The sequence below is a fragment of the Caballeronia sp. LZ024 genome, from assembly GCF_031451455.1.
Taxonomy (GTDB): Bacteria; Pseudomonadota; Gammaproteobacteria; order Burkholderiales; family Burkholderiaceae; genus Caballeronia; species Caballeronia telluris.
In genome coordinates, this window is sequence record NZ_JARUXL010000001.1 from 2948027 (window position 1) to 2998689 (window position 50663).

Genomic DNA, 50663 nt, shown 5'->3' on the forward strand with positions numbered 1-50663 from the left:
CGCACTCACTTCCCGCTTCCTCGCCACTCATCGAGCAGCGAAGGAACGGAATTCTAGTGCCCACCCGCGCGTTGCGCAAGCGCTTTTTTAAAGAATTTTAGCGATGCTTGAATACCGGCTTACGCTTCTCGACGAATGCAGCCATTCCTTCCTTTTGATCGTCAGTCGCGAACAGGGAATGGAACAGGCGGCGTTCAAAATGGACGCCCTCCGCAAGTGTCGTTTCATAAGCGCGATTGACCGATTCCTTTGCCATCATTACCGCGGGCAGCGAGAAGCTTGCGATGACCGCAGCAGCATCGACGGCCTCTTCAACACAACGATCCGCCGCCACGACACGCGACACGAGACCCGCGCGCTCGGCCTCGTCGGCATCCATCAAGCGCGCGGTCAGGCATAAGTCCATCGCCTTGGCCTTCGATACCGCCCGCGGCAGTCGTTGCGTGCCGCCGGCGCCCGGAATGACGCCTAGCTTAATCTCGGGCTGTCCGAACTTCGCGGTGTCGGCGGCGATGACGATGTCGCACATCATCGCCAGCTCGCATCCGCCGCCTAGCGCAAAGCCCGAGACGGCGGCGACGATCGGCTTGCGAATCGAGCGGATGGTCTCCCAGTTACGCGTGATGTAGTCGCCCTTGTAGACGTCCATATAGGAATAGCCGGCCATCATGCCGATGTCCGCGCCGGCGGCAAACGCCTTCTCGCTGCCGGTCAGGACGATCGCGCCGATGTCGTCGTCCGCGTCGAACTGCTTCAGCGCGGCGCCGAGTTCGTCCATCAAAGCGTCGTTCAGTGCGTTGAGCGCCTTCGGCCGGTTGAGGGTGATGACGCCAACCCGTCCCCGCGTCTCGGTCAAGATATTCTCGTAAGCCATCCATTCCTCCTATCAGTGTCCATGTTCGCCCGGCCGCGAAAACGCTTTTCGCGCGCATCTCAATAATGCTAACATTGGCAAACCAACCGGTCGGTTAATTAATCGACTTGCCGCCGCCCACGTTTTTCTTTTCCCTCTGCCACCATGACACATCCGCTATTCACGAAGCACCAGGCGACGCTCGACAAGGCGCTCGCAGCCATCGAAACGCGCGGCTACTGGAGCCCGTTCGCCGAGATGCCGAGCCCCAAAGTGTACGGGGAAACCGCTAACGCGGATGGCGAGGCAGCGTTCAAAAGCCACCTGAACCGCACCTTCGAACTCGACCAGCCGTCAACTGGCGACACGGTAGGCAGCGAGCGGTCGCCGTTCGGCATCGCGCTCGAGATTCGCTACCCGAAGGCGGACCTCGACGCGCTTCTTGCCGCTTCCGCCGCGGCGCAGGAGGACTGGCGCGCAGCGGGTCCGGAAGCGTGGGTCGGCGTGAGCCTCGAAATCCTGTCGCGTCTGAACCGCGCGAGCTTCGAAATCGGCTACAGCGTGATGCATACGACCGGCCAGGCCTTCATGATGGCCTTCCAGGCGGGCGGCCCGCACGCACAGGACCGCGCACTCGAAGCCGTCGTCTACGCGTGGGATCAGCTTCGCCGTATTCCCGCAGAAGCACACTGGGAAAAGCCGCAGGGCAAGAACCCGCCGCTCGCGATGCAAAAGCGCTTCAATATCGTTCCGCGCGGCACCGGCCTCGTGCTCGGCTGCTGCACCTTCCCGACCTGGAATGGCTATCCGGGCCTCTTTGCCGATCTCGCGACGGGCAACGCGGTGATCGTCAAGCCGCACCCGGGCGCGATTCTGCCACTCGCCGTCACGGTGCGCATTGCCCGCAACGTCCTGCGTGAAGCCGGTTTCGATCCAAACGTCGTGACCCTCCTCGCGACCGAACCGAACGACGGTTCGCTCGTGCAGGACCTTGCCGTGCGCCCGCAGGTCAAGCTGATCGACTTCACCGGCAGCACGCAAAACGGCACCTGGCTCGAGCGCAACGCGCATCAGGCGCAGGTCTATACCGAAAAGGCCGGCGTCAATCAGATCGTGATCGATTCCGTCGATGACATGAAGGCGGTCGCACGCAATATCGCGTTCTCGCTGGCTCTGTATTCGGGCCAGATGTGCACGGCGCCGCAAAACATCTACGTCCCGCGCGACGGCATTCGCACGAACGAAGGCACGCTCTCCTTTGACGACGTCGCGAAATCGCTCGCGGGCGCGGTCGAAAAGCTCGTCTCCGATCCGGCGCGCGCCGTCGAACTCACGGGCGCGATCCAGAACGACGGTGTGATCCAGCGGATTGAGGAAGCACGCAAGCTCGGCGTCGCGCTGACCGACAGCCAGACGCTCGCGCATCCCGCTTTCCCCGACGCCCGCGTCCGCTCCCCGCTGATGCTGACGCTCGATGCCCGCACCCACGCCGCGCAGTTCACCAGGGAATGGTTCGGGCCGATCTCGTTCGTGATCGCGACGGATTCCACGGCGCAATCGCTCGAACTGGCCGGTTCCATCGCGGCCGAGCACGGCGCGCTCACGCTTTCCGTCTACAGCACGGACGACGCGACCATCGATGCCGCGCAGGAAGCCGCCATTCAGGGCGGCGTCGCGCTGTCGATCAACCTGACGGGCGGGGTCTTCGTCAACCAGTCGGCTGCGTTCTCGGACTTCCACGGCACCGGCGCCAACCCCGCAGCGAACGCCGCGCTCGCGGACGCCGCGTTCGTCGCAAACCGCTTCCGCGTCGTTCAGAGTCGGGTGCATGTTGCACCGAAAGCCGCGCCCGCGGAAGTCGGCCAGAAGGCGTAAGCCGAACTGCAGTGCCGATGGCCTACGCCGTTCGGCCGAATGGAAAATGCCCGTGCCGGCGGCTAGTATCGGCGCTGGAACTGGCATGTTGGGTGCGGAGACTGGAGGAGACACCATGTCCGAAAAATCGATACTGCATCACATCGACGGCGATTCGCGCGTCGCCACGCTCACGCTCAACCGTCCGGACAAGCTGAACAGCTTCACCCGGGCGATGCACGCGCAACTGAGCCACGCGCTCACGGAAATCGAGGCGAGCAACGCTCGCGCGCTCGTCATCACAGGCGCGGGACGCGGGTTTTGTGCCGGTCAGGATCTCGCGGATCTCGACTTCACGCCGAATGCCATGACCGACCTCGGCGACCTGATCGAGGAGTACTTCAATCCGCTCGTGCGACGTCTGCAGGCCATGTCGCTGCCGATCATCGCCGCGGTCAACGGTACGGCGGCCGGCGCAGGGGCAAACCTCGCGATGGCGTGCGACCTGGTGATCGCCGCGCGCTCGGCGAGCTTCATCCAGGCGTTCGTGAAGATCGGCCTCGTGCCGGATTCGGGCGGCACGTGGCTATTGCCGCGACGCGTGGGCGAGGCGCGCGCGCTCGGGCTCGCGCTCACCGGCGAAAAGCTCGGCGCGGAAAAGGCCGAGGCCTGGGGCATCGTGTGGAAAGTGGTGGACGATCAGGAACTGCAGGCCGCCGCCGGGCAGCTCGCGGCGCAACTCGCCCAGCAGCCGGCGGGCGCGGTCGCGGCGATCAAGCGCGCAATCCGCGCGAGCGCGAACAACACGCTCGACCAGCAACTCGATCTCGAACGCGACTGGCAACGCGACCTCGGCGCGTCGTACGACTATGCCGAGGGCGTCGCTGCATTCAAGGAAAAGCGCGCTCCGCGCTTCGAAGGCCTGTGAATTCCGGGAGATACCTGTGACGCCGCAACAACTCGCCGAAGCAACCGCCCAGTCCATGTACGAAGCCGACGCGTGCACCCGCGCACTCGGCATCGAGATTCTCGAAGTGCGTCCGGGCTACGCGCGCCTGCAAATGAATGTGCGCCCGGACTTCCTGAACGGCCACGACATCTGCCACGGCGGCCTCATCTTCACGCTCGCGGATTCGACGTTCGCGTTCGCGTGCAATTCGTACAACATCAGCACGGTCGCGGCCGGTTGCTCGATCGAATTCCTGCGGGCCGTCAAGGGCGGCGACCGCCTGACGGCAGAAGGCATCGAACAAACGCTAAACGGTCGCACCGGAATCTACGACATTCGCGTGACGAACCGCGAAGGCGAAACCGTTGCGATGTTCCGCGGCAAGTCTGCGCAGATCAAAGGCACCGTAATTCCAGTCTGAAGGCGCCATCCTCCCGCGCGACGCCGCCGAAAGACCGACCGTGATACACCACGACATGAAGGAGACACCCGATGACTACCCCGCTGCCGCTCGAGCCGATTGAAAAGGCGAGCCGCGACGAACTCGCCGCGCTGCAACTCGACCGCCTGAAATGGTCCCTTAAGCATGCCTATGAGAATTCGCCCGTGTACCGGCGCAAGTTCGACGAAGCAGGCGTCCATCCGGACGACGTGAAATCGCTCGCCGATCTGGCGCGCTTCCCGTTCACCACGAAGAAGGACCTGCGCGACAACTATCCGTTCGGGATGTTCGCCGTGCCGCAGGAGCAGGTTTCGCGCATCCACGCGTCGTCGGGAACGACGGGCAAGCCGACGGTCGTCGGCTACACGGCAAAAGACATCGACACCTGGGCGAATCTCGTTGCCCGCTCGATCCGCGCGGCCGGCGCCCGGCGCGGCGACAAGGTGCACGTGAGCTACGGCTACGGCCTCTTCACCGGCGGTCTCGGCGCGCACTACGGCGCGGAGCGGGCCGGCCTGACCGTGATCCCGTTCGGCGGCGGGCAGACCGAGAAGCAGGTTCAACTGATCCAGGATTTCCGGCCGGACATCATCATGGTCACGCCGAGCTACATGCTGTCGATCGCGGACGAGATGGAACGCCAGGGCATCGATCCGGCGAGTTCGTCGCTGCGCATCGGCATCTTCGGCGCGGAACCGTGGACCAACGACATGCGTTCAGCGATCCAGAAACGCATGGGCATCCGCGCGGTCGACATCTATGGACTTTCCGAAGTGATGGGTCCGGGCGTGGCGTCCGAATGCGAGGAAACGCAGGACGGACCGACAATCTGGGAAGACCACTTCTATCCCGAGATCATCGATCCGGAGACGGGAGAAGTGCTGCCCGACGGCGAATTCGGCGAACTCGTGTTCACTTCGCTGACCAAGGAAGCGCTGCCGATCATCCGCTATCGCACCCGCGATCTCACGCGCCTGTTGCCCGGCACCGCGCGCACGATGCGTCGCATGGAAAAGATCACCGGCCGCTCGGACGACATGATGATCATCCGCGGCGTGAACGTCTTCCCGACGCAGATAGAAGAGTTGCTGCTGAAGCGCGCCGCGCTCGCACCGCACTATCAGATCATCCTGACGAAGGAAGGTCCGCTCGACGTGATGACGCTCAATGTCGAGCCGTGTCCGGAATCGGCGCCCGATCACGCCGCGCTCGATAGCGCGAAGGTTGCGCTCGCCTATGACATCAAGGCGCTGATCGGCGTCACCGCGATCGTGAACGTGCTCGGGCTGAACGGAATCGAACGGTCGGTCGGCAAGGCGCGGCGTGTAGTGGATCGCCGGAACCTGGCTTGAGTGTCACGACTGTGCGCTCGCGGCGCTGATCGGCCGCGAGCGCTTCGGCAATTGCGCTTCAGGAATTAGGCAACAAAAGCCACATCCGGCCGCCCTGCTTCATTCGCCCGGCGAGATCGCCGGCGTCGTCGCCGAGTCCCCAGAAGTAGTCGGCGCGCACGCCGCCCTTGATTGCGCTGCCCGTGTCCTGCGCGAACACGAGTCGGTTCATCGGCGAATTGCTGAGCGGCCGCGTCGTCTGAAGGAAGACCGGCGTGCCGAGCGGGATGGCCGAAGGATCGACCGCGATCGAACGTTCGGGCGTGAGCGGCACGCCCAGCGCGCCGACCGGCCCGTCGCCCGTCTGCGCCGCGAGCGCGTCGTTCGACGGCATCTCGCGGAAGAACACGAAGCGCGGATTGACGTCGAGCAGCGCATCCACTCGCGCCGGATTCGCCTTCGCCCACGCCTTGATGCCCTGCATCGTCGCCTGCGCGGGCGTCAGTTCGCGGCGATCGAGCAACTCGCGGCCGATCGACCGGTACGGCTGATTGTTCGTCCCGCCGAAGCCGACGCGCATCACGCTGCCGTCTTCCATCACGACGCGTCCCGAGCCCTGCACCTGCAGGAAAAACGCCTCGATCGGATCGTCTACCCAGACGAGTTCGTTGCCGTTCAGCACACCCGACGCTTCGAGCTGCGCGCGCGCCGGAAGTTGCGCGCCCGCCTTGTAGCGATACGGCCAGCGATACAGCGCGTATTGATATGCCCCGTGACGCGTGCGTGCGCCGCGCAGGAGCGGCTCGTAGTATCCGGTCACGAGACCGTCGAGCGTTCCGTCCGTGTTCGCCAACTGGAAGGGCGTGAAATAGGTTTCGAAGAAGTCGCGGGCGGCCGACATGTCGAGGTCGTCGAGCCGCTGGGCCGCCGCGCACGCCTTGCGCCACGCCGTTTGCTGCGCGAGACGGTTGCAGTTCTGGCGCAGCGCGGCCGTCGCGCCGATCAGCGAATCGTCCTGCCAGCCCGGCACCTGCTGCCAGCTCACCGCGGTCAGGCGCGACGCCGCGCGCTGCCCCGTCACGATCGGCGTGCCTGTCGGCGACACGCCTTTACCCGTCTTGATCGCTCCGCCGCCGCCGCACGACGCGAGCATCACCGCCGCCGCTATCGAAGCCACCCACGAAGCCGCCCGGACCGTCACGCCGGTGCCCGGCCGCATGAAACGCATACAATGTTCGTTCTTGATGGGAACCGCCATGTCTGATCTGTTCGACGAATATCCAATGCTGATTTTTGCGCTCGAGTCGCTCGCAGCGCTGTTCCTGCTGATCTTTATCGTCGCGTGGACGGCGTCGGGCAAGAAGAAAAATCGCGCGAACGATTCGGCGAATAACCGCTGATTCAGGTTTAGTGCAGCGTGCGAGGCATGTGCAGCGCGAATTCCGCGACCGGCGCCTCGAAGCGCTCGCCATCTTCCGCCACGCAGAAATACTCGCCGCGCATCGTGCCGACGGGCGTGGCGATCACGGCCCAGCTCGTGTACTCGAACTGCTCGCCGGGCGGCAACAGCGGCTGATGCCCGACCACGCCGAGCCCTTTCACTTCCTGCACGCGTTCATCGCTATCGGTGATGATCCAGTGACGCGCGATCAATTGCGCCGTCACTTCGCCCGTATTGCGGATCGTCAGCGTGTAGGCGAACGCGTACTGGTGGCTGTCCGGATCGGATTGTTCGGGCAGATAGCGCGTCGCGACGGACACGCTGAATTCATACTGGGCCATCGTTTTTCCAATTCGACATTCGATACGGGCGCCCGGCGCGGGACGGCGAAAATACAGCTTGCGCCGCTTGGTGACGCATTCTGCTTGATGCAGCCTGTGGCCGCAACACGCAGCGGCCGCCAGATTTAACGCCGGCATGGCCGATCGGACAGGCGCCCAACACGCGGTGTCGCGGTAAAATGACGCCTTTCCGCTTGCCACCGGCCCACGCCATGACGCAATTTCGCATCGCTCCGAGCATCCTCTCCGCCGACTTCGCCAGGCTCGGCGAGGAAGTCCGCAACGTCGTCGCGGCGGGCGCCGACTGGATCCACTTCGACGTGATGGACAACCATTACGTGCCGAACCTGACGATCGGGCCGCTGGTATGCGAGGCGATCCGCCCGCATGTCGACGTGCCGATCGACGTGCATCTGATGGTGCGCCCGGTGGACCGCATCATTCCGGACTTCGCGAAAGCCGGCGCCAATGTGATCAGTTTTCACCCGGAAGGTTCGGATCACATCGACCGTTCGCTTTCGCTGATCCGCGATCACGGCTGCAAGGCGGGCCTCGTCTTCAACCCGGCCACGTCGCTCAATTATCTCGATCACGTGATGGATCGCCTCGATCTGGTGCTCATTATGTCGGTGAATCCGGGCTTCGGCGGGCAGTCGTTCATTCCCGAGGCGCTCGTCAAGCTGCGCGAAGCGCGCGCGCGCATCGACGCGTACCGCGAGCGCACCGGCCGCGAGATTCACCTGGAAATCGACGGTGGCGTGAAGGTCGACAACATCGCCGAAATCGCAGCGGCCGGCGCGGACACGTTCGTCGCAGGCTCGGCGATCTTCGGCAAGGGCGATTACCGGAAAGTGATCGACGAAATGCGTGCAGAACTCGCGAAAGCAGGAGCGAAACAATGAGCGACATCGCCGCGGCCGCTTTGCCCGCATTCACCAGCAAGCCGATTCGCGCCGAGATCATCGATCTCGACGGCAAGTTGGTCGAAACTGCCGACGACTTCGTCGCGGCCCTGAACGCGATGCTCGAACGCATCGGCGCGCCGCCCACGAAGCGCGAGGAAGTCGTCGGCTATGTCGGCAAGGGTTCGGAAAACCTGATCCGCAGCGTACTCGCGGTGCGCTTCTCGCCGTCGCAGGCAGCCGCGCAGTTCGACGACGCCATCGCCATCTATCAGAGCGAATACGCGAAGATCAACGGCCGCCATTCGACGCTCTTTCCGCAGGTCAAGGAAGGCCTCGAAGCGATGCGCGAGCTCGGCATCGCGCTCGCGTGCGTAACCAACAAGCCGCACCGCTTCGCGGTCGAATTGCTGACGCACTTCGGGCTCGTCGGCTATTTCAAGGTGGTGCTCGGCGGCGACTCGCTCGCGCAGAAGAAGCCCGACCCGCTGCCAATGCTCACCGCGTGCGAGCGGCTCGACGTGCTGCCGCGCGAAACAGTCGCGGTCGGCGATTCGGAGAACGACGCGCTCGCGGGCCGCGCGGCGGGCATGGCGACGCTCACGGTGCCCTACGGCTATAACCACGGCAAGGCTGTGCAAACAGTAAAATCCGATGGTATAGTTTCCACGCTGCATGCCGCAGCGCAGGCGATCGCCGCTACCCTGGCGCCGTCCGCACCCACACCGACTGAATAGTCCACTCTCATGTTTCTGAACAAAAAACGGAGTCTGAGCAGCATCGACCGGGGAGCCTGGCCCTGGCGTCGCTGGTCGCGCTGACCTCGCCTGAGGTACGCTGAAGCTTTCACTTCAGCATCCGTTTTTTGTTTCGCTGCGCATTCCGCGCGCCGATCCCGCTGAATTACCGTGCCTCGAGTTTGCTCGAGGACTACCCCAAGTCGCATCATTCGTTTGTCGAACGCCTTGTATCAGGCGCGTCGCTCGTCGACGCGCCGCGTTACTCGGGCGAACGCTGGCGCATGGGGCGGCAGCGAGTTCGACGACACGCGGAAAATCCTCCCGCAGCGCCCCAGTTTGTGCCCGATGCCGCGTATAACTCCAGAACGCGCGACACGACAAGGATCGCAAAATGACCGAACTCGAATTCCAATCGCTGGCGAACGAAGGCTTCAACCGCATTCCGCTCATCGCCGAAGCGCTCGCCGACCTCGAAACGCCGCTCTCCCTCTATCTCAAGCTCGCGCAGGCCGAACGCAGCGGCGCGAACTCGTTCCTGCTGGAATCGGTGGTGGGCGGCGAGCGCTTCGGGCGCTACTCGTTCATCGGCCTGCCCGCGCGCACGATGGTTCGCGCGGGCAACGGCGTGTCGGAAGTGGTGCGCGACGGCAAAGTGATCGAGACCGACGAAGGCGATCCGCTCGCGTTCATCGAGCAATTCCAGAAGCGCTTCAAAGTGGCGCAGCGTCCCGGTTTGCCGCGTTTTTGCGGCGGCCTCGCAGGCTATTTCGGCTATGACGCGGTGCGCTACATCGAGAAGAAGCTCGCCAACAGCGCGCCGCCCGACGACCTCGGCCTGCCCGACATCCAGTTGCTGCTGACCGAAGAAGTCGCCGTCATCGATAACCTCGCGGGCAAGCTCTACCTGATCGTCTACGCCGATCCGTCCGTGCCCGAAGCGTACGCGAAAGCGAAGCAGCGTCTGCGCGAATTGCGCGCGCGGCTGAGGACGACGGTCCAGCCGCCGGTGACGTCGGCGAGCGTGCGCACGGAAACGTATCGCGAGTTCGGGAAAGAGGATTATCTGAACGCCGTGCGGCGCGCGAAGGAATACATCGCCGCCGGCGAACTGATGCAGGTGCAGGTCGGACAGCGGCTCATCAAGCCGTTTCGCGACAACCCGCTCTCGCTCTATCGCGCGCTGCGCTCGCTGAATCCGTCGCCGTACATGTATTACTACAACTTCGGCGGCGAGTTTCACGTCGTCGGGGCGTCGCCGGAAATTCTCGTGCGCCAGGAAAAGCGCGCCGACGATCAGATCGTCACGATCCGTCCGCTCGCGGGTACGCGTTCGCGCGGCAATACGCCCGAGCGGGACGCCGAACTCGCGACCGAACTGCTGAACGACCCGAAGGAAGTCGCCGAACACGTCATGCTGATCGACCTCGCGCGCAACGACGTCGGCCGCATCGCGCAGACGGGTTCCGTCGCGGTGACCGACAAGATGGTGATCGAAAAATATTCGCACGTTCAGCACATCGTCAGTTCGGTCGAGGGCAAGCTCAAGCCCGGCATGACGAACTACGACGTGCTGCGCGCCACCTTCCCCGCCGGCACGCTTTCGGGCGCGCCGAAAGTGCGGGCGATGGAACTCATCGACGAACTGGAGCCGGTCAAGCGCGGGCTGTATGGCGGGGCCGTCGGCTATCTGTCGTTTTCCGGCGAGATGGATCTGGCGATCGCGATCCGCACGGGCCTCATCCACAAGGGCAATCTGTATGTGCAGGCGGCGGCGGGCGTCGTCGCGGATTCGGTGCCTGAATCTGAATGGCAAGAGACCGAAAACAAGGCGCGCGCGGTGCTGCGCGCCGCCGAGCAGGTGCAGGACGGCCTCGACAGCGACTTCTGACGGAGAAACGACCATGCTTTTGATGATCGACAACTACGACTCGTTCACCTACAACCTGGTCCAGTACTTCGGCGAACTCGGCGAAGACGTACAGACCTATCGCAACGACGAAATCACCCTCGACGGCATCGCGAAGCTCGATCCGGAGCGCATCTGCCTGTCGCCGGGGCCGAGCAATCCGCAGCATGCGGGCATCACGCTCGCCGTGCTGCGCGAATTTTCCGGCAAGCTGCCGATTCTCGGCGTCTGCCTCGGCCATCAGGCGATCGGCGAGGCGTTCGGCGGGCGCGTCGTGCGCGCGCAGACCATCATGCACGGCAAGGTGAGCGAGATCGAAACCGACTGCAAGGGCGTGTTCGCCGACCTGCCGAAGCATTTCAAGGTGACGCGCTATCACTCGCTCGCGATCGAGCGCGAATCGCTGCCGGACTGCCTCGAAGTGTCCGCGTGGACGCCCGACGGCGAGATCATGGGCGTGCGTCACAAGGAACTGGCGGTGGAAGGCGTGCAGTTCCACCCCGAATCGATCCTGTCCGAGCACGGCCACGCGCTGCTCGAAAACTTCGTGAAAAGCCCGGCGCAAGGCAAGCGCGCGCGATGAGCGAGTCGAACATGACCATTACTCCGCAAGAAGCGCTGCAACGCACGATCGAGCATCGCGAGATTTTCCACGACGAAATGCTGCATCTGATGCGCATGATCATGCGCGGCGAGATGTCGCCCGTCATGGCCGCCGCGATCATCACCGGCTTGCGCGTGAAGAAGGAAACGATCGGCGAGATCGCCGCCGCCGCCACCGTGATGCGCGAGTTCGCGAATCACGTCGAAGTCGAGGACAACTCGAATTTCGTCGATATCGTCGGCACGGGCGGCGACGGCTCGCACACCTTCAACATCTCCACCGCGACGATGTTCGTCACCGCCGCCGCCGGCGCGAAGGTCGCGAAGCACGGCAATCGCGGCGTGTCGAGCAAGTCGGGCAGCGCGGACGTGCTCGAAGCGCTCGGCGTCAATATCGACCTGAGCCCGGAACAAGTGGCCGCGTCGATTGCCGAAACGAACATGGGCTTCATGTTCGCGCCGAACCATCATCCGGCGATGAAGAACATCGCGCCGGTGCGCCGCGAACTCGGCGTGCGGACGATCTTCAACATCCTCGGGCCGCTGACCAATCCCGCCGGCGCGCCGAACCAGTTGCAGGGCGTGTTCCACGAGGATCTCGTCGGCATCCAGGTGCGCGTGATGCAGCGGCTCGGTGCGAAGCACGTGCTGGTTGTCTACGGCAAGGACGGCATGGACGAAGTGTCGCTCGGCGCGGCGACGCGCGTCGGCGAACTCGTACACGGCGAAGTGCGCGAGTACGAGATTCATCCGGAAGACTTCGGCTTGCAGATGGTCTCGAACCGCACGCTGAAAGTGGAAGACGCGCAGGAATCGAAGACGATGCTGCTCGGCGCGCTGAACGACAAGCCGGGCGTCGCGCGCGAGATCGTCACGCTGAACGCGGGCACGGCGCTCTATGCGGCGAACGTCGTGGAATCGATCGCCGACGGCATGAAGGTCGCGCGCGAGGCGATCGCGAGCGGCGCCGCGCGCGAGAAAGTCGACGAACTCGTGCGCTTCACGCAGCAATTCAAAAAGTAACGGGATAAACCATGAGCGACATTCTCGACCGCATCATCGCGGTCAAACGCGAAGAAATTCTCGCAGGGCTCGCGAGCGCGCCGCTCGAGGAATTGCGGCTCGAAGCGAGCGCGCGCGACCATCGCGATTTCGTCGGCGCGTTGCGGGCGAAGCACGCCGAAGGCAAGCCCGCGATCATCGCCGAGGTGAAGAAAGCGAGCCCGTCGAAGGGCGTGCTGCGCGAGGACTTCGTGCCCGCCGACATCGCCCGCTCGTACGAAAAAGGCGGCGCCGCGTGCCTTTCCGTGCTGACCGACGTGCAGTTCTTCAAAGGCAGCGTGGCGTATCTGGAAGAAGCGCGCGCCGCGTGCAGCCTGCCCGTGCTGCGCAAGGACTTCATCATCGATCCGTATCAGATCATGGAAGCGCGCGCGATGGGCGCCGACTGCATCCTGCTGATCGCGGCGGCGCTCGAACTTCCGAAGATGCAGGATCTCGAAGCCTACGCGCACTCGCTCGGGCTCGCGGTGCTCGTCGAAGTGCACGACGCCGAGGAACTGCGCCAGGCGCTCACGCTCAAGACGCCGCTGATCGGCATCAACAACCGCAACCTGCGCACGTTCGAGACGTCAATCGAAACGACCATCGGCATGCTCGAAGCGATTCCCGACGACCGGATCGTCGTGACGGAATCGGGCATTCTGAGCCGCGTCGATGTCGAGCGGCTGCGCGCGATGGACGTGCACACGTTCCTCGTCGGCGAGGCGTTCATGCGCGCCGACGAGCCGGGCACCGAACTCGCGCGCATGTTCTTCTAACTTTCGCGGACGTCACTTTGAGCATCGAACGAGAGATCAAGCTGGCGTTGCCGGCGTCGCAGCACGACGACGCCGCGCGCTTTTTCACCGAACGCACCGGGCGCGAAGGCACGAGCATCGCGCTGGCGAACGTCTATTTCGACACGCCCGAGCTCATGCTCGCGAAGGCGAAGAGCGCGCTGCGGCTGCGGCGCACGCCGCAACAATGGCTGCAGACGTACAAGACCGTCGGTCAGTCGAAGGCGGGATTGCACAGCCGCTTCGAGTGGGAAATGCCGGTCGCGGGCGAAGCGCTGGACGTCGACGCGATCCTCACCGCGTGCGGCGACGAACACGCGCGCGATGCGTTGCGCGAGGCGGCGCCGGAACTGATCGCCGTGTTCCGGACGGATTTCACGCGCGTCTACTGGGATATCGAGCACGACGGCGCGATGATCGAAGCCGCGCTGGATCTCGGCGAGGTGAGCGCGGAAGTCGACGGCGAAACGCGCAAGACCCCGATCAGCGAAGTCGAGCTGGAACTGAAATCCGGCGACGAAAACGCGCTTTCGACACTGTCGGCGGAGCTGCGCGGCGCGTTCCCCGACCTGGAGCCGGACGACGTCAGCAAGGCCGAACGCGGCTATCGGCTGCGGGCGCAGGCGCCGCAGGACTCGACGGGCGCCGCGAAATGAATCAGACCGCGCTCTTCGACGTCCCTCAAACCACGGCCACGCTGGAAAGCCAGTTCGACGCCCTGCCCGCCGACTGGCGCCGGCATCTGAAACCGTTCATCGAAAGCACGCATTACGCGACGCTCTGCGCGTTCGTCGATGCGGAGCGCGCCGCCGGCAAAACTGTCTATCCCGCCGACGTCTTTCGCGCCCTGCGTCTCACGAGCCCGGAAGACGTGAAGGTCGTGATTCTCGGCCAAGACCCGTATCACGGCGAGGATCGCGGCGCGCCGCAAGCGCACGGACTCGCGTTTTCGGTGCCGTCGCCGGTGCGGCCGCCGCCGTCGCTGCGCAATATCTTCAAGGAAATCAACGCGAGTCTCGGTTTCGGCGCGCCGAAGCACGGCTGCCTCGATTCGTGGGCGAAACAAGGTGTGCTGCTGCTGAACACGTCGCTGACGGTCGAGCGCGACAAGGCGGGCAGTCATGCCAAACGCGGCTGGGAGCAATGCACCGACACGCTGATCCACGAACTCGCGATGCGTCACGACGGGCTCGTCTTCATGCTGTGGGGCGCGCACGCGCAGGCGAAGCGCGCGTTGATCGCGGGCACGGGAAAAGCGCATTGCGTGCTGGAAGCGCCGCATCCTTCGCCGCTGTCGGCGCATCGCGGGTTTCTCGGCTGCGGGCACTTCGCGATGGCAAACGACTATCTCGCGAAACACGGCCGCAAGCCGATCGACTGGCGCCTGCCCGACGATCCGCAACAGTTCGCTCAGACGTAAAAAAACCCGCCGAGGTCGAAGACCCGGCGGGTTTTTCACATCACATCACATCACATCAGATCACGCGAAACACTCACACCGCGGCGATCGACTCACGCGCGCTCGCGAGCGCGGCGCCCGCGACTTCCGGGCCCATCGCGAGGCCTTCGGCGTAGATGAAGCTCACGTCGGTCATGCCGAGGAAGCCGAGGAACGACTTGAGATACGGCGTCTGCGAATCGTGCGGCGTGCCGGCGTACTTGCCGCCGCGAGCCGACACGACGAACACCTTCTTGCCCTTGACCAGACCTTCCGGACCGTTCGCCGTGTACTGGAACGTGATGCCGGCACGCGCGATCCAGTCGAAGTACGTCTTCAGTTGCGACGAAATGCCGAAGTTGTAGAGCGGCGCCGCGATCACGACGACATCCGCCGCTTGCAGTTCAGCGATCAGCGCTTCGCTTTTCGCGTTGATCACGGCTTGCTCGGCCGTGCGCTTGTCGGCGGGCGTGAAGAACGCGCCGAGCGTGGCGTCGTCGAGATGCGGCAGGTTGTCAGCGAGCAGGTTGCGCACCACCGTCTTCGAGCCCGGATTCGCGTGTTGCAGTTTTGCGGTCAGTTCGTCGGCGAGCAGCGTCGATTGGGCGCCTTGCGAACGGGCGGCGGAATTGATTTGCAGAATGGTCGTCATGATGGCTCCTGGTCCTACGTTTGGGTTTCGGGCGCCGTTTGCGCTCGGACAGGATGCATTCTTCTTTTTTCGGACGACCGGAACAAGCTGTGCGCTCATGACGGATTGTTGCAGTGGTAGAACAATCCGCCTTTCCGCTGCGCTGGACTCAGCCTTTCAGCCAGCGCTCCCGCCATTGCTTGCCCGGACCGCGGCCGTCGCTCGCGGTCAGCGTGTAGCGCGTGACTTCGGGCGCGTCGAGTTTCAGCTCCGTGCGGCGCAGTTCATCGCGGCGGAACGCGTGCACTTCGACCTTCGCGCCGGGCAGATAGCGCGCGAGCAACGCGTCGAGATTGGAGCCGGTGACGCGCAGGCCGTCGATCGCGACCAGCACGTCGCCGGCCGACAGACCCGCCTTCTGCGCCGCGCCGCCGTCGTGGACGACCGCCAGGACGCAATCCGCGCCGCCGCGCACGCGCGCGCCGAGCGACGGCTTGCCGGCCGTGCCGTTGGTCGCGGGCTCGGGCGCGAGCGCGACGCCGAACGGCTCGAAGAGCGCATCGAGCGGCAGGTCGCGCGTGCCGTGGACGCCTTCGCGGAAAAGTTTGCGCAGATCGGCGCCGGTCGCTTCGGCGAAGAGCGCCTCGACCTCGGATTCCTCGATGCCGCGCAGCTTGCCGCGATAGAAGTCGCGCCCGTAGCGTTGCCAGAGCAGGCGCATGACGTCGTCGAGCGATTTGCGGTTGCCCGTTTGCGCGCGGATCGACAGATCGAACGCGAGCGCGACGAGCGATCCTTTCTGGTAATAGCTGACGATCGCGTTCGGCGAATTTTCGTCGGCGCGGTAGTACTTGACCCACGCGTCGAACGAGCTTTGCGCGACGGTCTGCTTGAGGCGGCCGCTGCCGCGCAGCACGCCGCCGATCGTCTTGCCGACGAGCGAAAAGTAGTCGCTCGCGCTGATGAGGCCGCTGCGCACGAGCATCAGGTCGTCGTAGTAGGACGTGAAGCCCTCGAAGAGCCACAGCAGCGACGTGTAATTTTCCTGCGACAGATCGTATGGCGCGAACGCCGCCGGCTTGATGCGCTTCACGTTCCACGTATGGAAATACTCGTGGCTGCAAAGGCCGAGATATGTTCGATAACCGTCGGTCATCTCCGCGCGGCCGAGCACCGGCAGATCGCCGCGATTGCAGATGAGCGCGGTGGAGGCGCGATGCTCCAGTCCGCCGTAACCATCGCTGACGGCGACCGTCATGAACACGTAGCGATCGACGGGCGCCTTCTTCGTGCGCGGCTCGAAGAGCGCGATCTGCGCCTCGCAGACGCGCTTCAGGTCCACCGCGAGCCGGTTCATGTCGAGACCGACGACGCGGCCCGAAATCACGATGTCGTGCTTCACGCCATGCGCGCTGAAGCTGCCGAGCGCGAATTCACCGAGCGTCACCGGATGGTCGATCAGCTCGTCGTAGTTTTGCGCCTGATACGCGCCGAAGCCATAGCGCTTCGTGCCGCGCGCTTCCGGCAGCGCGGTCGCGACGCGCCAGTTGCGATACGCCGCGCCCGGCGGTGCCTGAATATCGACGACACACGGCGCATCGGCCTGACCTTCGACCGCCAGAAACACGCTCGTGCCGTTGAAGAAACCGACGGTGTCGTCGAGATGCGCCGCGCGCACCGACATGTCCCAGCCGTACACCTCGTAGCGCAGCGTCATCGGGCCGTCGTGCGGCGCGGCTTGCCACGCGTGCTTGTCGATTTTCTCGATCGCGATCTTGCGGCCCGCCGCGTTGAACGCCTGCAAGGTCACGATGTTGCGCGCGAACTCGCGGATCATGTAGCTGCCCGGAATCCAAACCGGCAGCATGAAGCGCTGTCCGGCGGGGTCGGGCGCGGCGACGGTCAGCGTCACTTCGAACAGATGCGCGCCGGGATTCTTCGGAACGATGGTGTACTGGATCGGATTCATGGTGCTGTCCTTGTTCTTCTTGCGGCGCTTTCGGGACACGCCGGGCCATGTATGTCATCGGCCAGAAATCAGAAGAGGCGCTCGTCGCGCCTCTCGTCTATATGCCTGGCTGAATTCAGCGAACCGCCGACAGTTCCTTTTCGAGCCGGTCGGCCGGCACGGCGCCCGGCAGGCGGCGGCCATCGGCGAGGAAGACGGTCGGCGTGCCGGTGACGTTCATCGACTGGCCGAGCTTCAGGTTCTTGTCGATCGCGGCAGTGTCGCAGCTCGCGAGCGCCGGCGTCTTGTGGTCGAGCATCCAGCTTTCCCAGGCCATTGCGCGGTCCTTCGCGCACCAGATCGACTTCGACTTCGTCGTCGAATCCGGCGACAGCACCGGATACAGGAAGGTGTAGACCGTCACGTTGTCGAAGCTTTTCAGTGTGGTTTCGAGCTGCTTGCAGTACGGGCAGTTCGGGTCGGAGAACACGGCGATCTTGCGGCTGCCGTTGCCCTTCACCACCTTGACCGCGTTCTCGAACGGCAGCTTCGCGAAGTCGATCTTGTTGGTTTCCGCGAGACGCGCGTCGGTCAGATTCGTGCGCGAGCGCGTATCGACGAGATCGCCGAGCAGCACGTAGTTACCGGTTGCATCGGCATAGACGATCTGCGAGCCGAGGTTCACCTCGTAGAGCCCCGGAATCGGCGATTTCTCGACGCTCTTGATCTTGGCATCGCCCATGCGCTCTTGCAGCGTGGACTTGAGCTTGTCGGTGGTCTGGTCGGCCTGCGCCGAGCAGCCGATCCCGAAGATCGCGCCGATCATGGCGGCGGCGACGGCGGCCGAACGAAGAGTGTTTTTCATGCGAATTCCTGTGATTCCTGCGTGGTTCGGGCGAGCGGCGGGCTCGCGCCGGTGATTATCCGAGTGCCGCCGACACCAGCCAGCGCTTCACGAACGGCTGCGCGCCGACGAGCGCCAGGCCCGTATTGCGCACCGCCCGCGCGAACGTGCCGGGCACGGAGAAGAGTTTATGCAGGCCGTCGGTGGCGATCACGAGCTTTTGAATGTCCTCGCGACGCGCGCGTTCGTAACGGCGCAACAGCACCAGATCGCCGAGATCGCGGAACGGCTCCTTGTTCGCGATGACTTCCGCGAGCGCCGCGACATCGCGCAGGCCGAGGTTCATGCCCTGTCCGCAGAGCGGGTGAATCAGATGCGCGGCATCGCCGACGAGCGCCACGCGCGGCGCGACCAGCCGGTCGACGGATTGCAGCGCGAGCGGAAAACCCTGCGCGGGCGTGACGCATTCGAGCGTGCCGAGCGTGTTCTGCGTGACGCGCTCGACTTCCGCCGCGAGCTGCGCCGGGTCGAGCTTCAGCAGCTCGTCGGCGTGTTCGGTGCGCGCCGACCAGACGAGCGAAACGTGATCGCCCGGCAGCGGCAGGAGCGCGATGATTTCCGAGTCCCTGAACCACTGGTACGCGGTTTCGCCGTGCGGCTTTTCGGCCTTGAAGTTCGCGACGACGCCCGTCTGCCGGTAATCGCGCCGCGTCGCCTTCGAGCCCATTTGCGCGCGCACCCACGAATGCGCGCCGTCCGCGCCGACGATCAGGTCCGTCGCGAGCGTTTCGCCGCTCGCGAGCGTGATGTGCGCGGCGTCGTCGTGGACGGTCATGCCCTGCCCGCGCGACTCGAACCACGAGAGATTCGGCTGGAAGCGCAACGCGGTATCGAGCGCGGTCTCGATCAGCGACGATTCCACGATCCACGCAAGCTGCGGCACCGCCGCCTGGAACGCGGAGAAATGCAGTTCGGCGTGAGCGTCGCCGAAGACGCGCATGTCGAATACGGGGCCCAAACGCGAGCGGTCGAGCGCCTGCCAGACACGCAGCCGTTCGAGCAGCGTCTCCGAACTCGACGACAGCGCGTAGATGCGCGAATCGAACGCCGCGCCCGCTGGCAGCGGCGCGGCGGGAGCGGCGACGAGCGCGGTGCGCAGGCCGGACTGCGTCAGCGCGAGCGCCGCCGTCTTGCCGACGAGCCCGCCGCCAACGACCACCGCGTGGAAAGTCTTGGGATGGGAAGTCATCCGGGCATTATAGCCGTGGGGGTTGCGGAGGATTTGCGGCAGGTCGGGAAGCACGTCCGGTGCGCGCCGCCCAGCCTGGCGGGGCGCGGCGGTACAATACTGGTTTGTCCGGCCGCGCGACGTGGCCGCCCGTTTTGCGCACTTGCTGGCGGCCGCAGGGCCGTCCGAGCAGCCGCAAAGCCCAGCGAAACCCACGCGGCCCGCGCCGTTTCACCAGTTCGAAGGATCCCATGAGCCTCCAATGCGGCATCGTCGGCTTGCCCAACGTCGGCAAGTCCACACTTTTCAATGCTTTGACCAAGGCGGGCATCGCCGCCGAAAACTATCCGTTCTGCACGATCGAGCCGAATGTCGGCGTGGTCGAAGTGCCGGACGCGCGGCTGCAAAAGCTCGCCGAGATCGTCAAGCCCGAGCGCATCCTGCCGGCGGTCGTCGAATTCGTCGATATCGCGGGCCTCGTCGCCGGTGCGAGCAAGGGCGAAGGCCTTGGCAACCAGTTCCTCGCGAACATCCGCGAGACGGATGCGATCACGCACGTCGTGCGCTGCTTCGAAGACGAAAACGTGATCCACGTCGCGAACAAGATCGATCCGCTCGACGACATCGAAGTCATCAACACCGAACTCGCGCTCGCGGACCTGGCGACGGTCGAAAAGTCGCTCACGCGCTATTCGAAGGCCGCGAAATCGGGCAACGACAAGGAAGCGGCCAAACTCGTCGCCGTGCTGGAAAAGGTGCGCGTGCAACTGGAACAGGCGAAGCCCGTCCGCGCGCTCGATTTCTCGGACGACGAACGCGCGCTCCTCAAGCCGTTCTGCCTGATCACGTCGAAGCCGACGATGTACGTCGCCAACGTGAAGGAAGACGGATTCGAGAACAATCCGTATCTGGACGCGGTGAGGAAGCACGCCGAATCGGAGAATGCGCCGGTGGTCGCGGTGTGCGCGGCGATCGAAGCGGAAATCGCCGATCTCGACGACGCCGACAAGCAGGAATTTCTCGCCGATATCGGCATGGAAGAGCCGGGTTTGAATCGCGTGATCCGTGCGGGTTTCAAGCTGCTTGGTTTGCAGACGTATTTCACGGCGGGCGTGAAGGAAGTGCGCGCGTGGACGATTCATATCGGCGATACGGCGCCGCAGGCTGCCGGCGCAATTCACACCGACTTTGAACGCGGATTCATTCGCGCGCAGACCATTGCATTCGACGATTTCATCGCTTTCAAGGGTGAACAAGGCGCGAAAGAAGCGGGGAAAATGCGGGCTGAAGGCAAGGAATATGTCGTTCATGACGGGGATGTCATGAACTTCCTGTTCAATGGCTGACGCGTAAAGAACTGTCGCAAGCGCTTGTCAAAGAAAGCGGAGTCCCGGATAAAGGGGCTCCGTTTTTTTTGATGCAATCGCTCAGATTGCGATCCGAACACAAGCAGCGCGCATCGTCCGAGTCGAAGTCTCGATTCGATCGTGCGCGTCCGGACACGCTCAAGCACAAAAAATGCCGAGACTTCTGCCCAAAGCAGGCCGCCGATTCGTCGCCGTCGCGGTCGCCGCGCTGTTCCTCTTCTCCGGTGCGACGGCCCACGCCTACTATCGCAACACGCCGAACGAATCCGACCTCGACAACCACGGCCACTACGTGAACCACGACGGTCAATCCGTCCACGCCCCCGCGCGTTCGCGTTCCGGCCAGATCCCCGACGGCGCGAGCGCCCAATGCCGCGATGGCACCTACAGCTTCAGCCGCCACCACAGCGGCACCTGCTCCCGCCACGGCGGCGTCGCGGCCTGGGAGTGACGTTCGGGCCGCCCGCGCCCCACGAAGTACAATAACCCCACCTCCCGCACGCGCGCGGCCGCGCGTTCCGGGAACGGGCGACGCCATCTATCGGCCGCGCCCAGCAGCCCGAACCACCATCGCATCTGCACGCACGCCGTGCACCTCCAAGCCAACCAACCAAGACCTCGACATGGCCCAATACGTCTTCACCATGAACCGCGTCGGCAAGATCGTGCCGCCGAAGCGTCAGATCCTGAAGGACATTTCGCTCTCGTTCTTCCCGGGCGCGAAGATCGGTCTGCTCGGCCTGAACGGCTCGGGCAAATCGACGCTGATCCGCATCATGGCCGGCGTCGATAAAGACATCGAAGGCGAAGCCACGCCGATGCCCAACCTCAACATCGGCTATCTGCCGCAGGAACCGCAGCTCGATCCGCAAAAGACCGTGCGCGAAGCCGTCGAGGAAGGCCTCGGCGACGTCTTCAGCGCGCAGAAGAAGCTCGATGAAATCTACGCGGCCTACGCCGAACCCGACGCCGATTTCGACGCCCTCGCCGCCGAGCAGGCCAAGTACGAAGCGATCCTCGCGACGAGCGACGGCGGTTCGCCCGAACAGCAGCTCGAAGTCGCCGCCGACGCGCTGCGCCTGCCCGCGTGGGACGCGAAGATCGAACATCTGTCGGGCGGCGAGAAGCGCCGCGTCGCGCTGTGCAAGCTGCTGCTGCAAAAGCCCGACATGTTGCTCCTCGACGAACCGACCAACCACCTCGACGCCGAATCCGTCGACTGGCTCGAACAGTTCCTCACGCGCTATCCGGGCACGGTCGTCGCGGTGACGCACGATCGCTACTTCCTCGACAACGCCGCCGAATGGATTCTCGAACTCGACCGCGGCCACGGCATTCCGTGGAAGGGCAACTACAGCAGCTGGCTCGATCAGAAACAGGACCGGCTGAAGCAGGAAGAATCGTCGGAATCGGCGCGTCAGAAGGCGCTCAAGAAGGAACTGGAATGGGTGCGCCAGAACCCGAAGGGACGTCAGGCGAAATCGAAGGCGCGGATCGCGCGTTTCGAGGAACTCAACAGCCAGGAATACCAGAAGCGCAACGAGACGCAGGAAATCTTCATCCCGGTCGGCGACCGGCTGGGCAACGAGGTCATCGAGTTCAAGAACGTCAGCAAGGCCTACGGCGACCGCCTTCTGATCGACAACCTCAGCATGAAGATTCCGGCGGGCGCGATCGTCGGCATCATCGGGCCGAACGGCGCGGGTAAATCCACGCTCTTTCGCATGCTGACCGGCCGCGAACAGCCGGATTCGGGCGAAATCGTGAAGGGCCCGACCGTCAAGCTCGCCTACGTCGATCAAAGCCGCGACGCGCTCGACGGCAGCAAGACCGTGTTCGAGGAAATCTCCGGCGGCGCCGATGTGCTCACGGTCGGCAAGTACGAAACGCCGTCGCGCGCGTATATCGGCCGCTTCAACTTCAAGGGCGGCGACCAGCAGAAGAACGTCGGCAGCCTGTCGGGCGGCGAGCGCGGCCGTCTGCATCTGGCGAAGACGCTGATCGCAGGCGGCAACGTGCTGCTGCTCGACGAGCCGTCGAACGATCTCGACGTCGAAACGCTGCGCGCGCTCGAAGACGCGCTGCTCGAATTCGCGGGCTCGGTGATGGTGATCTCGCACGATCGCTGGTTCCTCGACCGTATCGCGACGCACATCATCGCGTTCGAAGGCGACTCGCAAGTGACGTTCTTCGACGGCAACTACCAGGAATACGAAGCCGACAAGCGCAATCGTCTGGGCGAAGAAGCGGCCAAGCCGAAGCGCCTGCGCTACAAGCCGATCACGCGCTAACTACTTGTTTTGTCTGAGCAAAACCGCGCGCCCAATGCGGGCGCGCGCACCGACAACAGGCACGAAAATCGCGACTTTCCGAGAAAGGCGCCGCGTCTCGCAGCGCACATAGGGAGACACGCGTGATGGCGGGATCGAAGGCGCGACGGGCGGGAATCTGGGTGGCCGGCATTCTCGTCGCGCTCGTGGTCGTCGCGGTGGGCGGATGGTTCTTCGTCGTCCACGAGATGAAAGAGCGCATCATCGAGACGCTCGGCCCGCAGGGCTCGGTGGAAGAAATCGACGTCGGCTTCTCGCACATCACGCTCTCGCGCGTGCGCCTGCGCGGCCCGTCGGACTGGCCCACGCCCGACGCGCTGCGCGCCGAGCGCGTCGTGCTCGACCTCGACATGCGCGACGTGCTGCACAACCGCGTGCATCTGCGCAATGTGAGCGTCGACAACTACTATCTTTCGATCTATCGCGCCGCCGACGGCCGCGTGCGCCTGCTGCCAAACCTGCGGGAAACGGCGAGCAAAGCCGACGCCAGGTCGAACGACGAAGCAACGAAGCGCGCGAACGAAGAAAAGCTGATCGATCACGTCTCGTTCGAACGCGGATCGATGGAGTTCTTCGATGCTTCGGTGCAAACGCCGCCGTATCGCGTGCTGATCAGCGATGCGCGCGCCAGCATCGATCGCATTCATCTTCCCGCGCTGACCGACCGCACGACGCTTGCGATGACGGGTTCAATCAAAGGCCCGTCGCATACGGGCGCGGTGAGTTTCAATGGCTGGATGGTGATCGCGACGAAGGATTCAGAGACGCGCTCGACACTGCGCAGCGTCGATATCGCGACGCTCGATCCGTATCTGCTGAAGAAGGCCGGCGCGAAATCGACGGTGACGGGCGGCACGATCGATCTCACGCTCGATGCCACCGTGAAGGACTACCGCATCCACGCGCCGGGCAGCCTCGTGCTGAACCATCTGCAACTGAGCGAAGGCGGCAATCCGCTCGACACCTTCATGTCGATCCCGACCAAGGCCGCGATCGCCGCGCTGAAAGACCGCCGCGATCAGATCAAGCTCGACTTCGTGCTCGACGGCAATCTGCGCGATCCGAAGTTTTCGCTCAACGAGAGCCTGTCGAAGAAACTCGCGGCCGGCTTCGCGAAGGCGCTCGGGGTGAGCGCGGAAGGCGTGGCGAAAGGCGCCGGCGATACGGTCAAGGGCATCGGCAACGCACTGAAGAATCTGCTCGAAGCGAAATAAGCGTTAAACCGGCAGCCCCAGTTCGCGCAGCTTCGCCGCCGTGTGCGCGGCGCTCGTGTGATGCACGCCGTGCCAGCCGAGCGCGGTCGCGGCGTCGGCGTTGTGAAGGTTGTCGTCGATAAAGACGAGTTCGTGCGGCTCGACGCCCGGCAGATGCCGCTCGATGTCCGCGCGCATCAAAGCGAAGATCGCCGGAGCGGGTTTCACGACGCCCACGCGCCCCGACACGATCACTTCGCGAAACCGCCGCAGCACGGGATAGTTCTCCCACGCGTACGGAAACGTCTCCGCCGACTAGTTGGTCAGGCCGAAGAGCGGGACGTGCGCCGCATCGAGCGCGTCGACCAGCGCGACGCCGTCCGCCAGCACGCCGCCCAGCATCTCGGGCCAGCGCTCGTAAAACGCTCGGATCAGCGTTTCGTGTTCCGGAAACTTCGCGATCAGTTCGGCCGTGCCCTCGGCGATCGTCTGACCGCCGTCCTGCTGCACGACCCATTCCATCTTGCAGACATGATCGAGAAACCATTGCCGCTCGGTTTCGTCGGGAATCAATCGGCTGTAGACATACTCGCGTTTCCAGTCGATCAGCACGCCGCCGAAGTCGAACACCACTGCCTTGATCGCCATGCGTCGAAGCTCCTCGTTCAGAGCGGCTGGGTGCGGGCGTCGAGCCATGCCTTCGCCGCGCCCGACACATGCGGCGACACGCGTTCGCGCACCGTCGCGTGATACGCGTTGAGCCACGCGCGCTCGTCCTCGCGCAGCAGCGACAAGTCGATGCAGCGCGTGTCGATCGGGCACAGCGTGAGCGTCTCGAATTCGAGGAAATCGCCGAATTCGGTCTTGCCGGCAGGCTGGTTCAACACCAGGTTTTCGATGCGGATGCCCCACTTGCCCGGCCGGTAGATGCCCGGCTCGATCGACGTGATCATGCCTTCTTCCATCGCGGTCCACGGTTCGGCGGGCGCGTAGTGCGAGATGACCTGCGGGCCCTCGTGCACGTTCAGGAAGTAGCCGACGCCGTGCCCCGTGCCGTGTCCGTAGTCGGCGCCCGCTTCCCAGATCGGCGCGCGCGCGATCGAATCGAGCATCGGCGAGCGGATGCCGCGCGGGAACTTCGCGCGCGACAGCGCCATCGTGCCCTTCAGCACGATGGTGAAATCGCGCTTGTGCTCCGCGCTGATCGTGCCGACGGGCACGACGCGCGTGATGTCGGTCGTGCCGCTCACGTACTGGCCGCCCGAATCGATCAGCAACAGCCCGTTGCCTTCGATGACCGAATGCGACGCCTCGGTCGCGCGGTAATGCGGCATCGCGCCGTTCGCGTTGAAGCCGGCGATCGTCGCGAAACTCAGCGTGACGAAACCGGGGCGACGCGCGCGCGCCGCCGTCAGCTTCTCGTCGATGGTCAGCTCGGTGATGCGTTCACGGCCGAGCGCGTCTTCGAACCACGCGAAGAATTCGGCGAGCGCGGCGCCGTCCTGCTCCATCGTCGCGCGGATGTGCGCGGCCTCGGCGGCCGTCTTGCGCGACTTCGCGAACGTCGACGGATTCACCGACTCGACGGTCTTGACCGTCGACGGCACCTTTTCCAGCAAGCCGAACGTGATGCGGCGCGGGTCGATCAGAAGCGTCGATCCGGCGGGGAGCGCGGCGAGCGCATCGGCTGCGCGCGCATAGGCCTCGACGCGCACGTTCTCGCGCGCGAGCGACGCGGCGAGTGCGGCGGGCACCTTGCCATCGGCGACGAAGAGCACGGCGTCGTCGAGACCGATCAGCGCGTGCGCGACGAACACCGGGTTGTAGCTGACGTCGGCGCCGCGCAGGTTGAAGAGCCAGGCGAGATCGTCGAGCGTCGAGACGAAATGCCACTGCGCGCCCTTTTCCCGCATCGCGCGGCGCACGTCGGCCAGCTTCTCCGGGCGCGCGACGCTCGCGTGCGGCGCCACGTGCTCGTACACGCCGCCGTCGGGCAGGCCCGGCCGCGCGGGCCACACGGCGTCGAGCAGATCGAGATCGGTGCGCAGCACGACGCCGCGCGCGGTGAGCGCCTCGCCGAGCGCGCGCGCCGCCGCGACGCCGAGCACGGTGCCGTCGACCGCCACCGTCGCGCCCGACGGCACGTTCTGCGCGAGCCAGTCGACGTGCGGCGCGGTTTGCTGACCGCCCGTCATCTTCATCAACTGGATGCCGGTGCCGGCGAGCTGCGCTTCGGCCTGCGTCCAGTAGCGGCTGTCGACCCAGACGCCCGCGAACTCCGCCGTCACGACGAGCGTGCCGACCGAACCCGTAAAGCCCGACAGCCACTGCCGCCCTTGCCAGCGCTCGGGCAGATACTCCGACAAATGCGGGTCCGCCGACGGAATCAGCACCGCGGCGAGGTTTTCGCGCGCCATCGCGCTGCGCAGCAGTTCGATGCGCTGGGAGAACGTGGCTGCGTCGGGGGAATCGAATCGATCGTTCATGGAGTCACCTGCCAGATGCTTTGAAAGCGTGAAAGCTTGAATGGACCGCCGATCGACGGCCGGGATGCCGGCGCGCCGCTCGTGACGGCGCACCGGATGGGGAATTCAGCGCCGCGCGGCCAGACCCACCGTCACGGTCACGACGACGAATGCAAAAAGGGAGCACGCGAGCCATTCGAGTGTATCGCCGTCATGATAGGCGCCGACGACATTGCCGAGCATGCGCGCGACGACCGCCGCGAGAATGCCCGCGCCGAGCGCCGCACCTGCGCGCGCTGCCGGCGACCGTCCGCGCCCCGCGCGCCGCAGCGGATGCAGCCACCAACCCGCGAGACCGATCACCGCGCCCAGGAAAACAGTGCCGATCCAGCCCATCAGCGCGATGTTCCGGTCGAATTCAGAGAAACCGTATGGGTTGCCAATCGCCGTTCTACTAGCATTTTCGGTCTCGTCAACTATAGGTAGCAATGCGCTCGGGCGCAGCGGATGAGTTTAGGGGGCCAGGTTGGTGATGGCAAGCTCGCGGCCTCTCGCGCGTTCCGGCTCCCGGTCACTCGACCCTGCGCGCGGCGTCCAATCCATGCGAATCGCCATTATCGACCCGGACGAACAACACGCCGATCTCATCGGCGCAGCGTTGTCGGCCGGCGGTCACTTCTGCCATTTCTTCCGCAGCCCGCTCGTGTTCCTGACGCGGCTCAAACGCGAAACGTACGACCTGCTGATTTCAGCGGCCGTCACGCGCGACATGAGCGGCGCCGAGATCATCGCGCGGGTGCGCGCGATCGTGGCGCACATCCCGGTCATCCTGATGGCGGCGAAGCCGGGCGAGTCGGATATCGTCGATTGCCTGCGCGCCGGCGCGGACGATTGCATGGCGAAACCGGTGCGGTGCGGCGAACTGGCTGCCCGCATCGACGCGATCACGCGCCGCAACACCGTGCAGCCGAGCACGCCGGAGCGTTTCGGCGACTATCTGTTCAACGTGTCGGAACTGAGCGTGAGTTTCGGCGACGAACGCGTGATGCTCACACCGAAGGAATACCGTTTCGCACATCTGCTGTTCTTGAATCTCGGCCGGCCGATCTCGCGCGGTCATATCCTGGAGATCGTCTGGACGCGCGGCAGCGACATTCAGTCGCGCACGCTCGACACCCACGCCTGCCGCCTGCGCACGAAGCTGAAGCTCCGACCGGAACACGGATACCGGCTGACGCCGCTCTACGCCTACGGCTATCAGCTCGACCGCGTCGAGACCGCCGAAATCGTGGCACCGGAACGGTCCGCGCGCCCTGCGCCAGGGCTTATGGCGCCTATAAATGAACAAATCCGGGAAACGCTATAATATTGGGCTATCCCCAAGGCCATCAGATTAGGCCCAATACATGCAGCTCCTCACGATCGGAATCAATCACCACACTGCGCCAGTCGCCCTGCGCGAACGCGTGGCGTTTCCGCTCGAACAGATCAAACCGGCGCTCGGCGCCCTGAAGGAGATCTGGCTGGGGCCGCGCGCGAAGGGATCGCCCGAGGCGGCCATCCTCTCGACGTGCAACCGCACGGAGCTGTACTGCGCCACCAACGACCAGGCCGCACGCGATGCGGCGGTTCACTGGCTGTCGAAATATCACAATCTTCCGGTTTCCGAACTCGCGCCGCACGTCTACGCGCTGCCGCAGTCGGAAGCCGTGCGGCACGCGTTTCGCGTGGCGTCGGGGCTCGATTCGATGGTGCTCGGCGAAACGCAGATCGTCGGGCAGATGAAGGACGCCGTGCGCACCGCGTCGGAAGCCGGCGCGCTCGGCACGTATCTGAACCAGCTGTTCCAGCGCACGTTCGCCGTCGCGAAGGAAGTGCGCACGACCACCGAAATCGGGGCGCAATCCGTTTCGATGGCCGCGGCCGCCGTGCGGCTCGCGCAGCGCATCTTCGAGAACATTTCCAGCCAGCGCGTGCTGTTCATCGGCGCGGGCGAAATGATCGAACTCTGCGCGACGCATTTTGCCGCGCAGAATCCGCGTGAGCTGGTGGTCGCGAACCGCACCGCCGAGCGCGGCGAAAAGCTCGCGGGCCGCTATAACGGCCGCGCCATCCCGCTCGCCGACCTGCCCGCGCGGATGCACGAATTCGACATCATCGTGTCCTGCACGGCCTCGACGCTGCCGATCATCGGCCTGGGCGCGGTCGAACGCGCCGTGCGCGCGCGCCGCCATCGGCCGATTTTCATGGTCGATCTGGCCGTGCCGCGCGACATCGAACCCGAAGTCGGCATGCTGAACGACGTGTTCCTCTACACCGTCGACGATCTCGGCTCGATCGTGCGCGAAGGCAACGCGTCGCGTCAGGCGGCGGTCGCGCAGGCCGAGGCGATCATCGAAACGCGCGTGCAGAATTTCATGCAGTGGCTCGACGCGCGCAGCATCGTGCCGGTGATCCGCCACATGCACACGCAAGCCGACGCGCTGCGCCGCGCCGAGGTCGAGCGCGCGCGCAAGATGCTCGCGCGCGGCGACGATCCGGCGGCGGTGCTCGAAGCGCTGTCGCAGTCGCTGACCAACAAGCTGATCCACGGTCCGACGCACGCGCTCAATCGCGCGAGCCGCGAAGACCGCGACCAGCTCATCGACCTGTTGGGCGGTTTCTACAAGCACGGCGGCACCCTCCCCGATCCGTCCTCCGGCTCCGGATCTTCCGGTAACTCCGGCCTTTAGCGGCCTTTTTCCCGCATTTCCCTGTTGCTCCGTGGCGCTCACGCACGGACGTCTCCTTTCCAGCATCATTTCTGCGGAGCCTCGCTCCACTCCCGCCCGATGAAAACGAGCATGCAAAGCAAGCTCGACCAGCTCACAAGACGGCTGGCCGATCTCAATGGCCTGTTGAGCCACGAGGACGCGACGTCCGACATGGACCAGTACCGCAAGCTCACGCGCGAGCATGCGGAAATCGGTCCGATCGTCGAGCAGTACGCGCTCTGGCGCCAGGCGTCAAGCGACGAAGCGACCGCGCAGGAACTGCTCGGCGATCCGTCGATGCGCGATTTCGCCGAAGATGAAATCGGCGAGGCGCGCACGCGGATGACGCAAATCGAAAGCGACCTGCAGACCATGCTCTTGCCGAAAGACCCGAACGACGAGCGCAACATCTTCATCGAAATCCGCGCGGGCACGGGCGGCGACGAATCCGCGCTGTTCGCGGGCGACCTGCTGCGCATGTATCTGCGCTTTGCGGAGCGCAATCGCTGGTCGGTCGAAACGATGTCGGAAAGCGAATCCGATCTCGGCGGCTACAAGGAAGTGATCGTGCGGATCGCCGGCCAGGGCGCGTATTCGCGGCTCAAGTTCGAGTCCGGCGGACATCGCGTGCAGCGCGTGCCCGCGACCGAAACGCAGGGGCGCATCCACACGTCGGCGTGTACGGTCGCGGTGATGCCGGAAGCCGATGAACTCAGCGAGGTCGTGATCAATCCGGCCGACTTGCGCATCGACACGTTCCGCGCGTCCGGCGCGGGCGGCCAGCACATCAACAAGACCGATTCCGCCGTGCGCGTGACGCACTTGCCGACGGGGATCGTCGTCGAATGTCAGGACGACCGCTCGCAGCACAAGAACAAGGATCGCGCGCTGAAGGTGCTCGCCGCGCGCATCATGGACAAGCAGGCGCACGAGCAGCACGCGAAGGAAGCCGCGACGCGCAAGAGCCTGATCGGCTCGGGCGACCGCTCGGAGCGGATTCGCACCTACAACTTCCCGCAGGGCCGGATGACCGATCACCGGATCAACCTGACGCTCTACAAGCTCGACGCGATCATGGACGGCGATCTCGACGAACTGATCGGCGCGCTCGTGAGCGAACATCAGGCGGAGTTGCTCGCGGCGCTGGGTGACGCGGAGTGACGACGGTCGCCGAATTGCTGCGCGGCTCGCCGCTGCCGTCGCTCGAAACGCGCATCCTGCTCACGCACGTGCTCGGCTGGCGGCGCACGGAACTCATCACACGCGATTCCGAACCGCTCGATGCCGCCGCGGTCGAGCGCTATCGGACGCTCGAAGCGCGTCGCGCGGATGGCGAACCGATCGCCCAACTCATCGGCGCGCGCGAGTTTTTCGGCCTCGAATTCGACGTGACGCCGGACGTGCTGATTCCGCGTCCCGAAACCGAATTGCTGGTTGGAACCGCACTCGCGGCCATCGAGCCGATCGCCGCGCCGCGCGTGCTCGATCTCGGCACGGGCAGCGGCGCGATTGCCATCGCGATCGCGTCCGCGCGCGACGATGCGCACGTGTGGGCGGTGGACCGGTCGCAAGCGGCGCTGGACGTCGCGCAACGCAACGCCGCCAAGCTCCTCGAGGCGGCGCGCGCGGGCGGCGCGCTCAGGTTCACGCACAGTGACTGGACGCAGGCGCTCGATCCGTCGCTGCGTTTTCACGCGATCGTCAGCAACCCGCCCTACATCGCCGACGGCGATCCGCATCTCGATCAGGGCGACCTGCGTTTCGAGCCGCGCGGCGCGCTCACCGACGAAGCCGACGGCCTTTCCGCGATCCGCGTGATCATCGAAAGCGCGCCGTTTCTGCTCGTGCAAAACGGCGCGCTCTGGCTCGAACATGGCTACGACCAGGCGACGGAAGTCCGCGCACTCCTTGCCGCGCGCGGCTTCACCGGCGTGCATTCGAAAACCGACATCGCCGGCATCGAGCGCGTCAGCGGCGGGATTTTCGGCCTTGCGCGCGGCCTGCCGCCTGAACCCGTCTGAACGAAATCCGCTATCATTTCGATGTCAATAAGCAGATTCGCACGATAACCCTCAGTACAAAACGTCCCGCAGGAACGCCATGGAAACGCAAGAACGCATCAAGCAGATCGTCGATCAAAACCCGGTCGTCCTTTTCATGAAAGGCACGGCGCAGTTTCCGATGTGCGGCTTTTCCGGCCGCGCGATTCAGGTGCTGAAGGCATGCGGCGTCGACAACATCACGACCGTCAACGTGCTCGATGACGAAGGCATCCGCCAGGGCATCAAGGAATTCTCGAACTGGCCGACCATTCCGCAGCTCTACGTGAACGGCGAGTTCATCGGCGGCTCGGACATCATGATGGAGATGTACCAGTCGGGCGAATTGCAGCAACTGTTCGCCGCCGCCTGAGTCCCGCTCCCCAGTGAACGCGCCCGCTGCCGTGCCGCGACGCCTGATCGTCGCCATAACCGGGGCAACGGGCGCCATCTACGGCATTCGCACGCTCGAAACGCTGCGGCGTCTCGGGTCGGTGGAAACACATCTGCTCGTTTCCACCGCCGGCTGGCTTAACATCCAGCACGAACTGCAACTCGATAAAGTCGAGGTCCACGCGCTCGCCGATGTCGTGCACAGCGTTCGCGACGTCGGCGCGAGCATCGCGTCCGGTTCGTTTTCCACTGACGGCATGATCGTCGCGCCCTGCTCGATGAAAACGCTCGCCAGCATCGCGCATGGCCTGTCGGACAATCTCATCACGCGCGCCGCGGACGTCGTCCTGAAGGAGCGTCGCCGGCTCGTGCTGCTCGTGCGCGAAACGCCGTTCAACCTCGCGCATCTGCGCAACATGACCGCGGTCACCGAAATGGGCGGCGTCATTTTCCCGCCGGTGCCCGCGTTTTATCACCGGCCGCAGTCGATCGACGATATGGTCGATCACACGGTGGAGCGCGTCATCGACATGTTCGCGCTGCGCTCGCCGCTTTCCACCGCGTGGCGCGGCATGCGCGGCGAAGCGGATTGACAACATCGGCGACACAATTCGTTGCTCGTGCCGGCGTTTATCCACTCGTAAGCAAAGCCTATAGTGCAAGCAATCCCTTTTGAGGTTTGCTGCAATGGACCGACTTCCTGCCGTTTTCGTCTCCCACGGCGCACCGACGCTGCCGATCGATCCGTCGATGCCTTCCGCCGAGTTTGCTTCGCTCGCCGACCGGTTGCCGCGCCCGCGCGCGATACTGATGCTGTCGGCGCATTGGGGCACGGCGCAGCCGGTCGCGAGCATCGCGACGCGGCCTGAAACCATCCACGATTTCTACGGCTTTCCGCGCGCGCTGTACGAACTGCGCTATGCGGCGCCGGGCGCGCCGGAACTCGGCACGCGCGCGGCCGAACTGCTGACGGCGAGCGGCATTCCCGCCGCGACGACGGACCACGGGCTCGACCACGGCGCCTGGGTTCCGCTTCTCCTGATGTTCCCGGAAGCCGACGTGCCGGTCGCGCAGTTGTCGATCCAGCCGCGCCTCGACGCCGCGCATCACTATCGCGTGGGCCGTGCGCTGCGCGCGTTGCGTGACGAGGGCGTGATGATCGTCGGCTCGGGGCAGATCACGCACAATCTGCGTGCGGCCGATTTCAGCGCGCGTCCGGAAGATGCCGATCCGCGCGTGACGGAATTCACCGACTGGTTCGAGGCACGGCTCGCGGCGCGCGACATCGACGCGCTTCTCGACTACCGCCGCCGTGCGCCGCACGCGGTGCTGATGCATCCGACGGACGAGCATTTGCTGCCCGTCTTCAGCGCGCTGGGCGCCGCGAGCGACGATTTCTCGCTCGACATCCAGTCGCTCGGCACATTTCAGAAGACGCTCGCGATGACGAATTACGTGTTCGGCGACACCTGAACTCAGCCGAATAAAAAAAAACCCGCTCAGGCGGGTTTTTTCGTTGATAGCGCGTTCGATGTTTCAGGCGCCGACTTCGTGGAGAATGTCGTCGCGGCTTTCGCGTTCGTCGAGATAGTCGCTGCGATAGCCCGTGTGCACGCCCCAGGAGTAGAAAATCAGCGCGAGCAGCGCGACCGCCGCCATGTCCCAGCCGTATGGCAGCAGACCGCGTCCGCCGAATTCCTTGCTGCCGATCAGCGACATCGCCGCCATCGCCGGCAGATACGCGATCAGCCACCACGCTGCCTTCAGGTCGCGCCCCCAGCCGTCGAAACCGGTCTTGCGCTGAAAGTAGAAATACATCGGCAACGCGACGACCATCAACAGGATGATTTCGCCCGTCAGCGGCCACTTCGCCCAGTACAGCACGAGCGACGCGCACACGAACGCGAACGGCGCGATCAGGCGCATGCCGGGAATCTTCAGCGGCCGGTCGAGGTCGGTCGCGGAACGGCGCAGCGCCATCAGGCTCACCGGCCCCGTCAGGTAGGAAATCACCGTCGCCACCGAAATCACGGCCGCGAGCGAACTCCAGCCGCGGAAAAAGAACAGAAAAACGAACGCGACGCCCAGGTTGAACCACATCGCAGGACGCGGCACGCCGTAGAACGGATGCACGATGCCGAAGACCTTCGGCATCGTGTTGTTGCGCTGCATCGCGTAGATCATGCGCGTGGTGGTCGCCATGTAGGTCGTGCCGGTGCCGCTCGGGCTAACGAACGCGTCGATGTAGAGCAGGATCGCGAGCCAGTTGAGGTTCAGCGCGAGCGCCAGTTCGGCGAACGGCGACGCGAAGTTGAAATGGTGCCAGCCCTTCGCGACATCTGCCGGAGAGACGGCGCCGATATACGCCACCTGCAACAGCACATAGATCACGAGCGCGAGCAGGATCGAGCCGATGACCGCGAACGGCACGCTCTTCGTCGGATTGCGCGCCTCGCCCGCCAGGTTCACGGGGCTCTGAAAGCCGTTGAAACTGAACACGATGCCGCTCGTCGCGACCGCCGTCAGCACCGACGACCAGCCGAAGGGCGCGAACGTCGACGCCGTGCCGAAATTCTCCGAGTGGAAGCCGGCGAACATCAGGCCGGCGATCGTCGCACCGGGGATGAGGAACTTGAAGACGGTAATCGCCGAATTGGCGCGTGCGAAGACCTTGACGCCCCAGTAGTTCAGCATGAAATACACGATGACCAGAAGCGCCGACAGAATCAGGCCGAGCGTCGTCAGCGATCCATTCACGAAGAGCGAATGCGCCCATTCATAAGGCCACGTGCTCATATATTGAATGGACGCTTCGGCTTCGATCGGAATCACCGAGACAATCGCGATCCAGTTCGCCCACGCGCTCACGAAACCGACCAGTGCGCCGTGTGAATAGCGCGCATAGCGCACCATGCCGCCGGATTCGGGAAACATCGCGCCCAGTTCGGCGTAGGTCAGCGCAATCGCCAGAATGACCACGGCGCCGATCACCCACGCGGCGATCGCGGCGGGACCGGCGATGCCGGCAGCGCGCCAGGCGCCAAAAAGCCAGCCCGAGCCGATGATGGAACCGAGCCCCGTCAGCAGCAACGCGACCGGCCCGATGTTCCGTTGAATGGAACTCGTCACTTACTCTCCTCATCTCGTAAAGCTTTCGCCGGGATGTGTTATCCGGCTGAAAGCCTCACCAGCCGGGCGTCCGGTGAAAAGCCGGCGACTGGTGCAACCCGTCGAAAGTCGCGTAGTTTAACGGTTGCACCCGCACAATGCAGAGGAGGAACTTGATGAATTCGCAAAAAAATGCGCAGTCGGATACAAAGTTGACCGAAAATGCAAGCTTCGTAAGCCTGCCCCTCACAAATCTCAAAAAAGCCCCTTCGGTGTTGTCGGATTTATTGACCTTCCGATTGTTTCGCCGTATAAAGCTTCTTGCAGGATTTCAAGTGGCGAGTGAATTGGTCTTTCGTAGTTCGCCATCACGGTACTCCGGTTGGTCCCATTGCCCCTTCCTTGATTTTCATGCACACCCGGGCTTCGGCCTTATTCAACTTCTTCAGGAACAAGTAACATGGAAACCGGTACCGTCAAGTGGTTCAATGACGCAAAGGGCTTTGGCTTCATCACGCCGGACGGCGGCGGCGAAGATCTGTTCGCGCACTTCTCGGAAATCCGCGTCGAAGGCTTCAAGACGCTTCAGGAAAACCAAAAGGTTACCTTCGAAGTGAAGACCGGCCCGAAGGGCAAGCAAGCTGCGAACATCAAGCCGGCCTAAGCCTGCTGGATTCGCCCAAATTGCAGAAGAAAAACCCCGCCTCGGCGGGGTTTTTTGTTTGGCGCACGGATTAACTCGCGGGCGCGTCGCGAAGTGAATCGTCAGGCGAAAACGCGTTGCGCATAAATGCCGAGTCCCGTCGCCACGCTCGCGAGCCGATCGCCGAAAACCGGCTGGGCGTCCGGGAAGGCGGCCGCGAGCGAATCCGACAGGAACTTGAGCCCTGTCGAGCCGCCCGTGAAATAGACGGCGCCGACGCCGCTCGCGTCGACGCCCGCGCGGCGCACCGTCTCCTCGGCCGCCTCGACGATACGACGCATCTCGTCGCGCCCCGCTTCGATCAGTTGCGGTTCGTCGAAGGCGATGCGCAGCGCTTCTTCCACCTCTTCCATGTCGATCTCGGTCACGCCGCCCGCCGCGACGTCAATCTTCGCTTCTTCCGCATGCGCGGTGAGCGCATGGCCGAGCCGTCGGTCCACGACGCGCATCAGCCGCTGATGGTGACGCGGCTCCGTGTACAGATGCCGCATCAGCTGCATCTCGCCGACGCGTTTCGGCGCGTACACGGTGTTGATCAGATGCCACGTCGCGAGGTCGAAGTAGACGCGGTTCGGCACTTCGCGCCCTTCCGGATCGAGCGACTGGTAGCCGAGTTCGCGCAGGATCGTCGAGAGTTCGACGCGCCGGTCGAAGTCCGTGCCCGCGACGTGCACGCCGTGATGCGCGAGCACGTCGCTCTTGCGATCCAGGCGCTTCGCGCGCTCGGGCCCGACGCGCACGAGCGAGAAGTCCGACGTACCGCCGCCGATGTCCGCCACCAAGACGAGTTCCTCGCGCGCGAGCCGCGCTTCGTAGTCGAAGGCGGCCGCGATCGGCTCGTACTGGAAGTGGATTTCGCGCAGGCCGACCGCGTGCGCGCACGCTTCGAGCTGCTTTTGCGCGAGATGGTCGGCGCGCGGGTCGTCGTCGACGAAGAAGACCGGGCGGCCCAGCACCGCGCGCGAAAGCGGCTCGGCGGCGAGCACCTGCGCCTTCTGCTTCAGATGCTGCAGGAAGAGCGTGATGACGTCGGTGTACTTGATCGCCGAGCCGTCGCCGAGATCCGTGCTCTGCTCGGCGAGCGGCGAACCGAGGATGCTTTTCATCGAGCGCATCAGGCGGCCGTCGAAACCGTCGATGTACGCTTCGAGCGCCGCGCGCCCGTAGGACTGGTTATCCTCGTCGGTGTTGAAGAAGACGGCGGTGGGCAGCGTCAGCGCCTCGCCTTCGACCGGCGCCAGCCGGATCGATTCGCCAGCGGGCAGTGCGACGGCGGAGTTCGACGTGCCGAAATCGATCGCGCAATAGGTCATGGACGTAGCGGCGCGGCAAAAGCCGTCGTCGCAAACAAAAAGTGGAGCGCGTTTTTATCACGATCCGGCGAAGCCATCAACCGATGCGCATAAATCCACGCCGGCGGAACAGAATTTGCTCGAATGGCCGGTAATTTGTGCTCGCGCGGTTGTGCATGCCGGCGACTTTCTTCCTACGACATCGAGACGGCGGCCTCCACGCAATGAAGCAGATTCCAACGGAGCATGATTCGATCCACCGCGAAACAACCGAACCGTCCCGGATCATCGAAACCGATTTGCCCGGGCGGCTCGACCGCCTGCCGTGGGGCCGCTTCCATACGCTGATCGTACTCGCGCTCGGCATCACGTGGCTGCTCGACGGGCTCGAAGTGACGCTCGCGGGCGCGGTCGCGAGCGCGCTGAAGACGAGCCATGTGCTGCAGTTTTCGAACGCCGACGTCGGCATTGCGGGCAGCGCGTACATCGCGGGCGCGGTGATCGGCGCGCTCGGCTTCGGCTGGCTGACCGACCGCCTCGGGCGGCGCAAGCTCTTCTTCATCACGCTCTTTCTCTACGTCGCGGCGACGGCGGCCACCGCATTTTCCTGGAATCTCGCGACCTTCGTGCTGTTTCGCTTCCTGACCGGCGCGGGCATCGGCGGCGAATACACGGCGATCAATTCGACGATCCAGGAATTCACGCCCGCGCGCGTGCGCGGCTGGACCGATCTCGCGATCAACGGCACGTTCTGGATCGGCGCGGGGATCGGTGCGGCGGGATCGATCGTGCTGCTCGATCCGGCCCTCCTGCCGCCCGACTGGGGCTGGCGCGCGTGCTTTCTGATCGGCGCGGTGCTGGGGCTCGGGATTCTGCTGATGCGCATGTGGGTGCCCGAAAGTCCGCGCTGGCTGATCACGCACAATCGCGCGGACGAGGCGAAGGAAATCGTCGAAGGGATCGAGGCGGGCTTTCGCGAACACGGTGTGAGCGTGCCGGATACGCCGGTCAAACCGCTGCGACTGCACGCGCGCGATCACACGAAGATCAGCGAAGTCGTCGATACGCTGTTTCGCGCGCACCGGCAGCGCTCGCTCGTCGGCCTCACGCTGATGACGGCGCAGGCATTCTTCTACAACGCGATCTTCTTCACCTACGCGCTCGTCTTGACCGACTTCTACGACGTGCCCGGCGATCACATCGGCTGGTACGTGCTGCCGTTCGCGGCGGGCAATTTCCTCGGGCCGATCGTGCTCGGCAAGCTGTTCGACGTGCTCGGCCGGCGCCGCATGATCGCGTTCACCTACGCGATGTCGGGCGTGCTGCTCACGATCTCCGGCTATCTGTTCGCGCACGGCATGCTGACGGTAACGACGCAAACCGTCTCGTGGATGGTGATCTTTTTCTTCGCGTCGTCGGCGGCGAGTTCGGCGTATCTCACTGTCAGTGAGACGTTTCCGCTGGAAATCCGCGCGCTCGCGATCGCCGTGTTCTACGCATTCGGCACGGCGCTCGGCGGCATCATCGGACCGACGCTGTTCGGGCATCTCATCGACACGCACGAGCGCAGCGCGGTTTTCATCGGCTATCTGATCGGCTCGGCGCTAATGATTCTGGCTGCCGTCGTCGCGGGAATCTGGGGCGTCGCGGCCGAGCGCAAGTCGCTCGAGGACGTGGCGCGGCCGCTTTCGTCCGTGGCGGAGGATTAGAAGCCCTTGCCCCACGCGCCGTCGAACGCGATCTCGGCAAGCGGCACGCGCGAGCGCGGTGCCGCTTCGCGCCCGCGCAGCTTGTCGTCGAGCGTGCTGGCATCGCCATAGTGGCCGATCGAGATCATCGCGATCACCTGCACGTCCTCCGGGACCGCGAACTTCTCGCGAAACGCGGCGCCGTCGAAGCCGCCCATCTGGTGCGCCGCGAGCCCAAGCGCGTGCGCCTGCAGGACGAGCGCCATCGCGGCCGCGCCCGCGTCGTAGAGCGCGCTGCGGTTCACGTCGCCCTTCGCCGTGACCGTCTGCGCCGCGACGCAGATCAGCACCGGCACGTTCGCGTTCCAGTTCTGATTGAACGGCACGAGGGTGTCGAATGCCTGCTTGAACGCGGCTTCGTCGCGGTTGCGGTCGAACGTGACGAAGCGCCACGGCTGCAGATTGCTCGACGACGGCGCCCAGCGCGCGGCCTCCAGCACCTGATGCAACTGCTCGCGCGTCACCGGCTGGTCCGAGTACGCGCGCGGGCTCCAGCGGCCGGCGATCAGTTCGTGGATGTCGACTTCGGTCGGAGCTTTCTTTGCGGTCATGGATGAATCCCTGTTCGTTTGACGAAGAACAAGGATAACCAAGGATCGCGCCGCGCGCCGGACGGCGCTCAGGTCGCCGCGACGCCCACGCGCTGCGCCGGCCGGTTAATGCGCAGCACGAGAATCGACGCGATCAGGCAGAGTCCGCCGGAGATCATCGTGGCGACCGTGTAGGTGCCGAGGCTCGAACGCAGCATGCCGCCGCCGAGCGCCGCGAATGCCGCGCCCAGCTGATGCCCCGCGACCACCCAGCCGAACACGATCGGCGCCGATTCCTTGCCGTACACGTCGGTAGCGAGACGCACGGTGGGCGGCACGGTCGCGATCCAGTCGAGTCCGTAGAACACGGCGAAGATCGGCAGGCCGAAGAAGTCGATCCCGAACGCATACGGCAGGTAAATCAGCGACAGCCCGCGCAGACCGTAGTACCAGAAGAGCAGATAACGCGCGTTGAAGCGGTCGGAGAGCCAGCCGGAGAGCGTCGTGCCGAACAGGTCGAAGATGCCCATCGCGGCGAGCAGCGACGCGCCCTGCACCTGCGTCATGCCGTAATCGGCGCACATCGCGATCAGGTGCGTGCCGACATAACCGTTCGTGCTCGCCCCGCAGATGAAAAAGCTGAAGAACAGCAGCCAGAAATCGCGCGTCTTGCTGGCCGAGCCGAGCGTGCTGAACGCGACCTTGATCGGATTTTTAGGCGGCGCCGTCGATGCCGGCGGCTGCTCGGCCGTTTCGCCGATCGGACGCAACGCGAGACTCGCGGGCCGCTCGGGCAGCAGCCACGCGACGAGCGGGATGACGAGCAGCGCCGCGCCGGCCACGATCAGCACGACCGGCTGCCAGCCGAAGCGCTCGGAGATCGCGGCCAGCACCGGCAGGAACACGAGCTGGCCGGTGGCCGAACTCGCGGTGAGAATGCCCATCGCGAGGCCGCGATGCGTCGTGAACCAGCGATTGACCACGGTCGCCGAGAGCGTCAGCGCCGCGACGCCCGTCGCCCCGCCGACCAGCACGCCCCAGATCGCGACCATCTGCCAGGGCGACGTCATCATCGACGACAACCCGACGCCCGCGGCCAGCGTGGCGAGCGCGGCGAGCAGCGTCGGACGCACGCCGAAGCGCTGCATGGCTGCCGCCGCGAACGGCCCGGCCAGGCCGTACAGCGCGAGATTGATCGAGATGGCGAGCGAGATCGTGCCGCGGCTCCAGCCGAACTGGTGTTCGAGCGGCAGCATCATCACACTCGGCGTCGCGCGCGTGCCCGCCGCGGCGAGCAGCACGAAAAACACCACGCCGACCACCACCCACCCGTAATGCATCCGGCCCTCGAACCATCTCGCTACCCAATTCATCGCTGCTCCCGTTTTATGTTCGACGTCGTACCGTGCGGCAATTTGTCGTTACCAACCAGTCACAATAGTGTTGCGAGCTTAGTTACCGATCGGTAACATGTCAAGCATGCTGTTGCCATTCGAGGAGATGACTTTGACACGCGCATCGGTTGAAGCGGGCAAGCGGGCCGCCGGAAAGACCGTCCGCACGGACGGCGCCACCGCGCAGGAACAATTGCTCGACGCCGCGCAGGATCTCTTTTACCGCGAAGGCATCCGCGCAATCGGCGTGGATGCGGTGGTCGAGCGCGCGGGCGTCAACAAGATGAGCCTGTACCGGCAATTCTCGTCGAAAGAGGAACTGGTCGTCGCGTATCTGAACCGGATGGACGAAGGATTCCGGCGGCGCATCGAGGCGAGCTTCGCGAAACATCCGGACGAACCGGCGAAGCAACTCGTGCAGGCTGTCGACGATCTCGTCAGACGCGCGTCGGCGCCGGCTTACCGCGGCTGTCCGTTCGTGAACGTGGCGTGCGAATTTTCCGATCCGGCGCATCCGGCACGGCAGGCCGTCGCGCGCAACAAGCAGTATCTGATGCAGCGCCTCGTCGAAATCGCGACGGCCGCGGGGGCGTCGAATGCCGTCGAACTCGCCGATTCGCTCGCGCTCGTGGTGGACGGCATCTACGCGACGAGCCAGACTTATGGCCCCGGCAGCGGCCCGATGCTCGCGGCGCCGCGCGTCGCGGCCCTGATCGTCGAGGCCGCGTGCCCGACCTATCGCAAGGAATCGACATGATCGAACGCAGTACCCGCGACGACGTCGTCGCGGCCACGCAGCACTGGCTGACGCGCGCCGTGATCGGCCTGAACCTCTGTCCGTTCGCGAAGAGCGTGCATGTGAAGGACCAGATCCGCTATGTCGTGAGCGAAGCGCGCACGCTGGAAGACGCGATCGTCGACGTGTCGAACGAACTGCGCGTGCTCGAAGAAAGCGACCCGCAACGCATCGATACGACCCTTCTGATCGTGCCCCACGCGCTGGCCGATTTCATCGAGTACAACGATGCACTTTTCTTCGCCGACCGCTTGCTGAAGCAAATGGGATTGGCAGGGGTCCTGCAGATCGCAAGCTTTCATCCAGATTATCGGTTCGAAGGTAGCAGTGCCGACGACATTGAAAACTATACAAACCGCGCACCCTATCCGATCTTCCATTTGCTGCGCGAAGCGAGCATCGAGCGCGCCGCCGACGCTTTCCCCGATGCCGCAGACATCTATGAACGCAACATGGACACGCTGCGCCGGCTCGGCCACGAAGGCTGGAAAAACTGGATGAGCCAGCAGTCCTGAGGACTTCAGTGCGTGAAGAAGCGCTCGCGCAATTCTTCGAGACCGAGCGTTTCGAGCACATCCGACAGCCGCTGTGCGGGCCTGCCGCGCGGCAGGTCCTTGAACTGGGCGATGATCAGCTCGTTTTTCATCGAGTGCTCCCAGCCGACGAGTTCGGTCACGCTCACCTGATAGCCATGCGATTCGAGTTGCAGGCAGCGCAGCACGTTCGTGATCTGGCTGCCGAACTCGCGCGTGTGCAGCGGATGACGCCACATTTCGGTGAGCACATTTTTCGACAACGCGTGTCCCTTGTGCTTGCGAAGCACCGTCGCCACCTCCGCCTGGCAGCACGGCACGACCACGATGTACTTCGCTTTCTTCTGTAGCGCGAAATGGATTGCGTCGTCGGTGGCCGTGTTGCAGGCATGGAGCGCCGTGACAATATCGATCGATTCAGGCAACTGATCAGACGTAATCGATTCGGCCACCGACAGATTCAGAAAAGACATTCCCTCAAAAGCCAGTGTTTTAGCCAATTCCTGCGATTTTGTCACAAGATCTTCACGCGTCTCAATGCCGTAGATATGTGACCGATCCCGCAGAGTCTTGAAGAACAGATCGTAGAGAATGAAGCCCAGATAAGACTTGCCGGCGCCGTGGTCGGCAAGAGAGACCGCGCCCTCGCGGGCGTGCACATCGGCGAGCAGCGGTTCGATGAACTGGAACAGGTGGTAGACCTGCTTCAGTTTGCGTCGGCTGTCCTGATTCATCTTGCCGTCGCGCGTGAGGATGTGCAGTTCCTTCAGCAGTTCGATCGACTGGCCGGGACGGATGTCGTGTTTGGTGGATGCGTCGGCTGGGCCGGTCGCGGACGCAGAAGACTTCTTGACCATCGTGATGTTGCCTTACCGTATGAACGCCGATGTGAATTCGGGAGGTGAGTGGGCGGGATAACCCGCAGCGAGCCGCAATGAGCAGCACGCAACGCTGGATAAAGCGGAACAAGTTGGCGGCTATGTGCGCTAACCGCTCGTTCGGTGGTTGCAAAAGAGGAATGTTACCTAAAAGCGCGCAGACGCTCTCGTTCCGTCCGCCGGTGCCGGCCCGACGGTGGGATGGAACATTTTGTGCATAGTCGGACAATTGAGGCCAGTTGGAACGACGAAAGGCGCGTGGCGTGCGGCAAGGCGCCTGAGTATGAAAGACCCACAAGCTGGTGGCAAACCGCGCCGCTCGACGATATCGACGTCGTCATCCGCGAGAAGTTTGCTACGTAATACCTAACGCATAGCGCGACGATGCGACTCGTGCGGCGCCATGAACATGAGAGGACGGCGATGGACGCGATCCCGGACAAGAAAGCCGAAAAGCAGTTTCAGGACATGCTCGCGGCGCTGACCGCGATGCCTGCTTGGACAGAAAAGCAGCAACTAGAACTCGAGATGGCCCGAGAGATATCGGTGGAGATGTTGCGTCTCGCGGAATCGATGCGCGACGGCAGCACCGACATCGAATCGTGCCTCACGATGCTCAAGTACGCCAAGGTGATGGACTTCGTTCTGACCACGCTTGCCTCGCGGCGCGAGATTGCGCCGCAGACCCTGCGCGTGATCTTCAAGCTCGCAGGCCTGAAGGTCGACGAAGCCTATCCTGGCTGACTGAGGCGACATCGAACCGAACCGGCTCGATTTGGCGGCCCGTTTCCGAGCGGGCCGCTTACCCCTTGCGACGCGTCATCAAGCGCGCGCATGACGCTTTCATATGCCGTTGCATCGCCGCCTGGGCCTGAACGGCGTCATGTTCTTCCAGCGCTTCCAGAATCTCCCGATGCTCCGTCAGTGCCGCGGCCCACGTATCTTCTCCCTCGAAATGCCCTCTTAGCTTCGATGACAGCGGGCTATGCCGCTCGTCGAACAGGCTCGCGACCGTTCTCACCAGCACGTCGTTGCCGGAAAGTTGCGCGATCGCCAGATGAAACGCGCGGTCGGCGGCCATCGGCACCTGGCCGTTTGCCACTTCCCGCGCCATGGTTTCGTAAAGCGCCCGCAGCGCCTTGAGCGCCTTGGGCTTCGCGAACGGCGCCACGCTCGCGGCAATCGCACCCTCGATGACGAGGCGCGCGGTCATGATCTCCTGCGGACTTTCCCCGAGTTCGGCGTCGGCTTGCGGCGCAGCGACCGTGCCCGGCGTCGCGCAAATGTACACGCCCGAGCCCATGCGAATCTCGACGCGCCCTTCCAGTTCCAGCGCAACCAGCGCTTCCCGCACCGACGGCCGCGACACGCCGAGCGTCTGCGCGAGCTCGCGTTCGGACGGCAGCCGGCCGTTCGGCGCAAATCCCTGCTGCTCGATCAGCTCGCGCAGCTTGTCCGCGATCTGCAGATAGAGACGGCGCGTCTCGACGGGTTTCACGCTCACGTGGCGGCTCCTCGGAAGGCTCGGGAAAACGTGGATTGTAATCAGCGGAAGCGTTGACGGGCGGTACGGGCCGCAATCGACCTTCGCTAACCGCTTACAAGTGGCTTGACCAGTTCGTTTTGCAGACACTAACATGCGTTCCGGTAAGGCCAAAACACAGCTTCATTCTAGTCCCACGACACCAACCAGCGGATCAGCGATGAGCAATCCCATTCTCCAGTTCGGCACGAGCCGGTTTCTGCAGGCTCACGTCGATTTCTTCGTCGCGCAGGCCGCGCGGCGCGAGCCATCGCGCGCGCTCGGCAAGATCACCGTCGTGCAGACGACGGCGAGCGCCGAAAGCCGCGCACGCATCGACGCGTTGCGCGTGAACGGTCGCTATCCGGTGCGCATTCGCGGCCGGCGCCACGGCGAAACGGTCGACATGACGGTCCAATGCGATGCGATCAGCGAGGCGCTGCACGCGAACGACGACTGGCAGATCCTGCGCGAGCGCGTCGCGCGCGACGTGCAGACGATCGTCTCCAATACCGCCGACACCGGCTACGCCCTTTTCGACGACGACACCGCCGACCTGCTCGACGGTCGGCGCACACCGCGCGGCTTCGCGGCGAAGCTCGCGGTACTGCTGCACGAGCGCTATCGAGCGGGTGGCGAGCCGATCACGCTGCTGCCGTGCGAGCTGATTTCGCATAACGGCGACACCTTGCGCGACCTGGTAGCGGGCGTCGCGCGCGGCTGGCATGTCGACGACGCGTTCATCGACTATTTGACACAACGCTGCGTCTGGGTGAATTCACTGGTGGACCGCATCGTGTCGGAGCCGATCCATCCCGTTGGCGCAATCGCGGAGCCTTACGCACTTTGGGCCATCGAGCGCAAGCCGGGCATGACGCTGCCGTGCGAGCACGTAGACATCGTCGTCACCGACGATCTCGCGCATTTCGAGCGCCTCAAGCTGCTGCTGCTGAACCTCGGCCACACGATGCTCGTCGAGATGTGGCTAAAACAAGGCGGCGCGCCCGACATGATCGTGCTCGACGCCATGCGCGACGCGGCGTATCGCGATGCGCTCGAAACCGTGTGGGAGCGCGAAGTGCTGCCCGTCTTCGACGCGCTCGGCCAGCACGACACCGCGCGCGCCTATCTCGCCGATGTGCGCGACCGCTTCGAGAATCCGTTCCTCGTGCACCATCTCGCGGACATCGCCCGCAATCACGACGAGAAGAAAGAGCGGCGCCTGCGTCCGGTCATCGAACTCGCGCGTGAACTGAACCTGGCGCTCGAGCAACCGAGGCTGCGAGCGGCGCTCGCGTGACAGTGCGAAGGCTCGCCGCGAGAAGTGGGCCGCGCACGCTGCAAACGATAGCAAAGACCCCGGCCCGCGACATCGTCATCGCGGCGCAGGTCCGACTACATGGCATTGAGCCCCTTGGAGGAGACTGACGATGCGCAAGATGCGTTGGGTAGTGATATTTCTATGTTTTCTGGCGATTGCCGTGAATTACATCGACCGCGCGAATCTCGCGGTCGCGGCGCCGCAGATCGAAAAGGCACTCGGCATCGGCCCGGCTGAAATGGGCCTCGTGATGAGCGGCTTCTTCTGGACCTACGCGCTCATGCAAATGCCCTTCGGCTGGTTCGTGGATCGCGTCGGCGCGCGCATCGCGCTGCCGCTTGCGGTCGGCTGGTGGTCGCTCTTCACCGCGCTCACCGCCGCCGCGACGAGCGTCGCCGGCATGTTCGGCTGCCGGCTGATGCTCGGCGTCGGCGAAGCGGGCGCGTATCCGTCGTGCGCGAAACTCGTCTCCCAATGGTTCAAGCCGCAGCAGCGCGCGCTCGCGACCAGCATCTTCGACAGCGGCTCGCGCGTCGGCTCGGCGCTCTCGATTCCGGTCGTCGCGCTCATCATCAGCTCGTTCGGCTGGGAAGCGTCGTTTGTCATCACGGGCGCGCTCGGCGCCGTGTGGATTCTCGGCTGGTTCCTGATCTACCGGAATCCGTCGCGCGGCGATCTCACCGGCGACGCCGACGTCGTGCCGCAAGTCAAGGCCGCGCCGAAGAACAAGGTCACGTGGGGTTCGCTGTTCAAGTACCGCACGCTGTGGGGCATGATGCTCGGCTTCTTCTGCCTGAACTTCGTGATCTATTTCTTCATCACCTGGTTCCCGAGCTATCTCGTGCAGACGCACGGTTTCTCGCTGAAGTCGCTCGGCACGCTCGGCATGATTCCGGCGCTGATTTCGATTCCCGGCGGCTGGCTCGGCGGCTACGTGTCGGACTCGCTTTTCAAGCGCGGCTGGAGCCTGACCCGCGCGCGCAAGACCTGCATGGTCGGCGGCATGCTGCTTTCGTCGATCATCACGCTCTCCGCGTTCACGACTAACATCTATCTGATGCTCGCGTTCTTCGGCATCGCTTACGGCAGCCTCGCGTTTGCCGCCGCCAGCATCTGGTCGCTGCCCGGCGACGTCGCGCCGACGCCCGATCACGTCGCATCGATCGGCGGCATCCAGAACTTCGCGTCGAACCTCGCGGGCATCGTCATCACGACGTTCACCGGCTTCATGGTCGAGATGACGAAAGGCTCGTTCACGATTCCGTTGTGCGTCGCGGGCGGCTTCTGCTTCCTCGGCGCGTTCAGCTATCTCGTGATCGTCGGCAAGATCGAACCGCTCACCGAGGACGACGACGATTCGACGTCCGTCACCGGGCGCCGCACGCCCTCCACCGTATAAACATCATGTCCACCACTGCCACCGATCATGCCGTCATTCGGCTTCATCCCAACGACGACGTCGTGATCGCGACGCGCCAGTTGATGTCCGGCGCGCGCATCGCGTCGGAAGACCTCGTCGTGACCGGGCTGATTCCGCCCGGCCACAAGATCGCGACGCGCGACATCGCGAAGGGCGAGCCGGTCAAGCGCTACAACCAGATCATCGGTGTGGCGCGCGAGGCGATTGCGCGCGGCCAGCATGTGCACGTGCAGAACCTCGGCATGGCCGACTTCGCGCGCGAGCACGAGTTCGGCGTGGACCGTCATCCGACCGACTTCGTGGAAACGCCCGCGACGTTCATGGGCATCCGGCGCGACGATGGGCGCGTGGCGACGCGCAACTTCATCGGCGTGCTGACGAGCGTGAACTGCTCGGCGACCGTCGCGCGCGCCATCGCCGATCATTTCCGGCGCGACGTGCATCCGGAAGTGCTCGCCGATTACCCGAACGTCGACGGCGTGATCGCGCTGACGCACGGACTCGGCTGCGGCATCGACACGCTGGGCGAAGGACTCGCGATCCTGCGGCGCACGCTCGCCGGCTACGCGGTGCATCCGAACTTCCATTCGGTGCTCTTCGTCGGACTCGGCTGCGAGACGAACCAGATTGCAGGCGTGCTCGAATCGAGCGGGCTCAAGGAGGGCGAGCGCCTGAAGAGCTTCACGATCCAGGACAGCGGCGGGTCGAAAAAGACGGTCGAGCGCGGCATCGCGATGGTCAAGGAGATGCTCGCCGATGCGAACCGCGTCGCGCGTGAGCCGTTGCCGGCGTCGCATATCGTCGTCGGGCTGCAGTGCGGCGGATCGGACGGTTATTCCGGCATTTCGGCGAATCCTGCGCTCGGCGCGGCGGTCGACCGGCTCGTGCGGCACGGCGGCACGGCAATTCTCTCCGAGACGCCCGAAGTCTACGGCGCCGAGCATCTGCTGACGCGCCGCGCGGTGAGTCGCGAAGTCGGCGAGAAACTGCTCGCGCGCATTGCGTGGTGGGAAGCCTACTGCGCGCGAAACGGCGCGGCGATGGACAACAATCCGTCGGCGGGGAACAAGGTCGGCGGTCTCACGACGATCCTCGAAAAATCGCTCGGCGCGGTGGCGAAAGGCGGCACGACGAATCTCGTCGAGGTCTACGAGTACGCGCAGCGCATCGACGCGAAGGGCTTCGTCTTCATGGATTCGCCCGGCTACGATCCGATGTCCGCGACGGGGCAGGTGGCGTCCGGTGCGAACGTGATCTGCTTCACGACGGGGCGCGGATCGGCTTACGGCTGTGCGCCGTCGCCGTCGCTCAAGCTCGCGACGAACACGGCGCTCTGGGATCGCCAGGAAGACGATATCGATATCAATTGCGGCGGCGTGATCGACGGGACGGCTTCCATCGATGAACTCGGCGAAGCGATTTTCCGGATGATCCTGGATTGCGCTTCAGGCGTGCCTTCCAAGAGCGAACTGCATGGATATGGACAGAACGAGTTCGTGCCCTGGCAGGTGGGCGTGGTGACCTGATCGACGCGATGTCGATCGTGAAAACGCGCGGACAGGTTTTGGTCCGCGCGTTTTTTTATCGTTGAACGGGGCCGCAGTAGCGCCCCGATCAGGCCCCTGACTTTTCAAACGGCCGTCTGCTGCCCGACCATGTTCAGCGCGAGCGCCTCGGCCACCTCGATGCCATCGATCGCCGCCGAGTAGATCCCGCCGGCATAACCCGCGCCTTCGCCCGCCGGATACAGCCCATCGACGTTGACGCTCTGATAGTCGTCCTTGCGACGCACCCGGATCGGCGACGACGTGCGCGTTTCGACGCCCGTGAGTACCGCGTCGTGCATCGCGAAACCCGGGATTTTCCGGTCGAGCTGCGGCAGCGCTTCGCGAATCGCTTCGATGACGTAGTCAGGCAGCGCCGTGCTGAGATCGGTCGGACGCACGCCGGGCTTGTAGGATGGCTCGACCGAACCGAGCGACGTCGACGGTCTTCCCGCGATAAAGTCACCGACCAGTTGCCCGGGCGCGCAGTAATCGCCACCGCCCAGTTCGAACGCGCGCTCTTCCCACTTGCGCTGAAACGCGATGCCCGCAAGCGGGCCGCCGGGAAAATCGTCCGGCGTGATGCCGACGACGATTCCCGCGTTCGCATTGCGTTCATTGCGCGAGTACTGGCTCATGCCATTGGTCACGACGCGGCCCGGTTCCGAGGTCGCCGCGACGACGGTGCCGCCCGGGCACATGCAGAAGCTGTAGACGGCGCGGCCGTTGCTGCAGTGGTGCACGACCTTGTAGTCGGCGGCGCCGAGCAGCTCGTGTCCGGCGAATTTGCCGAAACGGGCGCGATCGATGACACCCTGCGGATGCTCGATCCGAAACCCGAGCGAGAACGGCTTGGCTTCCATATAGACGCCGCGATCGTGCAGCATCTCGAACGTATCGCGTGCGCTATGGCCGACGGCGAGCACCACGTGGTCGCAGCGCAGCGTTTCGCCGTTTGCAAGGCGGAGCCTGCGCACTTTGCCCTGCTCGATCTCGATATCCTCGACACGACTCTCGAAGCGCACTTCGCCACCGAGTTGGTGGATGGTCGCGCGCATCTTCTCGACCATGCTCACCAGCCTGAAGGTGCCGATGTGCGGGCGGCTGAGATACAGGATGTCCTCGGGCGCGCCCGCCTTGACGAATTCGTCGAGTACTTTGCGGCCGTAGTGCTTCGGATCCTTGATCTGGCTGTAGAGCTTGCCGTCGGAGAAGGTGCCGGCGCCGCCTTCGCCGAACTGCACATTCGATTCCGGATTCAGCACGTTCTTGCGCCAGAGGCCCCAAGTGTCCTTGGTGCGCTCGCGCACGGCCTTTCCACGCTCGAGGATAATCGGCCGAAAGCCCATCTGCGCGAGAATCAGCCCGGCGAACAGTCCGCACGGCCCCATGCCGATCACGACAGGCCGCGGCAAATCCGACTTCTCCGGCGCCTTTGCAACGAAGTGGTACGCCATGTCGGGCGTCACGCTGCAATGCGGATGCGCGTCGAGCCGTCGTATCGCGGACGCTTCGTCCTTCACTTCGACGTCGACGATATAGGTGAGCTTGATGTCCGAGCGCTTGCGCGCGTCGTGCGCGCGGCGAAATACGGTGTACCGGACGAGATCGGCGGCCAGCACACCGATCGCTTGCAGGCGCGACCGAATCGCGGCTTCAAGATCAGCCTCGGCATGATCGAGCGGGAGTTTGACTTCGCTTAAACGTAGCATGAGAACCTGTATTCGGCGGCCGCGGAGAATCGACCTGCGCCCGATTTTAATGCGTTTGGCGTTGGAGCAGCAGAAGCCAGGCGGAGAATGCTCGATCGCGGATTCGTCGACATCGAGGTCCCGGCCGGACGTTATCTCAGTGAGAGCCTTTAGGCACGACCACCCGAGCACCGGTCGCGTTCGTAGAGCGCGTTAGCCCAAACAAAGCGGTGTGTACGCCGAAATACCGTACCTGGAAGCAAAAAACCCCACCTTTTTGGGGTGGGGTTTTTTGTTGCTGCATGAGGAGCCTGACGATTACCTACTTTCACACGGGAGATCCGCACTATCATC

Annotated in this window: 47 protein-coding genes and 1 pseudogene; 31 read left to right on the forward strand and 17 right to left on the reverse strand. The window is 64.3% G+C overall.

What is annotated here, in order from left to right:
- Positions 1–97: 97 nt before the first annotated feature.
- Complete coding sequence (locus QCE48_RS13215; protein ID WP_309787287.1) at positions 98–874, reverse strand: enoyl-CoA hydratase; 777 nt, start codon at positions 872–874, stop codon at positions 98–100.
- Positions 875–1018: 144 nt separating this feature from the next.
- Between QCE48_RS13215 and paaN the strand changes: the two genes are divergently transcribed.
- From paaN to paaK, 4 genes are all read left to right on the forward strand, one after another.
- Entirely contained in the window at positions 1019–2728 is a 1710-nt protein-coding gene (gene paaN / locus QCE48_RS13220; RefSeq protein WP_309787286.1) for a phenylacetic acid degradation protein PaaN, read from the forward strand.
- A gap of 115 nt (positions 2729–2843) precedes the next feature.
- Complete coding sequence (paaG, locus tag QCE48_RS13225) at positions 2844–3635, forward strand: 2-(1,2-epoxy-1,2-dihydrophenyl)acetyl-CoA isomerase PaaG (RefSeq protein ID WP_309787285.1); 792 nt, start codon at positions 2844–2846, stop codon at positions 3633–3635.
- Positions 3636–3690: 55 nt separating this feature from the next.
- Complete coding sequence (paaI, locus tag QCE48_RS13230; protein WP_235025895.1) at positions 3691–4077, forward strand: hydroxyphenylacetyl-CoA thioesterase PaaI; 387 nt, start codon at positions 3691–3693, stop codon at positions 4075–4077.
- Positions 4078–4148: 71 nt separating this feature from the next.
- Positions 4149–5450 (forward strand): phenylacetate--CoA ligase PaaK, encoded by a 1302-nt coding sequence (gene paaK, locus QCE48_RS13235; protein ID WP_309787284.1) that lies wholly within the window; start codon positions 4149–4151, stop codon positions 5448–5450.
- Positions 5451–5508: 58 nt separating this feature from the next.
- Here paaK and QCE48_RS13240 read toward each other — a convergent pair whose 3' ends face one another.
- Both QCE48_RS13240 and apaG read right to left on the reverse strand, forming a co-directional pair.
- Positions 5509–6765 carry an MltA domain-containing protein gene (locus QCE48_RS13240; RefSeq protein WP_309788327.1) on the reverse strand — a complete coding sequence of 419 codons (1257 nt, stop codon included), beginning with the start codon at positions 6763–6765 and terminating at the stop codon, positions 5509–5511.
- A 71-nt stretch (positions 6766–6836) separates the two neighbouring features.
- Complete coding sequence (gene apaG / locus QCE48_RS13245) at positions 6837–7211, reverse strand: Co2+/Mg2+ efflux protein ApaG (protein ID WP_309787283.1); 375 nt, start codon at positions 7209–7211, stop codon at positions 6837–6839.
- A 212-nt stretch (positions 7212–7423) separates the two neighbouring features.
- On the opposite strand from apaG, the gene rpe reads away from it, so the two are divergent.
- The 8 genes from rpe (at position 7424) to QCE48_RS31875 (ending at position 14620) form a co-directional block, all read left to right on the forward strand.
- Positions 7424–8113: a ribulose-phosphate 3-epimerase gene (rpe, locus tag QCE48_RS13250; protein ID WP_309787281.1), complete on the forward strand. Its 690-nt coding sequence runs from the start codon at positions 7424–7426 to the stop codon at positions 8111–8113.
- Positions 8110–8850 carry a phosphoglycolate phosphatase gene (locus QCE48_RS13255; protein ID WP_309794166.1) on the forward strand — a complete coding sequence of 247 codons (741 nt, stop codon included), beginning with the start codon at positions 8110–8112 and terminating at the stop codon, positions 8848–8850. The genes rpe and QCE48_RS13255 overlap by 4 nt, the downstream gene beginning before the upstream one ends.
- A gap of 394 nt (positions 8851–9244) precedes the next feature.
- Positions 9245–10741 (forward strand): anthranilate synthase component I, encoded by a 1497-nt coding sequence (trpE, locus tag QCE48_RS13260; protein ID WP_309787279.1) that lies wholly within the window; start codon positions 9245–9247, stop codon positions 10739–10741.
- 13 nt (positions 10742–10754) lie between these two features.
- Positions 10755–11342, forward strand: coding sequence for an aminodeoxychorismate/anthranilate synthase component II (locus QCE48_RS13265; protein WP_309787278.1), 588 nt, complete (start codon positions 10755–10757; stop codon positions 11340–11342).
- 11 nt (positions 11343–11353) lie between these two features.
- Positions 11354–12385, forward strand: coding sequence for an anthranilate phosphoribosyltransferase (gene trpD, locus QCE48_RS13270; RefSeq protein ID WP_116567841.1), 1032 nt, complete (start codon positions 11354–11356; stop codon positions 12383–12385).
- A gap of 11 nt (positions 12386–12396) precedes the next feature.
- Positions 12397–13182, forward strand: coding sequence for an indole-3-glycerol phosphate synthase TrpC (gene trpC, locus QCE48_RS13275; protein ID WP_309787276.1), 786 nt, complete (start codon positions 12397–12399; stop codon positions 13180–13182).
- Between the two features lie 17 nt (positions 13183–13199).
- A complete protein-coding gene (locus tag QCE48_RS31870) occupies positions 13200–13856 on the forward strand; it encodes a CYTH domain-containing protein (RefSeq protein ID WP_404983124.1) in 657 nt (218 codons plus the stop codon).
- Entirely contained in the window at positions 13853–14620 is a 768-nt protein-coding gene (locus tag QCE48_RS31875; RefSeq protein WP_404983123.1) for a uracil-DNA glycosylase, read from the forward strand. Before QCE48_RS31870 ends, QCE48_RS31875 begins: the two co-directional genes overlap by 4 nt.
- Positions 14621–14693: 73 nt before the next feature.
- Here the strand turns inward: QCE48_RS31875 and QCE48_RS13285 are convergent, their stop codons facing one another.
- The 4 genes from QCE48_RS13285 to QCE48_RS13300 form a co-directional block, all read right to left on the reverse strand.
- The gene (locus QCE48_RS13285) at positions 14694–15290 is read right to left on the reverse strand and encodes an NAD(P)H-dependent oxidoreductase (RefSeq protein ID WP_309787275.1); all 597 of its coding nucleotides are present in this window, start codon (positions 15288–15290) and stop codon (positions 14694–14696) included.
- Positions 15291–15438: 148 nt separating this feature from the next.
- Positions 15439–17238: a M61 family metallopeptidase gene (locus QCE48_RS13290; RefSeq protein WP_309787273.1), complete on the reverse strand. Its 1800-nt coding sequence runs from the start codon at positions 17236–17238 to the stop codon at positions 15439–15441.
- Positions 17239–17353: 115 nt separating this feature from the next.
- A complete protein-coding gene (locus QCE48_RS13295) occupies positions 17354–18082 on the reverse strand; it encodes a DsbC family protein (protein WP_309787272.1) in 729 nt (242 codons plus the stop codon).
- Positions 18083–18137: 55 nt separating this feature from the next.
- Entirely contained in the window at positions 18138–19310 is a 1173-nt protein-coding gene (locus tag QCE48_RS13300) for a UbiH/UbiF family hydroxylase (RefSeq protein ID WP_309787271.1), read from the reverse strand.
- 230 nt (positions 19311–19540) lie between these two features.
- Between QCE48_RS13300 and ychF the strand changes: the two genes are divergently transcribed.
- From ychF to QCE48_RS13320, 4 genes are all read left to right on the forward strand, one after another.
- Positions 19541–20635 carry a redox-regulated ATPase YchF gene (gene ychF / locus QCE48_RS13305; RefSeq protein ID WP_309787270.1) on the forward strand — a complete coding sequence of 365 codons (1095 nt, stop codon included), beginning with the start codon at positions 19541–19543 and terminating at the stop codon, positions 20633–20635.
- Between the two features lie 172 nt (positions 20636–20807).
- Positions 20808–21107: a DUF3761 domain-containing protein gene (locus tag QCE48_RS13310; RefSeq protein ID WP_309787268.1), complete on the forward strand. Its 300-nt coding sequence runs from the start codon at positions 20808–20810 to the stop codon at positions 21105–21107.
- A 172-nt stretch (positions 21108–21279) separates the two neighbouring features.
- Positions 21280–22947 carry an energy-dependent translational throttle protein EttA gene (gene ettA, locus QCE48_RS13315; RefSeq protein WP_309787266.1) on the forward strand — a complete coding sequence of 556 codons (1668 nt, stop codon included), beginning with the start codon at positions 21280–21282 and terminating at the stop codon, positions 22945–22947.
- Positions 22948–23072: 125 nt separating this feature from the next.
- A complete protein-coding gene (locus QCE48_RS13320) occupies positions 23073–24200 on the forward strand; it encodes a DUF748 domain-containing protein (RefSeq protein ID WP_309787265.1) in 1128 nt (375 codons plus the stop codon).
- A 3-nt stretch (positions 24201–24203) separates the two neighbouring features.
- On the opposite strand, the pseudogene QCE48_RS13325 reads toward QCE48_RS13320, so the two are convergent.
- From QCE48_RS13325 to QCE48_RS13335, 3 genes and pseudogenes are all read right to left on the reverse strand, one after another.
- Positions 24204–24827: pseudogene (locus tag QCE48_RS13325) on the reverse strand (HAD family hydrolase).
- Between the two features lie 17 nt (positions 24828–24844).
- Positions 24845–26665, reverse strand: coding sequence for an aminopeptidase P family protein (locus tag QCE48_RS13330; RefSeq protein ID WP_309787264.1), 1821 nt, complete (start codon positions 26663–26665; stop codon positions 24845–24847).
- Positions 26666–26770: 105 nt separating this feature from the next.
- Positions 26771–27040, reverse strand: coding sequence for a hypothetical protein (locus QCE48_RS13335; RefSeq protein ID WP_309787262.1), 270 nt, complete (start codon positions 27038–27040; stop codon positions 26771–26773).
- 205 nt (positions 27041–27245) lie between these two features.
- Here QCE48_RS13335 and QCE48_RS13340 point away from each other — a divergent pair, with 205 nt between their 5' ends.
- The 7 genes from QCE48_RS13340 to QCE48_RS13370 all read left to right on the forward strand — a co-directional run bounded on the left by QCE48_RS13340 (position 27246) and on the right by QCE48_RS13370 (position 33302).
- Positions 27246–28010 carry a response regulator transcription factor gene (locus QCE48_RS13340; RefSeq protein WP_309787261.1) on the forward strand — a complete coding sequence of 255 codons (765 nt, stop codon included), beginning with the start codon at positions 27246–27248 and terminating at the stop codon, positions 28008–28010.
- A gap of 40 nt (positions 28011–28050) precedes the next feature.
- Positions 28051–29376, forward strand: a complete 1326-nt coding sequence (gene hemA, locus QCE48_RS13345; RefSeq protein ID WP_309787260.1) for a glutamyl-tRNA reductase — start codon at positions 28051–28053, stop codon at positions 29374–29376.
- A 99-nt stretch (positions 29377–29475) separates the two neighbouring features.
- Complete coding sequence (gene prfA / locus QCE48_RS13350) at positions 29476–30558, forward strand: peptide chain release factor 1 (RefSeq protein WP_309787258.1); 1083 nt, start codon at positions 29476–29478, stop codon at positions 30556–30558.
- On the forward strand, positions 30555–31418 hold the full coding sequence (gene prmC, locus QCE48_RS13355; RefSeq protein ID WP_309787257.1) for a peptide chain release factor N(5)-glutamine methyltransferase: 864 nt from the start codon (positions 30555–30557) through the stop codon (positions 31416–31418). The genes prfA and prmC overlap by 4 nt, the downstream gene beginning before the upstream one ends.
- Positions 31419–31497: 79 nt before the next feature.
- Positions 31498–31809 (forward strand): Grx4 family monothiol glutaredoxin, encoded by a 312-nt coding sequence (gene grxD / locus QCE48_RS13360; protein WP_062639128.1) that lies wholly within the window; start codon positions 31498–31500, stop codon positions 31807–31809.
- A 13-nt stretch (positions 31810–31822) separates the two neighbouring features.
- Positions 31823–32422: a UbiX family flavin prenyltransferase gene (locus QCE48_RS13365; protein WP_309787256.1), complete on the forward strand. Its 600-nt coding sequence runs from the start codon at positions 31823–31825 to the stop codon at positions 32420–32422.
- A 94-nt stretch (positions 32423–32516) separates the two neighbouring features.
- Positions 32517–33302: a class III extradiol ring-cleavage dioxygenase gene (locus tag QCE48_RS13370; RefSeq protein ID WP_309787255.1), complete on the forward strand. Its 786-nt coding sequence runs from the start codon at positions 32517–32519 to the stop codon at positions 33300–33302.
- Between the two features lie 63 nt (positions 33303–33365).
- On the opposite strand, the gene QCE48_RS13375 is transcribed toward QCE48_RS13370, so the two are convergent.
- Positions 33366–34958, reverse strand: a complete 1593-nt coding sequence (locus QCE48_RS13375) for an APC family permease (protein WP_309787254.1) — start codon at positions 34956–34958, stop codon at positions 33366–33368.
- Positions 34959–35397: 439 nt separating this feature from the next.
- Here QCE48_RS13375 and QCE48_RS13380 point away from each other — a divergent pair, with 439 nt between their 5' ends.
- Positions 35398–35601, forward strand: a complete 204-nt coding sequence (locus QCE48_RS13380) for a cold-shock protein (protein ID WP_035936159.1) — start codon at positions 35398–35400, stop codon at positions 35599–35601.
- A 101-nt stretch (positions 35602–35702) separates the two neighbouring features.
- Here QCE48_RS13380 and QCE48_RS13385 read toward each other — a convergent pair whose 3' ends face one another.
- Positions 35703–36953, reverse strand: coding sequence for an Hsp70 family protein (locus tag QCE48_RS13385; RefSeq protein ID WP_309787253.1), 1251 nt, complete (start codon positions 36951–36953; stop codon positions 35703–35705).
- A 203-nt stretch (positions 36954–37156) separates the two neighbouring features.
- Here QCE48_RS13385 and QCE48_RS13390 point away from each other — a divergent pair, with 203 nt between their 5' ends.
- A complete protein-coding gene (locus QCE48_RS13390; protein ID WP_309787252.1) occupies positions 37157–38641 on the forward strand; it encodes an MFS transporter in 1485 nt (494 codons plus the stop codon).
- Here QCE48_RS13390 and QCE48_RS13395 read toward each other — a convergent pair.
- Positions 38638–39231 (reverse strand): nitroreductase family protein, encoded by a 594-nt coding sequence (locus QCE48_RS13395; RefSeq protein ID WP_309787251.1) that lies wholly within the window; start codon positions 39229–39231, stop codon positions 38638–38640. The two genes, QCE48_RS13390 and QCE48_RS13395, sit on opposite strands and share 4 nt — an antisense overlap.
- 68 nt (positions 39232–39299) lie before the next feature.
- Positions 39300–40583, reverse strand: coding sequence for an MFS transporter (locus QCE48_RS13400; RefSeq protein ID WP_309787248.1), 1284 nt, complete (start codon positions 40581–40583; stop codon positions 39300–39302).
- Positions 40584–40710: 127 nt separating this feature from the next.
- On the opposite strand from QCE48_RS13400, the gene QCE48_RS13405 reads away from it, so the two are divergent.
- Positions 40711–41361, forward strand: a complete 651-nt coding sequence (locus QCE48_RS13405; RefSeq protein WP_309787247.1) for a TetR/AcrR family transcriptional regulator — start codon at positions 40711–40713, stop codon at positions 41359–41361.
- Positions 41358–41915, forward strand: coding sequence for a DUF1415 domain-containing protein (locus QCE48_RS13410; RefSeq protein ID WP_309787246.1), 558 nt, complete (start codon positions 41358–41360; stop codon positions 41913–41915). The genes QCE48_RS13405 and QCE48_RS13410 overlap by 4 nt, the downstream gene beginning before the upstream one ends.
- A gap of 5 nt (positions 41916–41920) precedes the next feature.
- On the opposite strand, the gene QCE48_RS13415 is transcribed toward QCE48_RS13410, so the two are convergent.
- A complete protein-coding gene (locus QCE48_RS13415; protein WP_309787245.1) occupies positions 41921–42790 on the reverse strand; it encodes an SAM-dependent methyltransferase in 870 nt (289 codons plus the stop codon).
- Positions 42791–43234: 444 nt separating this feature from the next.
- Between QCE48_RS13415 and QCE48_RS13420 the strand changes: the two genes are divergently transcribed.
- A complete protein-coding gene (locus tag QCE48_RS13420) occupies positions 43235–43555 on the forward strand; it encodes a DNA-binding protein (RefSeq protein ID WP_309787244.1) in 321 nt (106 codons plus the stop codon).
- A gap of 58 nt (positions 43556–43613) precedes the next feature.
- Here the strand turns inward: QCE48_RS13420 and QCE48_RS13425 are convergent, their stop codons facing one another.
- Positions 43614–44315 carry a FadR/GntR family transcriptional regulator gene (locus QCE48_RS13425; RefSeq protein WP_309787243.1) on the reverse strand — a complete coding sequence of 234 codons (702 nt, stop codon included), beginning with the start codon at positions 44313–44315 and terminating at the stop codon, positions 43614–43616.
- Positions 44316–44514: 199 nt separating this feature from the next.
- On the opposite strand from QCE48_RS13425, the gene QCE48_RS13430 reads away from it, so the two are divergent.
- The 3 genes from QCE48_RS13430 (at position 44515) to QCE48_RS13440 (ending at position 48600) form a co-directional block, all read left to right on the forward strand.
- A complete protein-coding gene (locus tag QCE48_RS13430) occupies positions 44515–45633 on the forward strand; it encodes a mannitol dehydrogenase family protein (protein ID WP_309787242.1) in 1119 nt (372 codons plus the stop codon).
- Positions 45634–45763: 130 nt separating this feature from the next.
- On the forward strand, positions 45764–47053 hold the full coding sequence (locus tag QCE48_RS13435) for an MFS transporter (protein WP_309787240.1): 1290 nt from the start codon (positions 45764–45766) through the stop codon (positions 47051–47053).
- A 5-nt stretch (positions 47054–47058) separates the two neighbouring features.
- Positions 47059–48600 carry an altronate dehydratase family protein gene (locus QCE48_RS13440; RefSeq protein ID WP_309787239.1) on the forward strand — a complete coding sequence of 514 codons (1542 nt, stop codon included), beginning with the start codon at positions 47059–47061 and terminating at the stop codon, positions 48598–48600.
- Between the two features lie 104 nt (positions 48601–48704).
- On the opposite strand, the gene QCE48_RS13445 is transcribed toward QCE48_RS13440, so the two are convergent.
- On the reverse strand, positions 48705–50330 hold the full coding sequence (locus QCE48_RS13445; protein WP_309787238.1) for an NAD(P)/FAD-dependent oxidoreductase: 1626 nt from the start codon (positions 50328–50330) through the stop codon (positions 48705–48707).
- Between the last annotated feature and the right edge of the window lie 333 nt (positions 50331–50663).

What these genes read in the sequence shown, in the direction of transcription:
- trpE (WP_309787279.1), top strand. Translation starts at nt 9,245, where the DNA reads ATGACCGAACTCGAATTCCAATCGCTGGCGAACGAAGGCTTCAACCGC.
- QCE48_RS13415 (WP_309787245.1), bottom strand. Translation starts at nt 42,790, where the DNA reads ATGGTCAAGAAGTCTTCTGCGTCCGCGACCGGCCCAGCCGACGCATCC.
- rpe (WP_309787281.1), top strand. Translation starts at nt 7,424, where the DNA reads ATGACGCAATTTCGCATCGCTCCGAGCATCCTCTCCGCCGACTTCGCC.
- QCE48_RS13215 (WP_309787287.1), bottom strand. Translation starts at nt 874, where the DNA reads ATGGCTTACGAGAATATCTTGACCGAGACGCGGGGACGGGTTGGCGTC.
- paaG (WP_309787285.1), top strand. Translation starts at nt 2,844, where the DNA reads ATGTCCGAAAAATCGATACTGCATCACATCGACGGCGATTCGCGCGTC.
- QCE48_RS13430 (WP_309787242.1), top strand. Translation starts at nt 44,515, where the DNA reads ATGAGCAATCCCATTCTCCAGTTCGGCACGAGCCGGTTTCTGCAGGCT.
- trpC (WP_309787276.1), top strand. Translation starts at nt 12,397, where the DNA reads ATGAGCGACATTCTCGACCGCATCATCGCGGTCAAACGCGAAGAAATT.
- prfA (WP_309787258.1), top strand. Translation starts at nt 29,476, where the DNA reads ATGAAAACGAGCATGCAAAGCAAGCTCGACCAGCTCACAAGACGGCTG.
- hemA (WP_309787260.1), top strand. Translation starts at nt 28,051, where the DNA reads ATGCAGCTCCTCACGATCGGAATCAATCACCACACTGCGCCAGTCGCC.
- QCE48_RS13255 (WP_309794166.1), top strand. Translation starts at nt 8,110, where the DNA reads ATGAGCGACATCGCCGCGGCCGCTTTGCCCGCATTCACCAGCAAGCCG.
- QCE48_RS13440 (WP_309787239.1), top strand. Translation starts at nt 47,059, where the DNA reads ATGTCCACCACTGCCACCGATCATGCCGTCATTCGGCTTCATCCCAAC.
- QCE48_RS13265 (WP_309787278.1), top strand. Translation starts at nt 10,755, where the DNA reads ATGCTTTTGATGATCGACAACTACGACTCGTTCACCTACAACCTGGTC.
- paaN (WP_309787286.1), top strand. Translation starts at nt 1,019, where the DNA reads ATGACACATCCGCTATTCACGAAGCACCAGGCGACGCTCGACAAGGCG.
- QCE48_RS13330 (WP_309787264.1), bottom strand. Translation starts at nt 26,665, where the DNA reads ATGAACGATCGATTCGATTCCCCCGACGCAGCCACGTTCTCCCAGCGC.
- apaG (WP_309787283.1), bottom strand. Translation starts at nt 7,211, where the DNA reads ATGGCCCAGTATGAATTCAGCGTGTCCGTCGCGACGCGCTATCTGCCC.
- ettA (WP_309787266.1), top strand. Translation starts at nt 21,280, where the DNA reads ATGGCCCAATACGTCTTCACCATGAACCGCGTCGGCAAGATCGTGCCG.
- paaK (WP_309787284.1), top strand. Translation starts at nt 4,149, where the DNA reads ATGACTACCCCGCTGCCGCTCGAGCCGATTGAAAAGGCGAGCCGCGAC.
- QCE48_RS13445 (WP_309787238.1), bottom strand. Translation starts at nt 50,330, where the DNA reads ATGCTACGTTTAAGCGAAGTCAAACTCCCGCTCGATCATGCCGAGGCT.
- QCE48_RS13420 (WP_309787244.1), top strand. Translation starts at nt 43,235, where the DNA reads ATGGACGCGATCCCGGACAAGAAAGCCGAAAAGCAGTTTCAGGACATG.
- QCE48_RS13405 (WP_309787247.1), top strand. Translation starts at nt 40,711, where the DNA reads ATGACTTTGACACGCGCATCGGTTGAAGCGGGCAAGCGGGCCGCCGGA.
- QCE48_RS13335 (WP_309787262.1), bottom strand. Translation starts at nt 27,040, where the DNA reads ATGGGCTGGATCGGCACTGTTTTCCTGGGCGCGGTGATCGGTCTCGCG.
- ychF (WP_309787270.1), top strand. Translation starts at nt 19,541, where the DNA reads ATGAGCCTCCAATGCGGCATCGTCGGCTTGCCCAACGTCGGCAAGTCC.
- grxD (WP_062639128.1), top strand. Translation starts at nt 31,498, where the DNA reads ATGGAAACGCAAGAACGCATCAAGCAGATCGTCGATCAAAACCCGGTC.
- QCE48_RS13320 (WP_309787265.1), top strand. Translation starts at nt 23,073, where the DNA reads ATGGCGGGATCGAAGGCGCGACGGGCGGGAATCTGGGTGGCCGGCATT.
- QCE48_RS13285 (WP_309787275.1), bottom strand. Translation starts at nt 15,290, where the DNA reads ATGACGACCATTCTGCAAATCAATTCCGCCGCCCGTTCGCAAGGCGCC.
- QCE48_RS13435 (WP_309787240.1), top strand. Translation starts at nt 45,764, where the DNA reads ATGCGCAAGATGCGTTGGGTAGTGATATTTCTATGTTTTCTGGCGATT.
- trpD (WP_116567841.1), top strand. Translation starts at nt 11,354, where the DNA reads ATGACCATTACTCCGCAAGAAGCGCTGCAACGCACGATCGAGCATCGC.
- paaI (WP_235025895.1), top strand. Translation starts at nt 3,691, where the DNA reads ATGTACGAAGCCGACGCGTGCACCCGCGCACTCGGCATCGAGATTCTC.
- QCE48_RS13410 (WP_309787246.1), top strand. Translation starts at nt 41,358, where the DNA reads ATGATCGAACGCAGTACCCGCGACGACGTCGTCGCGGCCACGCAGCAC.
- QCE48_RS13300 (WP_309787271.1), bottom strand. Translation starts at nt 19,310, where the DNA reads ATGACTTCCCATCCCAAGACTTTCCACGCGGTGGTCGTTGGCGGCGGG.
- QCE48_RS13390 (WP_309787252.1), top strand. Translation starts at nt 37,157, where the DNA reads ATGAAGCAGATTCCAACGGAGCATGATTCGATCCACCGCGAAACAACC.
- QCE48_RS13295 (WP_309787272.1), bottom strand. Translation starts at nt 18,082, where the DNA reads ATGAAAAACACTCTTCGTTCGGCCGCCGTCGCCGCCGCCATGATCGGC.
- QCE48_RS13310 (WP_309787268.1), top strand. Translation starts at nt 20,808, where the DNA reads ATGCCGAGACTTCTGCCCAAAGCAGGCCGCCGATTCGTCGCCGTCGCG.
- QCE48_RS13290 (WP_309787273.1), bottom strand. Translation starts at nt 17,238, where the DNA reads ATGAATCCGATCCAGTACACCATCGTTCCGAAGAATCCCGGCGCGCAT.
- QCE48_RS13400 (WP_309787248.1), bottom strand. Translation starts at nt 40,583, where the DNA reads ATGAATTGGGTAGCGAGATGGTTCGAGGGCCGGATGCATTACGGGTGG.
- QCE48_RS13370 (WP_309787255.1), top strand. Translation starts at nt 32,517, where the DNA reads ATGGACCGACTTCCTGCCGTTTTCGTCTCCCACGGCGCACCGACGCTG.
- QCE48_RS13380 (WP_035936159.1), top strand. Translation starts at nt 35,398, where the DNA reads ATGGAAACCGGTACCGTCAAGTGGTTCAATGACGCAAAGGGCTTTGGC.
- QCE48_RS13385 (WP_309787253.1), bottom strand. Translation starts at nt 36,953, where the DNA reads ATGACCTATTGCGCGATCGATTTCGGCACGTCGAACTCCGCCGTCGCA.
- QCE48_RS31875 (WP_404983123.1), top strand. Translation starts at nt 13,853, where the DNA reads ATGAATCAGACCGCGCTCTTCGACGTCCCTCAAACCACGGCCACGCTG.
- QCE48_RS13395 (WP_309787251.1), bottom strand. Translation starts at nt 39,231, where the DNA reads ATGACCGCAAAGAAAGCTCCGACCGAAGTCGACATCCACGAACTGATC.
- QCE48_RS13340 (WP_309787261.1), top strand. Translation starts at nt 27,246, where the DNA reads ATGCGAATCGCCATTATCGACCCGGACGAACAACACGCCGATCTCATC.